46 protein-coding genes, 3 tRNA genes and 1 pseudogene (1 of these 50 running past the window's edge) are annotated in these 57,671 nt (G+C 71.5%); 34 read left to right on the forward strand and 16 right to left on the reverse strand.

The features are described from left to right. The 10 genes and pseudogenes from ACIP98_RS00005 to ACIP98_RS00050 all read left to right on the forward strand — a co-directional run. Positions 1-104, forward strand: a pseudogene (locus ACIP98_RS00005) (6-phosphogluconate dehydrogenase); the annotation flags it as partial. 66 nt (positions 105-170) lie between these two features. After that, the gene (gene recF, locus ACIP98_RS00010; protein ID WP_319663345.1) at positions 171-1,301 is read left to right on the forward strand and encodes a DNA replication/repair protein RecF; all 1,131 of its coding nucleotides are present in this window, start codon (positions 171-173) and stop codon (positions 1,299-1,301) included. Continuing rightward, entirely contained in the window at positions 1,298-1,834 is a 537-nt protein-coding gene (locus ACIP98_RS00015) for a DciA family protein (protein ID WP_319663344.1), read from the forward strand. Before recF ends, ACIP98_RS00015 begins: the two co-directional genes overlap by 4 nt. 270 nt (positions 1,835-2,104) lie before the next feature. Further along, positions 2,105-4,147, forward strand: a complete 2,043-nt coding sequence (gene gyrB, locus ACIP98_RS00020) for a DNA topoisomerase (ATP-hydrolyzing) subunit B (protein WP_319663343.1) — start codon at positions 2,105-2,107, stop codon at positions 4,145-4,147. A gap of 43 nt (positions 4,148-4,190) precedes the next feature. Beyond that, positions 4,191-6,767, forward strand: a complete 2,577-nt coding sequence (gyrA, locus tag ACIP98_RS00025; RefSeq protein WP_319663342.1) for a DNA gyrase subunit A — start codon at positions 4,191-4,193, stop codon at positions 6,765-6,767. A gap of 6 nt (positions 6,768-6,773) precedes the next feature. After that, positions 6,774-7,481 carry a DUF3566 domain-containing protein gene (locus tag ACIP98_RS00030; RefSeq protein WP_401972980.1) on the forward strand — a complete coding sequence of 236 codons (708 nt, stop codon included), beginning with the start codon at positions 6,774-6,776 and terminating at the stop codon, positions 7,479-7,481. A 53-nt stretch (positions 7,482-7,534) separates the two neighbouring features. Continuing rightward, positions 7,535-7,611: transfer RNA gene (locus ACIP98_RS00035), tRNA-Ile, on the forward strand. Between the two features lie 592 nt (positions 7,612-8,203). Further along, the gene (locus ACIP98_RS00040) at positions 8,204-8,344 is read left to right on the forward strand and encodes a DLW-39 family protein (RefSeq protein ID WP_319132034.1); all 141 of its coding nucleotides are present in this window, start codon (positions 8,204-8,206) and stop codon (positions 8,342-8,344) included. 156 nt (positions 8,345-8,500) lie between these two features. Next, positions 8,501-10,258 carry a hypothetical protein gene (locus ACIP98_RS00045; protein ID WP_401972981.1) on the forward strand — a complete coding sequence of 586 codons (1,758 nt, stop codon included), beginning with the start codon at positions 8,501-8,503 and terminating at the stop codon, positions 10,256-10,258. Next, entirely contained in the window at positions 10,255-11,481 is a 1,227-nt protein-coding gene (locus ACIP98_RS00050) for a hypothetical protein (RefSeq protein ID WP_319663339.1), read from the forward strand. Before ACIP98_RS00045 ends, ACIP98_RS00050 begins: the two co-directional genes overlap by 4 nt. A gap of 24 nt (positions 11,482-11,505) precedes the next feature. Here the strand turns inward: ACIP98_RS00050 and ACIP98_RS00055 are convergent, their stop codons facing one another. Together ACIP98_RS00055 and ACIP98_RS00060 are read right to left on the reverse strand one after the other, a co-directional pair. Next, positions 11,506-12,774 (reverse strand): serine/threonine-protein kinase, encoded by a 1,269-nt coding sequence (locus tag ACIP98_RS00055; RefSeq protein ID WP_401972982.1) that lies wholly within the window; start codon positions 12,772-12,774, stop codon positions 11,506-11,508. Beyond that, the gene (locus ACIP98_RS00060; protein ID WP_319663336.1) at positions 12,767-13,345 is read right to left on the reverse strand and encodes a DNA-binding protein; all 579 of its coding nucleotides are present in this window, start codon (positions 13,343-13,345) and stop codon (positions 12,767-12,769) included. The genes ACIP98_RS00055 and ACIP98_RS00060 overlap by 8 nt, the downstream gene beginning before the upstream one ends. A gap of 109 nt (positions 13,346-13,454) precedes the next feature. On the opposite strand from ACIP98_RS00060, the gene ACIP98_RS00065 reads away from it, so the two are divergent. From ACIP98_RS00065 to ACIP98_RS00080, 4 genes are all read left to right on the forward strand, one after another. Next, positions 13,455-13,527: transfer RNA gene (locus ACIP98_RS00065), tRNA-Ala, on the forward strand. A 100-nt stretch (positions 13,528-13,627) separates the two neighbouring features. Continuing rightward, entirely contained in the window at positions 13,628-14,002 is a 375-nt protein-coding gene (locus ACIP98_RS00070) for a VOC family protein (RefSeq protein WP_319663335.1), read from the forward strand. Positions 14,003-14,052: 50 nt separating this feature from the next. Then, the gene (locus tag ACIP98_RS00075) at positions 14,053-17,367 is read left to right on the forward strand and encodes a BTAD domain-containing putative transcriptional regulator (protein WP_401972983.1); all 3,315 of its coding nucleotides are present in this window, start codon (positions 14,053-14,055) and stop codon (positions 17,365-17,367) included. Positions 17,368-17,445: 78 nt separating this feature from the next. Beyond that, positions 17,446-19,038: an MFS transporter gene (locus ACIP98_RS00080; protein WP_401972984.1), complete on the forward strand. Its 1,593-nt coding sequence runs from the start codon at positions 17,446-17,448 to the stop codon at positions 19,036-19,038. 80 nt (positions 19,039-19,118) lie between these two features. On the opposite strand, the gene ACIP98_RS00085 is transcribed toward ACIP98_RS00080, so the two are convergent. After that, positions 19,119-19,886: a DUF5324 family protein gene (locus ACIP98_RS00085; protein ID WP_319663331.1), complete on the reverse strand. Its 768-nt coding sequence runs from the start codon at positions 19,884-19,886 to the stop codon at positions 19,119-19,121. A 216-nt stretch (positions 19,887-20,102) separates the two neighbouring features. Here ACIP98_RS00085 and ACIP98_RS00090 point away from each other — a divergent pair, with 216 nt between their 5' ends. Then, entirely contained in the window at positions 20,103-20,630 is a 528-nt protein-coding gene (locus ACIP98_RS00090; RefSeq protein ID WP_401972985.1) for a peptidylprolyl isomerase, read from the forward strand. A gap of 73 nt (positions 20,631-20,703) precedes the next feature. Continuing rightward, positions 20,704-21,558: a rhomboid family intramembrane serine protease gene (locus ACIP98_RS00095; RefSeq protein WP_401972986.1), complete on the forward strand. Its 855-nt coding sequence runs from the start codon at positions 20,704-20,706 to the stop codon at positions 21,556-21,558. 241 nt (positions 21,559-21,799) lie between these two features. Here ACIP98_RS00095 and crgA read toward each other — a convergent pair whose 3' ends face one another. Next, the gene (gene crgA, locus ACIP98_RS00100) at positions 21,800-22,054 is read right to left on the reverse strand and encodes a cell division protein CrgA (protein ID WP_319663327.1); all 255 of its coding nucleotides are present in this window, start codon (positions 22,052-22,054) and stop codon (positions 21,800-21,802) included. Between the two features lie 135 nt (positions 22,055-22,189). Here crgA and ACIP98_RS00105 point away from each other — a divergent pair, with 135 nt between their 5' ends. From ACIP98_RS00105 to ACIP98_RS00130, 6 genes are read left to right on the forward strand one after another with little or no spacing between them, the layout of a single operon-like run. Beyond that, positions 22,190-22,957: a DUF881 domain-containing protein gene (locus ACIP98_RS00105; RefSeq protein WP_319663326.1), complete on the forward strand. Its 768-nt coding sequence runs from the start codon at positions 22,190-22,192 to the stop codon at positions 22,955-22,957. Then, positions 22,957-23,667 (forward strand): class E sortase, encoded by a 711-nt coding sequence (locus ACIP98_RS00110; RefSeq protein ID WP_401973420.1) that lies wholly within the window; start codon positions 22,957-22,959, stop codon positions 23,665-23,667. Before ACIP98_RS00105 ends, ACIP98_RS00110 begins: the two co-directional genes overlap by 1 nt. A 41-nt stretch (positions 23,668-23,708) precedes the next feature. Continuing rightward, complete coding sequence (locus ACIP98_RS00115) at positions 23,709-23,885, forward strand: hypothetical protein (protein WP_319663325.1); 177 nt, start codon at positions 23,709-23,711, stop codon at positions 23,883-23,885. Further along, complete coding sequence (locus tag ACIP98_RS00120) at positions 23,882-24,517, forward strand: aminodeoxychorismate/anthranilate synthase component II (protein ID WP_401972987.1); 636 nt, start codon at positions 23,882-23,884, stop codon at positions 24,515-24,517. The genes ACIP98_RS00115 and ACIP98_RS00120 overlap by 4 nt, the downstream gene beginning before the upstream one ends. 4 nt (positions 24,518-24,521) lie before the next feature. Next, positions 24,522-25,979 (forward strand): class E sortase, encoded by a 1,458-nt coding sequence (locus ACIP98_RS00125; protein WP_401972988.1) that lies wholly within the window; start codon positions 24,522-24,524, stop codon positions 25,977-25,979. Between the two features lie 31 nt (positions 25,980-26,010). Next, on the forward strand, positions 26,011-26,739 hold the full coding sequence (locus ACIP98_RS00130; protein WP_401972989.1) for a class E sortase: 729 nt from the start codon (positions 26,011-26,013) through the stop codon (positions 26,737-26,739). A gap of 92 nt (positions 26,740-26,831) precedes the next feature. Here the strand turns inward: ACIP98_RS00130 and pknB are convergent, their stop codons facing one another. The 6 genes from pknB to ACIP98_RS00160 form a co-directional block, all read right to left on the reverse strand. Continuing rightward, the gene (gene pknB, locus ACIP98_RS00135) at positions 26,832-28,832 is read right to left on the reverse strand and encodes a Stk1 family PASTA domain-containing Ser/Thr kinase (protein ID WP_401972990.1); all 2,001 of its coding nucleotides are present in this window, start codon (positions 28,830-28,832) and stop codon (positions 26,832-26,834) included. A gap of 151 nt (positions 28,833-28,983) precedes the next feature. After that, positions 28,984-30,447, reverse strand: coding sequence for a penicillin-binding protein 2 (locus ACIP98_RS00140; RefSeq protein ID WP_319663321.1), 1,464 nt, complete (start codon positions 30,445-30,447; stop codon positions 28,984-28,986). Continuing rightward, positions 30,444-31,832: an FtsW/RodA/SpoVE family cell cycle protein gene (locus ACIP98_RS00145; protein WP_319663320.1), complete on the reverse strand. Its 1,389-nt coding sequence runs from the start codon at positions 31,830-31,832 to the stop codon at positions 30,444-30,446. The genes ACIP98_RS00140 and ACIP98_RS00145 overlap by 4 nt, the downstream gene beginning before the upstream one ends. A 28-nt stretch (positions 31,833-31,860) precedes the next feature. Continuing rightward, the gene (locus ACIP98_RS00150; protein WP_319663438.1) at positions 31,861-33,435 is read right to left on the reverse strand and encodes a PP2C family serine/threonine-protein phosphatase; all 1,575 of its coding nucleotides are present in this window, start codon (positions 33,433-33,435) and stop codon (positions 31,861-31,863) included. 57 nt (positions 33,436-33,492) lie between these two features. Beyond that, a complete protein-coding gene (locus ACIP98_RS00155) occupies positions 33,493-34,014 on the reverse strand; it encodes an FHA domain-containing protein (RefSeq protein ID WP_319663319.1) in 522 nt (173 codons plus the stop codon). A 10-nt stretch (positions 34,015-34,024) separates the two neighbouring features. Continuing rightward, complete coding sequence (locus ACIP98_RS00160; protein WP_319663318.1) at positions 34,025-34,882, reverse strand: DUF3662 and FHA domain-containing protein; 858 nt, start codon at positions 34,880-34,882, stop codon at positions 34,025-34,027. A 363-nt stretch (positions 34,883-35,245) separates the two neighbouring features. Between ACIP98_RS00160 and ACIP98_RS00165 the strand changes: the two genes are divergently transcribed. Next, positions 35,246-35,329, forward strand: a tRNA-Leu gene (locus ACIP98_RS00165). Positions 35,330-35,525: 196 nt separating this feature from the next. Here ACIP98_RS00165 and ACIP98_RS00170 read toward each other — a convergent pair. Further along, positions 35,526-36,419 (reverse strand): hypothetical protein, encoded by an 894-nt coding sequence (locus tag ACIP98_RS00170; RefSeq protein WP_401972991.1) that lies wholly within the window; start codon positions 36,417-36,419, stop codon positions 35,526-35,528. 589 nt (positions 36,420-37,008) lie between these two features. Beyond that, on the reverse strand, positions 37,009-37,647 hold the full coding sequence (locus ACIP98_RS00175; RefSeq protein ID WP_319663315.1) for a TetR/AcrR family transcriptional regulator: 639 nt from the start codon (positions 37,645-37,647) through the stop codon (positions 37,009-37,011). Between the two features lie 141 nt (positions 37,648-37,788). Between ACIP98_RS00175 and ACIP98_RS00180 the strand changes: the two genes are divergently transcribed. The 3 genes from ACIP98_RS00180 (at position 37,789) to ACIP98_RS00190 (ending at position 42,382) form a co-directional block, all read left to right on the forward strand. Further along, on the forward strand, positions 37,789-38,640 hold the full coding sequence (locus tag ACIP98_RS00180; RefSeq protein WP_401972992.1) for an alpha/beta fold hydrolase: 852 nt from the start codon (positions 37,789-37,791) through the stop codon (positions 38,638-38,640). After that, positions 38,633-39,094 carry a DUF4260 domain-containing protein gene (locus ACIP98_RS00185; RefSeq protein WP_401972993.1) on the forward strand — a complete coding sequence of 154 codons (462 nt, stop codon included), beginning with the start codon at positions 38,633-38,635 and terminating at the stop codon, positions 39,092-39,094. Before ACIP98_RS00180 ends, ACIP98_RS00185 begins: the two co-directional genes overlap by 8 nt. An 819-nt stretch (positions 39,095-39,913) precedes the next feature. Continuing rightward, complete coding sequence (locus tag ACIP98_RS00190) at positions 39,914-42,382, forward strand: PA14 domain-containing protein (protein WP_401972994.1); 2,469 nt, start codon at positions 39,914-39,916, stop codon at positions 42,380-42,382. Between the two features lie 315 nt (positions 42,383-42,697). On the opposite strand, the gene ACIP98_RS00195 is transcribed toward ACIP98_RS00190, so the two are convergent. Continuing rightward, on the reverse strand, positions 42,698-43,288 hold the full coding sequence (locus ACIP98_RS00195; protein ID WP_401972995.1) for a TetR/AcrR family transcriptional regulator: 591 nt from the start codon (positions 43,286-43,288) through the stop codon (positions 42,698-42,700). Positions 43,289-43,959: 671 nt separating this feature from the next. Here ACIP98_RS00195 and ACIP98_RS00200 point away from each other — a divergent pair. After that, positions 43,960-46,746, forward strand: a complete 2,787-nt coding sequence (locus tag ACIP98_RS00200; protein WP_401972996.1) for an AAA family ATPase — start codon at positions 43,960-43,962, stop codon at positions 46,744-46,746. Positions 46,747-46,786: 40 nt separating this feature from the next. Here ACIP98_RS00200 and ACIP98_RS00205 read toward each other — a convergent pair whose 3' ends face one another. Continuing rightward, a complete protein-coding gene (locus ACIP98_RS00205) occupies positions 46,787-47,611 on the reverse strand; it encodes an SDR family NAD(P)-dependent oxidoreductase (protein ID WP_401972997.1) in 825 nt (274 codons plus the stop codon). Between the two features lie 548 nt (positions 47,612-48,159). Here ACIP98_RS00205 and ACIP98_RS00210 point away from each other — a divergent pair. The 3 genes from ACIP98_RS00210 to ACIP98_RS00220 all read left to right on the forward strand — a co-directional run bounded on the left by ACIP98_RS00210 (position 48,160) and on the right by ACIP98_RS00220 (position 50,855). Next, positions 48,160-49,002 (forward strand): alpha/beta hydrolase, encoded by an 843-nt coding sequence (locus ACIP98_RS00210; protein ID WP_319663308.1) that lies wholly within the window; start codon positions 48,160-48,162, stop codon positions 49,000-49,002. A 106-nt stretch (positions 49,003-49,108) separates the two neighbouring features. Beyond that, positions 49,109-49,960, forward strand: a complete 852-nt coding sequence (locus tag ACIP98_RS00215) for an alpha/beta hydrolase (RefSeq protein ID WP_319663307.1) — start codon at positions 49,109-49,111, stop codon at positions 49,958-49,960. Positions 49,961-50,105: 145 nt separating this feature from the next. Further along, positions 50,106-50,855: an IclR family transcriptional regulator gene (locus tag ACIP98_RS00220; RefSeq protein ID WP_319663306.1), complete on the forward strand. Its 750-nt coding sequence runs from the start codon at positions 50,106-50,108 to the stop codon at positions 50,853-50,855. A 111-nt stretch (positions 50,856-50,966) separates the two neighbouring features. On the opposite strand, the gene ACIP98_RS00225 is transcribed toward ACIP98_RS00220, so the two are convergent. Then, entirely contained in the window at positions 50,967-51,728 is a 762-nt protein-coding gene (locus tag ACIP98_RS00225; RefSeq protein ID WP_401972998.1) for an SDR family oxidoreductase, read from the reverse strand. Between the two features lie 161 nt (positions 51,729-51,889). Between ACIP98_RS00225 and ACIP98_RS00230 the strand changes: the two genes are divergently transcribed. Continuing rightward, complete coding sequence (locus ACIP98_RS00230) at positions 51,890-52,900, forward strand: helix-turn-helix transcriptional regulator (RefSeq protein ID WP_401972999.1); 1,011 nt, start codon at positions 51,890-51,892, stop codon at positions 52,898-52,900. Between the two features lie 25 nt (positions 52,901-52,925). Here ACIP98_RS00230 and ACIP98_RS00235 read toward each other — a convergent pair whose 3' ends face one another. After that, positions 52,926-54,191: an ABC transporter substrate-binding protein gene (locus ACIP98_RS00235; RefSeq protein WP_401973000.1), complete on the reverse strand. Its 1,266-nt coding sequence runs from the start codon at positions 54,189-54,191 to the stop codon at positions 52,926-52,928. A gap of 384 nt (positions 54,192-54,575) precedes the next feature. Between ACIP98_RS00235 and ACIP98_RS00240 the strand changes: the two genes are divergently transcribed. The 3 genes in view from ACIP98_RS00240 to ACIP98_RS00250 are tightly spaced (at most 36 nt apart) and all read left to right on the forward strand, a layout consistent with a single transcriptional unit that may run on beyond the window. Continuing rightward, a complete protein-coding gene (locus ACIP98_RS00240) occupies positions 54,576-55,805 on the forward strand; it encodes a helix-turn-helix domain-containing protein (RefSeq protein ID WP_319663302.1) in 1,230 nt (409 codons plus the stop codon). Continuing rightward, the gene (locus tag ACIP98_RS00245; RefSeq protein WP_401973001.1) at positions 55,802-57,013 is read left to right on the forward strand and encodes a helix-turn-helix domain-containing protein; all 1,212 of its coding nucleotides are present in this window, start codon (positions 55,802-55,804) and stop codon (positions 57,011-57,013) included. Before ACIP98_RS00240 ends, ACIP98_RS00245 begins: the two co-directional genes overlap by 4 nt. Positions 57,014-57,049: 36 nt before the next feature. Then, positions 57,050-57,671, forward strand: the 5' portion of a protein-coding gene (locus tag ACIP98_RS00250) for a TetR/AcrR family transcriptional regulator (RefSeq protein ID WP_401973002.1). The gene runs 47 nt beyond the window's last position; the window shows 622 of its 669 coding nt (coding positions 1-622); its start codon is at positions 57,050-57,052; the stop codon falls past the right edge of the window.

Here is a 57,671-nt window from a genome sequence, read left to right on the forward strand (position 1 = left end):
TCTTCGCGCGCTTCGCCTCCCGGCAGGACGACTCCCCGCAGATGAAGATGATCGCCGCGCTGCGCAACCAGTTCGGCGGCCACGCCGTCGAGACCAAGAAGTAGCCGCGCAAGCAGTCATGTCCACCGGGTGCCCACCGCGCCCACGAGGGAAGGAGGCGTCGCACAACCATGCACGTCGCGCATCTGTCGCTCGCCGACTTCCGCTCCTACGCCCGGGTCGAGGTCCCGCTCGACCCGGGCGTCACCGCTTTCGTCGGGCCCAACGGCCAGGGCAAGACCAACCTGGTCGAGGCGGTCGGCTATCTGGCCACCCTCGCCAGCCACCGGGTCGCCAGTGACGCCCCGCTGGTGCGTATGGGCGCGGACCGCGCGATCGTGCGGGCGGCCGTGGTCCAGGGCGACCGCCAGCAGCTGGTGGAGCTGGAGATCAACCCCGGCCGCGCCAATCGCGCCCGTCTCAACCGCTCCTCGCAGGTCCGCCCGCGCGACCTGCTGGGCATAGTCAGGACCGTGCTGTTCGCCCCCGAGGACCTGGCCCTGGTCAAGGGCGATCCCGGGGAGCGCCGGCGGTTCCTCGACGAGCTGCTGACCGCCCGCGCGCCCCGGATGGCGGGCGTGCGCAGCGACTACGAGCGGGTGCTCAAGCAGCGCAACACCCTGCTCAAGTCGGCGGCCATGGCCCGCCGGCACGGTGGCCGCGGCGCCGACCTGTCCACCCTCGACGTGTGGGACCAGCATCTGGCCCGGGCCGGGGCCGAGCTGCTGGCCCAGCGCCTGGACCTCACGCACGCGCTGCAGCCGCTGGCCGACAAGGCGTACGAGCAGCTGGCACCGGGCGGCGGGCCGGTCGCGCTGGAGTACCGCAGCTCGGTCGGCGAGCGCATCGCCGGGGCGTCCGGCCGTGAGGAGCTGTACGGACTGCTGCTGGAGGCCCTCGGGGAGGTCCGCAAGCAGGAGATCGAGCGCGGGGTCACCCTCGTCGGCCCGCACCGCGACGACCTGTCCCTGAACCTGGGCCGGCTTCCCGCCAAGGGGTACGCGAGCCACGGGGAGTCCTGGTCGTACGCCCTGGCCCTGCGGCTGGCCTCGTACGACCTGCTGTGCGCCGACGGCGGTGAGCCGGTGCTGGTGCTCGACGACGTCTTCGCCGAGCTGGACGCCCGGCGCCGCGACCGCCTGGCGGAACTGGTGGCCCCCGGCGAGCAGGTGCTCGTGACGGCGGCCGTGGACGACGACGTGCCGGGCGTGCTGGTCGGCGCCCGTTACGCGGTGGAGAGCGGCGGCGTGGAGCGGGTATGAGCGAGCAGCAGGCACAACCTCCCGCGCAGGACAAGCCGCTGTCCGGCGTCGACCTGGCGCGCGTGGCGCTGCGCGCGGCCAAGGAGCAGGCGCGGGCCAAGGGCGCCGCGGCCCAGCAGAAGAAGCAGGCCCGCCGCGGCGGGCTGCGCAGTGGCGCCCGGGCCGACGGCCGCGATCCGCTGCCGCTCGGCGCGGCGATCAGCCGCCTGATCACCGAGCGCGGCTGGGAGGCCCCGGCCGCCGTCGGCGGGGTGATGGGGCGCTGGCCGCAATTGGTCGGTGACGACGTGGCGCTGCACTGCCAGCCGCAGCGGTACGACGAGGAGGAGCGGGTCCTCACCGTCCAGTGCGACTCCACGGCCTGGGCGACCCAGCTGCGGCTGCTCGCCCCGACCCTGGTGGCCAGGCTGAATGCCGATCTCGGTCACGGCACGGTCAAGCTGATCAAAGTCCTGGGACCGGGGGGACCGGTGCGTTCCTACGGTCGTCTGAGGGCTCCCGGGAGCCGTGGGCCGGGCGATACGTACGGATAGGCCGGAAACCTGCTGTGCGTAATCAGGTCGAAGCCCTGTGCGCCCGCGTGAGCGGTTTTGAGACCCGGTGCGCGTGTAGGGAGTCGGATGGAGGCACTTCCGTCGGGTACACGGGAACTCAGGTACCGCCAAAGCCCCATCTATGTCGGCGCTACCGGTAGACTGGTGGCAAGACGCCCGCCCCTGGCCTCCGGCACTGGGGGATCCCAGCGGGACCCGTCGATCGATGTCGAAGTGATGCAGCCGAACCCGCTCCGCGGGTCCCGGCTCATGCTGTGCCAGAAAGGGCGCTTCGTGGCCGATTCCGGCAACCCCAACGAGATCAATACGTCCGCAGCCGACGGCTCCGCCGCGCCCCCGCACGGGGGCGCGTACGACGCCAGCGCGATCACCGTCCTCGAGGGCCTGGACGCGGTTCGCAAGCGCCCGGGCATGTACATCGGCTCGACGGGCGAGCGCGGCCTGCACCACCTGGTGTACGAGGTCGTCGACAACTCCGTCGACGAGGCGCTGGCCGGTCACGCGGACACCATCCTGGTCACGATCCTCGCCGACGGCGGCGTGCGCGTGATCGACAACGGCCGCGGCATCCCGGTGGACATCGTGCCGTCCGAGGGCAAGCCGGCCGTCGAGGTCGTCCTCACCGTGCTGCACGCGGGCGGCAAGTTCGGCGGCGGCGGCTACGCCGTCTCCGGCGGTCTGCACGGCGTCGGCGTCTCCGTGGTGAACGCCCTGTCGAACAGGGTCGCGGTCGAGGTCAAGCGTGAGGGCTTCCGCTGGACCCAGGACTACAAGCTCGGTGTCCCCACCGCCCCGCTGCAGAAGAACGAGCCGGTCTCGGAGACCGGTACGAGCGTGACGTTCTGGGCCGACGGCGACATCTTCGAGACCACCGAGTACTCCTTCGAGACGCTGTCGCGGCGTTTCCAGGAGATGGCCTTCCTCAACAAGGGCCTGACGATCTCGCTGACCGACGAGCGCCCCGAGCACGCGGACGTCGAGAACGAGGGCGAGCCGCGCACCGTCTCGTACCACTACGAGGGCGGCATCGTCGACTTCGTGAAGTACCTCAACTCGCGCAAGGGCGAGACGGTCCACCCCTCGGTGATCGACATCGAGGCGGAGGACAAGGAGCGCCTCCTGTCGCTCGAGGTCGCGATGCAGTGGAACACCCAGTACAGCGAGGGTGTCTACAGCTTCGCGAACACCATCCACACCCACGAGGGCGGCACTCACGAGGAGGGCTTCCGCGCCGCGTTGACCACGCTGGTCAACAAGTACGCGCGGGAGAAGAAGTTCCTCCGCGAGAAGGACGACAACCTCACGGGCGAGGACATCCGCGAGGGTCTGACGGCGATCATCTCGGTCAAGCTCGGCGAGCCGCAGTTCGAGGGCCAGACCAAGACCAAGCTCGGCAACACCGAGGCGAAGACCTTCGTCCAGAAGGTCGTGCACGAGCACCTGACGGACTGGCTGGACCGCAACCCCAACGAGGCCGCGGACATCATCCGCAAGTCGATCCAGGCGGCCACCGCCCGTGTCGCCGCGCGCAAGGCGCGCGACCTGACGCGCCGCAAGGGACTGCTGGAGACGGCGTCGCTGCCGGGCAAGCTGAGCGACTGCCAGTCCAACGACCCCAGCAAGTGCGAGATCTTCATCGTCGAGGGTGACTCCGCCGGCGGTTCGGCCAAGTCCGGCCGCAACCCGCAGTACCAGGCGATCCTCCCGATCCGCGGCAAGATCCTGAACGTGGAGAAGGCGCGGATCGACAAGATCCTGCAGAACACCGAGATCCAGGCGCTGATCTCGGCCTTCGGCACCGGTGTGCACGAGGACTTCGACATCTCCCGGCTGCGGTATCACAAGATCATTCTGATGGCGGACGCCGACGTCGACGGGCAGCACATCAACACCCTGCTGCTGACCTTCCTGTTCCGCTTCATGCGTCCGCTGGTCGAGGCCGGGCACGTGTACCTCTCGCGTCCCCCGCTCTACAAGATCAAGTGGGGCCGGGACGACTTCGAGTACGCGTACTCCGACTCCGAGCGTGACGCCCTGATCGAGCTGGGGCGGCAGAACGGCAAGCGCGTGCGCGAGGACTCGATCCAGCGCTTCAAGGGCCTCGGCGAGATGAACGCCGAGGAGCTGCGGGTCACCACGATGGACGTCGACCACCGTGTGCTGGGCCAGGTCACCCTGGACGACGCTGCCCTCGCCGACGACCTCTTCTCGGTGCTGATGGGCGAGGACGTCGAGGCCCGGCGCTCCTTCATCCAGCGCAACGCCAAGGATGTCCGCTTCCTCGACATCTGAGTCGGCCCCCATCAGCCGCAGCTCGAAAGGACTTTGACCAGCAATGGCCGACGACAAGACCCCCGTCACGCCCGAGGGCCCCGAGGGCGCCGCGACGGACACCATGCGGATCGAGCCCGTGGGGCTCGAGACGGAGATGCAGCGCAGTTACCTCGACTACGCGATGTCCGTCATCGTCTCCCGCGCGCTGCCCGACGTCCGCGACGGACTCAAGCCCGTCCACCGCCGCGTGCTGTACGCGATGTACGACGGCGGCTACCGCCCCGAGCGCGGCTTCTACAAGTGCGCCCGCGTCGTCGGCGACGTCATGGGCACGTACCACCCGCACGGCGACTCCTCGATCTACGACGCGCTGGTCCGCCTCGCGCAGCCGTGGTCGATGCGCATGCCGCTGGTCGACAGCAACGGCAACTTCGGTTCCCCGGGCAACGACCCGGCGGCCGCCATGCGGTACACCGAGTGCAAGATGGCGCCGCTGTCCATGGAGATGGTCCGGGACATCGACGAGGAGACCGTCGACTTCCAGGACAACTACGACGGGCGCAACCAGGAGCCGACGGTCCTGCCGTCGCGCTTCCCCAACCTGCTGATCAACGGCTCCGCCGGCATCGCGGTCGGCATGGCGACCAACATCCCGCCGCACAACCTGCGCGAGGTCGCCGAGGGCGCCCAGTGGTGCCTCGCCAACCCCGACGCGTCCAGCGAGGAGCTGCTGGAAGCCCTCATCGAGCGCATCAAGGGCCCCGACTTCCCGACCGGCGCCCTGGTGGTGGGCCGCAGGGGCATCGAGGAGGCCTACCGCACCGGCCGCGGCTCCATCACGATGCGCGCGGTCGTCGAGGTCGAGGAGATCCAGGGCCGGCAGTGCCTGGTCGTCACCGAGCTGCCGTACCAGGTGAACCCGGACAACCTGGCCCAGAAGATCGCCGACCTGGTGAAGGACGGCCGTGTCGGTGGCATCGCCGACGTCCGCGACGAGACCTCGTCGCGCACCGGCCAGCGCCTGGTGATCGTGCTCAAGCGCGACGCCGTCGCCAAGGTCGTGCTGAACAACCTCTACAAGCACACGGACCTGCAGACGAACTTCGGCGCCAACATGCTGGCGCTGGTCGACGGCGTGCCGCGCACGCTCTCGCTCGACCAGTTCATCAAGCAGTGGGTGACCCACCAGATCGAGGTCATCGTCCGCCGGACCCGCTTCCGGCTGCGCAAGGCCGAGGAGCGCGCCCACATCCTGCGCGGTCTGCTGAAGGCCCTGGACGCGATCGACGAGGTCATCGCCCTGATCCGGCGCAGCGCGACGGTCGACGTGGCGCGTGAAGGCCTGATGGGTCTGCTGGAGATCGACGAGATCCAGGCCAACGCGATCCTGGAGATGCAGCTCCGCCGTCTGGCGGCCCTGGAGCGGCAGAAGATCGTCCAGGAGCACGACGAGCTCCAGGCCAAGATCAACGAGTACAACCGCATCCTGGCCTCGCCCGAGATGCAGCGCGGCATCATCAGCACGGAGCTGACGGCGATCGTCGAGAAGTTCGGCGACGACCGGCGCTCGGCACTGGTGCCCTTCGACGGCGACATGTCCATCGAGGACCTGATCGCCGAGGAGGACATCGTCATCACGATCTCCCGCGGCGGATACGTCAAGCGCACCAAGACGGACGACTACCGCTCCCAGAAGCGCGGCGGCAAGGGCGTGCGCGGCACGAAGCTGAAGGAAGACGACATCGTCGACCACTTCTTCGTCACCACCACCCACCACTGGCTGCTGTTCTTCACGAACAAGGGCCGGGTCTACCGGGCCAAGGCCTACGAGCTGCCGGACGCCGGCCGTGACGCCCGCGGGCAGCACGTGGCCAACCTGCTGGCCTTCCAGCCGGACGAGCAGATCGCCCAGGTGCTGGCCATTCGCGACTACAACGCGGCGCCCTACCTGGTGCTGGCCACCCGTTCGGGCCTGGTGAAGAAGACCTCGCTCAAGGACTACGACTCGCCCCGTTCGGGCGGTGTCATCGCGATCAACCTCCGGGAGACCGAGGACGGCGGCGAGGACCTGCTGATCGGTGCGGAACTGGTCGGCCCGGACGACGACCTGCTCCTGGTGAGCCGCAAGGCGCAGTCCATCCGCTTCACGGCGACGGACGACGCGCTGCGGCCGATGGGCCGGGCGACATCGGGCGTCAAGGGCATGAGCTTCCGCGAAGGGGACGAACTGCTCTCGATGAATGTCGTGCGACCGGGTACGTTCGTCTTCACCGCCACCGATGGCGGGTACGCCAAGCGGACCAGTGTGGACGAGTACCGGGTCCAGGGCCGCGGCGGACTCGGCATCAAGGCGGCGAAGATCGTCGAGGACCGGGGTTCACTGGTCGGGGCGCTGGTGGTCGAGGAAACGGATGAGATCCTTGCCATCACACTCGGCGGCGGAGTGATCCGCACCCGCGTCAACGAGATCCGCGAGACCGGGCGTGACACCATGGGCGTCCAACTGATCAACCTCGGTAAGAAGGATGCCGTTGTGGGCATCGCACGCAATGCCGAGGCGGGGGCGGAGGCCGAAGAGGTCGTCGCCGCCGAAGAGGCCGAGGGCGAGCAGCCCGCGGCCGCCGAGTCGGAGGAGTAAGTAGCCGTGAGTGGAGCCGAGGGCGCCGCGGGTGGGACGGGCGCGGAAGGACCGCAGCCGATGCCGGCTGCGGTACCGGACGCGATCGGTGGTGCCCCTGGCTCACGTACGGACAGCGGCCCGCATCAGGGGGGAACCACCGTGACTGACACCCGTCCGCCGCACCACCAGCACGCGGTGCGACAGCAGACGCAGACCTACGGGGCCGTGCCCGGCGCCCCCGAGCAGCCTCAGCAGGCCCCCCAGGGCCCGCACCAGCCGCCGCAGGCGTACGCGCCCCCGGCGGGGCCCCCGGCCACCGCCGGCGTCCGCCAGCCCCGCCCGGCGGCCCGGCAGGTCCCGCGGACCCGCAAGGCCCGGCTGCGGGTGGCCAAGGCCGACCCGTGGTCGGTGATGAAGGTCAGCTTCCTGCTCTCCATCGCGCTGGGCGTCTGCACGATCGTGGCGGTCGCCGTCCTGTGGATGGTGCTCGACACCATCGGCGTCTTCAGCACGGTCGGCGGCACCCTCAGCGAGGCCACCTCGTCCGGCTCGGACGGCGGCTTCGACCTGGTGTCGTTCCTGTCGCTGTCGCGGGTGCTGACCTTCACGTCGGTCATCGCCGTCATCGACGTGGTGCTGGCCACCGCCCTGGCCACGCTCGGCGCCTTCATCTACAACATGTCGGCGGGCATGGTCGGCGGCGTCGAGCTGACCCTGGCGGAGGACGAGTAACCGATTTTGGGACATGGCCCCGCGTGCGCTAATCTTTCAACGCGACGCAGCGCGGGGCTATAGCTCAGACGGTTAGAGCGCTTCCCTGATAAGGAAGAGGCCACAGGTTCAAGTCCTGTTAGCCCCACCAGCGTGAAGGGCCCCGGGAGATTTCCCGGGGTCCTTCGGCATTCTCGGGGGATACCGGCCGGGGCAGGGCGGATCGTGACGCGTGACGCGCCTCACGGCCGTGCGCCGTGGCGCTCCGCCCCGGCGGATGTTTCCCCGTCGCTCCCCGGATTCCCGCCGGCCCTCCCTCCTCGCTCGCTTCCTTCCCGGTGGGCGGCCCGCGGCCAGGTGGTCAGCGCCGGGCCGGTCCCTGCGAGTTGCGTGAGGCTGTGCACGCCGCGGGCGGCGTTCCAAATACTCGCCTTGCGGGCCTTGTTGCGTCAGCCGAGGCCGGGCCCCACTGGCGTCGGCGGGTGTGCGCGGTACGGCCGGGGCCGGTGCGGCTCTGTCAGGCCGTTTCACGTGGAACCGGCCCGGTGAGGGGAGAGACGACGGGTTCGACGCAGTACCCGGCACGACCTGGGTTCGGGCCTCGGCTTTCATCCGGACGGACCGTTTCCTCACCTCACGTACTACCGTTGGGGTGGATAGACAGATCACCGTTCGATATCGACCGGTGTGTATAGTCGGGCTGGTCGGAGGACCCCCCAACGCAAGAAGGACGAGGTCGCGCGGTGAAGAAGTTGCTCCTGGTCGCACTGGCCGCCATCGGCGGTCTTCTCGTGTACCGCCAGATCCAGGCGGACCGCGCCGAGCAGGACCTGTGGACGGAGGCGACCGACTCCGTTCCCGCCGGTTCCGGCGCGAGCGTCTGAGGCGGGCGAGGCCCGCATCACCCAAGGTTTCCCGAAGCCCCGGCCACGGTGTGGCCGGGGCTTCGTCGTTGCCTGACCGTGACGGGATCCCCTTGAATTTGCTCTCGCAAATGAATAGCGTCGCCGCAGCCGACGATGTGCGAGGGGGGACGGCACATGCGACGAGGAAAGGCGCTGCCGGCGCACGGGCACGCGCCGCGCACGGCCCCGCTGGTGTGCGCCGTGGGCGTGGTACTGCTCGCGGCCGGAGCGGGCCCGGTGGTGGCCGAGGAGCCCGTCATGGTGCTGGACTCCTCCGCCGGCTCCATGGAGGGCGCCACGACGACGGCCGCCGGGAACGCCGTCGGCGCGTTCGTGGGGGTGCACGGCGCCAAGGAGTACGGCTGTGACGACACACGCCCGGTGCGGCCCGTGCGCCCGCTGGACCGGACGGCCCCGAAGGCCTCCGGCGACGCCGACGTGCTGGTCTCCGACGCGGAGGGTGTCTGCGGAGCAGGGCGGCCCTGTACGCCGGCGGCCGGGGCCGAGCGCGAGGGCACCGGCCAGCGGATCGGTGCGGTCGGTCTCCGGGTGCGCGGAGGGGCGCGGCGGCAGGTGGAGTGCGTCGTCGCCGCCGCCGGTCGCGGCAAGGGCCACGACGTGTCCGACGCGGCAGCGCCGGCGCGGCAGTTGACCCCGGCCCCGACGCTCGTCGCGAACGCGGACACGCACGCGTACCGCCCGCAGGGCCGTCGGGTGAGCGGGGGCGGCAGCGCCAAGAGCGCGGCGATCCTGACGCCGGGTCAGTACACCGACACCCTCGGACCCGGTGAGACGCGCTGGTACGCGGTCGATCTGGACGCCGCCACAACCGCCGACCTGGCGGTCACCGCGGTGCCGCGCACCGGCGTCGAGGTCGCCCACGGCGACGGGATCGAACTGCGCCTCGGCGCCCCGGGCCGGTACTCCCCGGCCTGCGGAACGGACTTCGCGCACTTCGGGCAGAACGAGGGCGCCATGGTGCTCAGCGGGGCCGTCAGCCGCGTCCCGTCCGCCGACGGGCACGGCGGCTGCGACACATCAGGGCGCTACGCGCTGTCCGTGCACCGCACCAGCGACGCCGGCTCGGACCGGGAGCGTTGGCCGGTCGAACTGCGCTACGGCACCGAGGCCCCGCTCGCCGCCGGGACCACCCCGGCACCCGCCGCGACGCGGTTCGGGGAGCCGCCCCCGCCGATGGCCGGGACGCCCCGCGACGTCGAGGGCGGCAGCGGCTTCAACGACGCGCTGCGGCTGAGCAGAGGCGTGTGGCGGGACGCGCTGCCGCCCGGGCGGACCCGCTTCTACAAGGTGCGGGTGGGCTGGGGACAACGGCTGGTGTACGCCGCGGAGTTCGCCGATGTGCCCGTGCGGGACGCGGACGGCCCGACGGCGCCCTCCTTCGTGGCGACGGCGGCCTACGGTCCGGACCGGCAGACCGTGGACGACGCCTCCGGCGTCTCGCAGCGGCGTGCCTACACGGGGCGCCCCGTGTCGGTGGGGCTCGGTACGGTGCCGGTGACATGGACCAACCGCTGGGTCGCCGGGAGCGCGGCGCCGGGCGCCCGCACCAGTGGCGACTACTACGTCGCCGTGTCCCTGGGGCCGGGTGCGGCGCGCATCGCCCGTGGCGCGGTGGTGAAGGTTGTGCTGCGCGTGGACGTGGCGGGGACGGAGCTGGCCGGTCCGCAGTACAAGGCGGCGGCGCTGGGCGGCGGTTCGCCGTCCGAGGAGGCCGGGACGGACGTCGCGGCGGCCGCGCCGGGCGGCGGTAGGCACGGGGGAGGATTCATGACCGCGGGCGACGTGGTCGCGGCGGGGGCCGGCGGCGCGGTGGCGCTCGCGGGGGTCGCGGGGGTGGCCGCGCTGAGCCGGCGGCGGAGGGGCCACACGTGATCCGCAGGACGGTGGCGGCCGTGGTGGCCGCGTTCCTGCTGCCCACCGGGCCGGCGGGGACGGCCTTCGCCGACTCCGCAGCGCCGGGCCGGCAGCCGCGGGGCGAGGTGGTCCGGGGCCGGCCCAGCACGGCCGACGCCCCTCAACTGACGGCCGGTGTGCTGTACCGGGACACCCTGCCCCCGGGCGGGGAGGCGCGGCACTACGCCGTCCAGCTCGATGCGGAGAAATCGGCCTACCTCGCCGTCTTCGCGCTCCCCGGGCCGGGCAGCGAGGTCGCGTTCGGGGACGGTGTCGACCTGAGCCTGGAGAGCACCGACGGCACCCGCTGCGACAGCGACCACCGCACCTTCTCCGGCGACGGCGCCGCCCGGCCGCTGGGCACCTGGGTCAAGCGCACGATCGGCGCCGACGAGCCGTGTCAGGAGGCGCACGCCTACGTCCTTTCCGTGACCCGCAGGTCCGCCGCCACCTCCGACCCGGCGCCGTGGCCGCTGCAGATACGCCTCACGACCGAGCCGCCACTCGTCACCGGCGCCACGCCGGGACCTGCCGTGAGCGCGGGCACGCGGCCTCCCGCGCCCGCGGCCGGGACCGCGCGGGGGGTGGCGGGCGGATCCGACGTCGCCGGGGCGGCGGAACTCGGCGCGGGCGTGTGGAAGGACGAAGTGCCGCCCGGGCAGACCCGTTTCTACGAGGTGCCGGTGGACTGGGGGCGAGAGGCCTGGATCGACGCCGAGTTCGCCAACGCGCCCGTGACGAAGGCCGGCGGCTTCGCGGCCTCGGGCGTGCGTGTGGAGCTCTACAACCCGCGCTGGGGCTTTGTCGGCGGCGCCGGGGGCGCGTACTCCGGGAAGCAGACCTCCGTCACGGCGACCACCGGGAAGGTCGCCTACGCCAACCGCTGGGAACCCGACGAAAGGGTCTCGGCGGCACGCTTCGCCGGCCCGTACTACGTGGCGGTCACCGTCCACCGGGACGTCGCGGGATTTGTGCGCGGCCCGATTCCCGTCACGCTGCGGGTCGGCCTGGAGGGCGAGGCGCAGGCCGCTCCGCGGTACGACGGCGACCCGACCGCCGACCTCGGCCTGCCGGGGGAGGAGAGCTCCGGCGGCGAATCGGCCCTGCGGCTGGCCGGGTTCGCCTCCCTGGGCGCGGGGAGCGTACTGCTGCTGTCGCTGGCGGTGTGGGTCGCGTCCGCCCGGCGGCGCACCGGGGCGTGATCCGGCGGGTGATGTGGTGCGGCCTCAGGAGGAGACCGACAGCGCCCAGATGCCGAAGGCGAAGCACAGCGCGGCCACGAGCAGCACGGGCACGACCACCGTGGCGGGAGGGCCCGGACGGTGCGTCCCGAGGGGACCGGAGCGGTGGTGTGCGGGAAGGGGCGGCGTGCCCGCTCCCCCGTCGCCCGCCGTGTACGGGCGCGTGGGCGCAGGGGCGGCGGGGGGCCGCGTCGGCGGGGTAGGGGGAACGGCGGGAACGCGGGCGGACGGCATCGCGTCCGGTGCCGCGGGCACCGATGGCAGCGGCGGCGGCAGACGAAAGCTGCCGGTGTCCTCCGTGGCGTTCGCGCCCTCCGTGTTCTCCGTGCTCTCCGCGCGCTCGGTGTGCTCCACCTTCTCGGCCCCCGGCGCCCGGCGCACCGGGCCGTCGGGGGAGAAGCCCTCGGGGAGCGGGCCGATCTGGTCGAAGACCTCCACCGGCTCCTCGCCGGGATCCGCTTCGGGCAGCAGTTCCACGGCGGCGGCCAGCGCCTTGCGGGCGCCCGACGCGGTGCGGAAACGGGCCTCGGGGTCGGGTTGCAGCAGCGTCCCGACGACCTCCCACAACGGTCCGGGGACGCCGATCGGCGCCCGGGGCGTTCCGTGCGCGTACTGGGTGGCGACCGCCTCTGCGTCCGGCTTGGCGCCGCTCAGGAGGTAGAGCGCGACCAGCCCGGCGGCGTACAGGTCGGCCGGGAAGTCCGGGTCGGCGCCCATCAGCTGCTCGGGCGCGAAGTAACCGGGCGTGCCGACCACGTAGTCGGCGGCGGTGAGGCGGGGCTCGCCCTTGCGCATCGCGATGCCGAAGTCCGACAGCCGCAGATGCGGGCGGCCGGTGCCCGTCGCCTCCATCAGGAGGTTCGCCGGCTTGATGTCGCGGTGCACCACGCCTTGCGCGTGCACAGCGGTCAGTCCGGACAGCAACTGGTCCAGCAGGGCGCACACATAGCGCGGGGGCAACGGGCCGTAGTCACCGATGAGGTGCGCCAGCGAACCGCCGCGCACGAGTTCCATGGTGAACAGCACCTTGTCGTTGTCGGCGGCCCAGCTCGCGGGGGCGAGGACGTGCGGATGGTCGATGCGCATCGCCTGCTCGCGGACGAAGCGCAGCAGCGCGTGGGCGTCGCTCTGCTGCAGCACCTTGGCCGCCACATAGCGGCCGCGCCGCCGGTCCCAGGCCCGCCACACCGCGCCCGCACCGCCGCGTCCGACCGGGTCGACGAGCTCGTACCGGCCCGCGAAGACCTCACCCATGCCCTGCGTCCGCCCCCTGTGACCGCCGCTGGTGCGCCTCGTAGTGCCGCACCGCGTCCTCGGCGGGCCCGGCGCCGTACACACGGAGGAACTCTGCCAGTTGGGGGTGGGCCGGGGCGAGGGAGTCGGCGGCTTCGGCGATCTCGGCGGGCGGCGCCGTCGCGCGCAGCAGCGTGCGCAGTTCGTGGACGACGCGGCGCGCGGGCGGCAGCGGCTGCCCGGCGGACGAGCTCTGCGTCGTGCCCAGCACCGAGGAGCCCTCGGACCGGCGGATCTCCTCCATCCGTCCGGCCGCCTCCACGGGGGTGACGATCCCGTCGGCGGCCTCCGCGCCGAGCTCGCGCAGCGCCTGCAGCCGCTGCACGACCGAGGGGTTGCCGATCTTGGCCCGCTGCCCGCTCATCAGCTGCGACAGCATCGGCGCCGACAGCCCCAGCACCCCGGCCAGGCGGGCCTGGTTGAGCCCCAGATCGGCCATCAGCCGCCGGAAGAGCGCCCCGAGCGGCTCGCCGTACCAGGTGCGCTGCATCTCCCGGGCGCGAGCGGTGGCGTCCTGCTGCGAGGTGTCCATGCGGGCTCCTGACGGGGGACCTTTGCGGCCGCGAACTTGCCCGTCATCCTACGGACACCGATACTCGGTCGGTGATCGTCGCGGCAGCCGGTACGCTGGTCTGCGGCACGGGGCCTTAGCTCAGTTGGTAGAGCGCCGTCTTTGCATGGCGGATGTCAGGGGTTCGACTCCCCTAGGCTCCACAGTCCCCCGACGGGCCGGAACCTCATCGAGGTTCCGGCCCGCCGTCTTTTCCGTCCCGCTCGGAGGGCGGCCCGTCCGGCGCTTGGGCATGCTGGAGCCATGTTCGGAAAAACGAGGGCGTACAGCGGCTTCGCCGTGGACGACATCGAGAGGGCCAGGGAGTTCTACGGGGACACGCTGGGGCTGGACGTCTGCGCGGAGCACGGACTGCTGACCCTGCGGATCGAGGGCGGCACCCGGGTGCTGGTGTACCCGAAGCCCGGCCACACCCCGGCCTCGTTCACCGTCCTGAACTTCCCCGTCGCCGACATCGACCGGGCGGTCGACCAGCTGATCCGGCGCGGCGTCACCTTCGAGCGCTACCCCGGCTTCGAGCACGACGAGAAGGGCGTCGCCCGCGGCACCGGCGGCCCGCCGATCGCCTGGTTCACCGACCCGGCGGGCAATATCCTCGCCGTCCTGCAGGAGGACTAGGCCGACAGGGACTGGCCCGTTCGGGTGGACCGTGCGGCACAATCGGCGGCGTGCGGTTCGGCATTCTGGGGGAGACGCGGGCCCTGCGGCCCGACGGGGACACCGCTTCGGCGGGCGGGCCCGGCCGCCGCGCGCTGCTCGCGATGCTGCTGCTGGAGGCCGGGCGGATCGTCAGCACCGAGCGCCTGATCGGCGGCCTGTACGGCGACGACCCGCCGACCGGTGTGGGCAACGCCCTTCAGTCGCAGGTCTCCCGGCTGCGCTCCGCGATCGGGGCACCCGTGGAGAGCCACCCGGGCGGCTACCGGCTCGCCGTACCCCGGGACGAGGTCGACGTCCACCGCTTCGAGCGGCTCGCCGCCGAGGGCCGCGGGGCGCTGGCCGCCGGCGGCACCGAGCGGGCGGCCGGGTTGCTCCGTGAGGCGCTCGGGCTGTGGCGGGGGTCCGCGCTGTCCGACGTGGGTGACGCGCCCTTCGCCGGGCCGCAGATCACCCGTCTGGAAGAACTGCGCGTCGCGACGCTGGAGGACCGGATCGCGGCGGACCTCACGCTCGATGCCCACCGGCACGGTGAGCTGGTGGCCGAACTGCGCGAGCTGGTGGCCGCGTACCCGCTCCGTGAACGGTTGCGGGCCCAGCTGATGCGGGCGCTGTACAGATGCGGGCGCCAGTCCGAGGCGCTGGCGGTGTACGAGGACGCGCGCCGCGAGCTCGCCGACAGCCTGGGCGCCGACCCCGGCCCCGAGCTCGCCGAGACGCATCTGGCGGTGCTGCGCGGAGACCCCCGCCCGGTGGTCCGTACGGCGCCCGTTTCCCGCGCTTCGGGTGTTTCACGTGAAACACCGGCCGCCCCGCCCGTCGGGTCACCGCCTCCGCGGCACACGCTGCCGGCGCCGCTCACCAGCTTCGTCGGCCGGGAGGAGGACCTGGAGCGGATCGGGTCGCTGCTGGCCGGTGCGCGGCTGGTGACCCTGATCGGGCCGGGCGGCGCGGGCAAGACCCGGATCGCCGTCGAGGCGGCGGGCCGGTACGCCGGGGAGGCGTGCTTCGTCGACCTGTCCGGCCTGACCCACGGAGCGGCGGTGCCCCAGGCGGTCGCCGGGGCGCTGGGGCTCCGCGAGGCGGGCCCGCTGCCCTCCACCGGCCGGGAGGCGGGCGCCCCCGGTCCGTTCGCGCGGCTCACGGCCGCGCTCACCGATCGCGACCTGTTGCTGGTGCTGGACAACTGCGAGCACTTGATCGACGACGTGGCGCGCCTCACGCACGGTCTGCTGTCCGCCTGCGCCGGCCTGCGCGTCCTGGCGACCAGCAGGGAGGCGCTCGGGATCACCGGGGAGACGCTGTCCCCGCTCGCGCCGCTCCCGCTGCCCGAGGAAGGGGCGGACGACGCCGCTGTGCTCGCCTCCCCCGCCGTCCGGCTGCTCGCCGACCGGGCCACGGCGGCCGGATCCGTGCAGGGCCTGCCGGACCCCGGGGCCGCCGCCCGTATCTGCCGGGCCCTGGACGGCATGCCGCTCGCCATCGAGCTGGCCGCCGCCCGCCTGCGCTCGCTGTCCGCAGCCGAGATCGCCGACCGGCTCGACGCCCTCCCGGGGGTTGTCGGCGCGGGAGACCGCTTCCGGCTGCTGTCCCGCGGCAGCCGTACCGCGCAGCCGCGCCAGCGCACCCTGCGCGGGGTCGTCGACTGGAGCTGGGAGCTGCTGTCCGAGGAGGAGCGGACCGTCCTGCGCCGGGTGTCCGTCTTCGCCGGCGGCTGGACCCTCGCCGCGGCCGAGGCGGTCTGCGCCGGACCGCCGGACGGGGTGCCGGGCGCCGCGGGCATCGACGCCGACGACGTGCTGGACCTGCTCGCCTCGCTCGCCGACAAGTCGCTCCTCGTCGTCCGGCGTCCCGAGGGCGGCACCGCCCGGGGGACGCGCTACCTGCTGCTGCAGACCATCCGCGCCTACGCCGCCGACCGTGCGGCCGAGGCCGGGGAGACCGAGTGGCTGCGCCGCGCGCACGCCGCCTGCTTCCTCGACCTGGCGCTGACCGCGGACCCCCATCTGCGGAGGGCCGAACAGCTCGACTGGCTGGACCGCCTGGCCGCCGACCACGACAACCTGCACTCCGCCCTGCGCGGCGCGGTCGCCGCGGGGGACACCGCCGTCGCCCTGCGGCTGCTCGCCGCCCTGTGCACGTACTGGATGCTCCGCGGTATGCGCTACGAAGGCGCCCAGCCCGCCGTCGAACTGCTCCGGGCGACGGGGACGGGCCCGCCGGAGGGGCTGGACGAGGAGTACGCGCTGTGCGTGATGACGGCCGCCGCCGGCACCGCCGACCAGGCCGGACTCGCCGAGCACTTCGCCGCCGTGGCAGAGGTCGTGCGCCGGCTCGGCGGCCTGCCCCGCCGCTTCCCCGTGCTCAACCTGCTGTGGGCGCCCTTCTCCGGCGTCCCCGACACCGAGACGTACGCGGTGTACCAGCGGGAGCTGGCCGGGATGGCCGAGGAGCCCTGGCAGACCGCGCTCATGCACATCGGCTCGGGCTTCCAGCGGTGGATGGTGGAGGGCGACATCGAGGCGGCGCAGGCGGAGTTCACCACCGCGCTCGCGGCCTTCCGCACGCTGGGCGACCGGTGGGGCGCCACCCTGGCCCTCACCCAACTGGCCTGGCTCTCCGGGGCCCGCGGCGACCTGCCGCGCGCCGCGGGCCTCGTGGACGAGGCACTGGCGGTCGCCCGGGAGATCGGTGCCACGGAGAACGTCGCCGAACTGCTCGGCGAGCGCGGCAAGAGCGCTGTCCGTGCGGGCCGGGTCGACCGGGCCCGGGCCGACTTCGCCGCGTGCCTGGAGCTGGCCCGCAGGACCGGCGCCCGGGAGATGCTCGCCGGTGCCCACCTCGGTCTCGGCGAGTGCGCGCGGCTGGAGGGCGACCTGACCGAGGCGCGCCGGCTGTGCGAACTGGCCCTGTCGGAGTGCCTGACCGGCTGGTACACCGGCGAGGGCGCACGCACCGAGACACTTATCGCGCTGGGCCGGATCGCCCTGGCGGAAGGCCGCACCGAGCAGGCCCGCGCCCGCTTCCTGGAGGCCGCCGATCCTGCGCACGGCGCCCGGAACCTGCCCCTGGCGGCGGCCCTCGCCGAGGCCCGGGCCGATCTCTCGCTCGCCGAGGGCGACCCCCGCGCGGCCGCCGAACTCCTCGGCGTCGCGCGCGCCCTGCGCGGCCCGTCGGTGCCCGCGCTCCCCGGGACCGACCGCACTGACGCCGCCGTACGGACCGCGCTGGGGGCCGCCGGGTACGAGGCGGCGTACGCACGCGGCGCGGGGCTCTCCGCGGACCGGGCCCTGCGGGCGCTGACCGGGTCCGCCGCCGGCGGGTAGCCACCGGTCAGCGCGCGGTGCGCGGCCGGTCAGCGCGCGGTGCGCGGCCGGTCAGCGCACCCGGCCACCGTTGCGCCCATGACGACGACACGCACCACCCCGACCCCGCGGGCCGCCGGCTCCGCCCGCCACCGATGGGCCGCGCTGGCCGTCTGCTGCCTGGCCGCCATGCTCCTCGGCATCGACAACAGCGTCCTCAACTACGCGATCCCGTCGCTGCTCAGGGACATGCACCCGAGCGGCACCCAGATCCTGTGGATCTCCGATGTCTACGGCTTCGCCATGGGCGGCCTGCTGGTCGTCATGGGCAACCTCGGCGACCGCCTCGGCCGCAAGCGGCTGATGCTGCTGGGCGCCGTGGCGTTCGGCGGTGCCTCGCTGCTCACCGCCTACGCCCCCGGCCCGGCGCTGCTCATCGCCGGGCGCGCCCTGCTGGGTGTGGCCGGCGCGATGATGGTCCCCTCGACCCTGTCCTTGCTGCGCCACGCCTTCGCCGACCCCAAGGAGCGCACCACCGCGATCGGCATCAGCAGCGGCATCGGCGCGGCGAGCTTCGCGCTCGGCCCGGTCGTCGGCGGGCTGCTGCTGGACCACTTCTGGTGGGGCTCGGTCTTCCTGGTCAACGTCCCGCTGATGGCCGTCGTCCTGATCGCCGGGACTGTGGTGCTGCCCGAGTCGCGCAACCCGCGCCCCGGGCGGCTGGACTGGCCCGGTGTCCCGCTGTCGGTGATCGGGGTGCTGGGCGCCATCTACGCGATCAAGACCGGCTTCCGGGACGGCGCCGGCCACGCTCCGGTGTGGATCGCGGCGGCGGTGGGGGTCGCGGCCCTGCTGGCCTTCGTCCGGCGTCAGGTCCGCGTGGAGGAGCCGCTGATCGACCTGCGGCTGTTCCGCAACCCGGCCTTCAGCGGCGCGGTCGGCGCCAACCTCGTGATGATCTTCGCGTCGTCCACGCTGTCGCTGGCCTTCGCGATGTACTTCCAGACCGTCCGCGGCTGGTCGCCGTTCACCGCGGGCCTGGCGCTGCTTCCCGGCCCGCTCGCCGCCGCCTTCGCCGCGCCGCTCGCCACCGCGCTGATCCCGCGTCTCGGCCGGGCCAGGGTCGTGGCCCTGGGCCTCGTCCTGGTGGCGGCGAGCACCGCGGTCCTCGGGCAGCTGTCCGACCCGGGCACGCCCTACGGGGAGTTGCTGGCCCCGCTGATCGCCAACGGCACGGGGATCATCCTGATCGTCTCGGTCACCAACGACACGATCCTGGCGAGCGCTCCCAAGGACCGCACCGGAGCGGCCGCCGCAGTCTCGGAGACGGCGATGGAGATGGGCGGCTCACTGGGCATCGCCGTTCTCGGCTCCGTCCTCGGATCGGTCTACCGCGACGCCCTGGCGCTGCCCGCCGGGCTGCCCGACAGCGCGGCACGGGCCGCGCGTGAGTCGGTCGGCGGGGCGGTGGAGGCCGGTGCCCGGATCCAGGGCGCGGCGGGGACCGCGCTGACGGACTCCGCCAAGGACGCCTTCTGCCACAGCATCCAGGTCACCACACTGGCCGGCGCGGTGCTCATCGCCTGCGGCGCGGTCGTCGTCCGCTGGGCCCTGCGCGCGGTGCCCGCGGAGATCCGCGACCCCGAGGCGGACCAGGAGGCCGCCGGCCTGCCGGTGCCCGCGCGGCGGTGAGCCCGTACGCACAGCGGGAGGGCGGCGGACCGTGCGGTCCGCCGCCCTCCCGCGTCATGACGTCGCGGCTGGGGGCCGTCTCACGGATACGTCTCCCCGTTGCCGGGCCGGTCCTTGGAGTCGGCCTCGGCCTGCTTGGCCTGCACCTCGGGGTCGAGGGCGTCGACCGGGGAGCCGTCGACCTTGCCGAAGGCGGCGTCGGAGCCGACCCCGCCGTTGAGCGAGGCACGGTCGGCGACCTCGGTGGCGGGCGCGGGTTCCACCAGCCAGTCGGGATTGGTCTGCTTGCTCCACCACTTCCAGGCCGCGAATCCGCCGCCCGCGACGAGGCCCACCAGCAGGAAGCCCCTGGCGATACGCCCGCTGCGGGCACGCCGGACCTTGCGGCGCTCCAGCTTGCGGATGTCGGCGGCCGTGACGTGGCTGCGCAGTACGGCGACCGCGGCCGCCGCCCGGACCGCCGCCTCCTCCGCCGCCGGCTGGGCGACCGAGCGGACGGTGCTGACCGCCTGCTCCACGCGCGGGGCCGTGTACTCCGCCGCCTGCCGTGCCGTCCTGCGGGTGCGCTGGGCGGCGGTGCCGACGGCCTGCTGCACTCCTGGTGGCACCGCCGCCAGGGCCTGGTCGACGCGCGACGCCAGGTGGGCGTCGTACTGCAGGCGGGCCGCGTCGCGGGCCTGCAGGGCGGCCGACGACACCCTCGGCGCCAGATACAGCCGCGCTTCGTCCGCGTAGTGCGCGGCGCTGCCCTTAGCTGTGTCGGCGTACGGCGCCACCACGTCCGCGGCGTGTCGCACGCTGTCCTTCGTCCTTCCGGCTGCGTCGCGCACGCTGTCGATGCGGGTCACGAGAACCTCCTCCTCGGTGGCGTTACGTTTTCGCCTTTCCACCCGGTTTGAAATCATGCCCGCGACGACGGGGAACGGCATGTGCGTACGGGCATCCGGGTCAAGCCGGCGCCCCCCCGGGGTACCGCCGCGGGCCCGGGTCGCGACGGGGCGCGGGGCAGGCCCCGACGTGCGAGGATTTGTCCCTGTCGTCGAGGACTGATGGAAGGTAGACCCGTGGCCGAGCAGCTCCACGCCACCCTGAGGACCAACCACGGGGACATCACCATCCGGCTGCTGCCGGACCACGCGCCGAAGACCGTCAAGAACTTCGTCGAGCTCGCCGAGGGCACCCGCGAGTGGACCGACCCGCGGACCGGCCGCCCCTCCACGGAGCACCTCTACGACGGCACGGTCTTCCACCGCGTCATCTCCGGTTTCATGATCCAGGGCGGCGACCCGCTGGGCAACGGCACCGGCGACCCGGGCTACCAGTTCGGCGACGAGTTCCACCCCGAGCTGGCCTTCACCAGGCCGTATCTGGTGGCCATGGCGAACGCCGGGCCCGCGACCAACGGCTCGCAGTTCTTCATCACCGTGTCCCCCACGACCTGGCTGACCCACAAGCACACCATCTTCGGCGAGGTCGTGGACCCGGCCAGCCAGAAGGTCGTGGACGCCATCGCGACGACCCCGACCAATCCGCGCACCGACCGTCCGGTGGAGGACGTCGTCATCGAGAGCGTGGTCGTCGAGCGCCGGTAGGGCGTCCCGGGAACTCAACCGCCCCGCCCGTCCGTCTGATGTGCGGGGCGATTCGGCGGTGAAGGGCTGAGAGATGACCGACCAGGCGGTCCGCTGCTACCGGCACCCGGACCGGGAGACCGGCATCCGGTGCTCCCGCTGCGAGCGGCCCATCTGCCCGGAGTGCATGGTCAACGCCTCGGTCGGCTTCCACTGCCCCGAGTGCGTGCGCGACGCGCGCCGGGAGGCCCAGGCCACCGGGCCTCGTACGGTCGCGGGCGGCAGCGTGGCAGGCGACCCGCGTCTGGTGACCAAGATCCTCATCGGGCTGAACCTCGCGGTCTTCCTGCTCGTGCAGGCGCTCGGCGACCGGGTGGTGAACGACCTGGCGCTCGTCGGGGCGGCCTGCGACCGTTCCGGATGCTTCGGCGTCGCCCTGGGCGCGGACCAGTGGTACCGGTTGCTCAGTTCGATGTTCCTGCACCAGGAGCTGTGGCACATCGGCTTCAACATGCTGTCGCTGTGGTGGATCGGCGCCCCCTTGGAAGGGCTGCTCGGCCGCACCCGCTATCTCGTCCTCTACCTGCTGTCGGGCCTGGGCGGGGGCGCGCTGGTACTGCTGCTGGCGGCTCCGAACGCCGCGACGCTCGGCGCCTCGGGCGCGATCTTCGGACTGTTCGGCGCGACGGCGGTCTTCATGCGGCGGCTGCGCTACGAGATGCGCCCGGTGCTGATCCTGCTCGCGCTGAACCTGGCCTTCACGTTCCTCTGGGCGGGCATCAGCTGGCAGGCCCACATCGGCGGGCTGGTCACCGGCGGTCTGGTGGCCGTCGGGATGGCCTACGCGCCGCGTGAGCGCCGCGCGCTCGTGCAGTGGGGGACGGCCGCGGCGGTGCTGGCCGTGGTGCTGGTCGTCACCTGGGTCGGCGTCGCAAGAATCACCGGTTAGGCCGTAACCCGCTCTGTTGATCTGACGTTATCCACAGAGCAGGACCGCCGTCCTGTGCATCCTGTGGGCAAGCCGTGCTCGGGCCCCCACAGACCGTGTCTGACCTGCAAGATCAATGAAAGACCGGTGGCCCGTACATCGGACCACCGGTCACACCGGCGTCAACCCGGTAGTGGTTATCCACAGATCATGCGACCTTTTCAACACTGTGGATGACGGTTGTGGATAACTGTGCGATCGACTACTTCCACTGCGTGGAGACGACGAAGCCACCCGCGATGAAGCCGAAGCCCACGGCGATGTTCCAGTTGCCCAGCTGCTCCACGGGCCAGCTGCCCTGCGTCACATAGAAGATGACGATCCACGCCAGGCCGACCAGGAAGAGCGCCAGCATCAGCGGCGCGACCCAGCCCCTGCCGGTGCTGAGCTTTATGGCGGCGGTCTTCGCCGGCGGCGGAGTGAAGTCTGCCTTCTTGCGGATCCGTGACTTCGGCACGAGGGACTCTCCTGTCGATGCGCTGCGTGACCGCGCGTGTGACGTGTGGTGTGATCTGGCGGGCGGCAGGGGAAACCAGCCGCCGGGCGTCCGTTAGCGTAGTGCTTCCAAGGGTTGGAAGGAGATAAGGCTACGGTGAGCACTCCGATCCACGCCTCCCCCACCCGCCGTTCTGCCCGGTCTGTGGTGCTTCGCCTGCTCAGCGCGGCTGTCTTCGCGCTCGCCGGGCTGCTGTTCTGGGTGAGTTTCGACACTGCCAAGGGTGTGGACATCCGCACCGACGAGCCTCTCCTGCGGCTGTCGGACCGGGTCCAGGAGAAGAGCCGGCAGAACGAGGACCTCGACAACGAGCTCTCCGGGGTGCGCAAGGACGTCGACTCCCTCGCCCACGCCGACAGCGGGGTCAGCGACGCCACCCGCGACATGCTCGACCGGCTGTCGGCGGAGGCCGGCACCAGCAAGCTGAGCGGCCCCGCCGTCTCGGTCACCCTCAACGACGCGCCGCCGGACGCCACGCCGCTCATCCCCGGCGTGCCCGACCCGCAGCCCAACGACCTCGTGATCCACCAGCAGGACCTGCAGGCCGTCGTCAACGCCCTGTGGGCGGGCGGCGCCTCGGGCATCAAGGTCATGGACCAGCGGCTGATCTCCACCAGCGCGGTGCGCTGCGTCGGCAACACCCTCATCCTGCAGGGGCGGGTCTACTCCCCGCCCTACAAGATCACGGCGGTGGGCGACCCCGGCAAGCTCCACAAGGCGATCGACCGGAGCCCCGCGATCCAGAACTACCTGCAGTACGTCAACGCCTACGGACTCGGATGGAAAGTCGAGGACGACAAGCGGGTGACTCTGCCCGGCTACTCCGGCACAGTGGATCTGCACTACGCCAAGCCTGTGGGGTGATCGCCGTGCGCCTGGTGGTGCGGACGCTGAGCGAGTTGTGCGTCACCGTGGGCGCGCTGATGGTGCTGTTCGTGGTCTACGTGCTCTTCTGGACCGGCTTACGGGCCGACAGCGCCATGGACCGCGAGATCCACCGGCTCCAGGACAGCTGGGCGACGCAACCGGTCGCCACCGTGCGGCCGTCCACCCCGCACAAGGTGCCGGATTCCGCGCGGCCCGCTCCCAAGGTGACGCCGTATCCGCAGGGCAAGGCGTTCGCCGTCATGTACGTCCCCCGGCTCGGGCGCGCCTGGCACAAGCCGGTGCTGCAGGGCACCGAGACCGACACCCTCAAGCGGGGCCTGGGCCACTACGCGGACACCGCCCGCCTCGGCGGGATCGGCAACTTCGCCGTCGCCGGCCACCGGCGCACCTATGGCGACCCGTTCAAGGACTTCCCGCGGCTGCGCAAGGGCGACGAGGTGGTCCTCACCGACGGCCGCACCTGGTACACGTACGAGATCGACCGCGCACCCTACCGCACGGTGCCCACCGACGTCGCGGTCGTCGATCCCGTGCCGGTGAAGTCCGGATACCGCGGTCCGGGGCGCTATCTGACCCTGACCACCTGCGATCCCGAGTGGGGCCACAGCCACCGCCTCGTCACCTGGGGGCACCTGGAATCCACACAGCCTGTGGAGGACGCCATGCCGGAGGGATCGGCGGGCTAATCTTGGCGTGGCACGGGGAGCAGGGAGCAGGAAGGCAGCGCATGTACGGCTTCATCTGGAGGCACCTGCCGGGCAACGCGTGGGTGAAGGCGGCGATCTCGCTCGTCCTCGTCCTCGCCGTCGTGTACGTCCTCTTCCAGTACGTCTTCCCTTGGGCGGAGCCACTGCTCCCCTTCAACGACGTGACCGTCGACCAGGGGATGGCGGCCGTAAAGTGAGCGCCCGCATCCTCGTCGTGGACAACTACGACAGCTTCGTCTTCAACCTCGTCCAGTACCTCTACCAGCTGGGTGCCGAGTGCGAGGTGCTCCGCAACGACCAGGTCGCCCTCGCCCACGCGCAGGACGGCTTCGACGGCGTCCTGCTGTCGCCGGGGCCCGGCACCCCCGAGGAAGCCGGGATCTGCGTCGACATGGTGCGGCACTGCGCCGCCACCGACGTCCCGGTCTTCGGTGTGTGCCTCGGCCTGCAGTCCATGGCGGTCGCCTACGGCGGGGTCGTGGACCGGGCCCCCGAGCTGCTGCACGGCAAGACCTCCCCGGTGTTCCACGAGGGGCGCGGCGTCTTCGCCGGGCTTCCCTCGCCCTTCACCGCCACCCGGTACCACTCCCTGGCGGTCGAACGTGAAACCCTGCCGGAGGAGTTGGACGTCACCTCCTGGACGGAGAACGGCATCGTGATGGGCCTGCGGCACCGCACCGCCCGGGTGGAGGGCGTCCAGTTCCACCCGGAGTCGGTGCTCACCGAATGGGGACACCGCATGCTCGCCAACTGGCTGGTCGAGTGCGGCGACCAGGACGCCGTCGAGCGTTCCGCGGGCCTCGCGCCTGTGGTCGGAACCAGGGCGTGATTGCGTGACCGCGCATCGGCACTTCGGTGACACCGCCGAATTCGCCGCCGTGGTGGAGCAGTTGGCCGATCCGCTCAACGACCCGCTGCCGAGCGCCTCGCGGCGTGCGGAGCGGTCCGGGGAGTCCCCGGACCAGGAGCAGGAGCCGCCTGCCCGGGAGCCGCGACGGACAGCGGAGGAGACCCCCGGGTTCGCGCCGGGACCGTACCCGCCCCCGCCCCCGGGCCCGCGGCACGCGCAGCCCTCCGAGTACGAGCCGGCGGCCCAGGCCCAGGCTCAAGCCCCGTCCCCCCAGGCTCCGTCCGCTCCGGTGTCCGTGCCGCCGTGGGAGGACCCGGCGCCGCAAGCGCCCGAAGGCCCCCGTGTCGTGCGCCGCAGGCCCACCGAGGAGGAACGGGCCACCGCCCGGCGCAGGGCGGCCGGCGCCCCGGGGGACACGATGGCGATGCCCGTCGTGGACGACCCCGGCATCGCCCCGCGCCGCTCCACGGGCCCGGGCCCGGACACCGGTGCCGGCGCCGGGGACGAGCCGGGGGAGAGACCCGAACCGCCGCGCCCGGAGCGCGAGGAGGACGGCATCCCCGCGGTGGGCGGGCGCGCCGCCCGCCGCAAGGCCGCCCAGGAGGCCGCACGCCGCGGCGGCAGGGGACGCAGGCGCTCTGGAGCCAACCTGGTCTCCCAGGACGCCACAGGGGCGCTCACGGCCCCGGACGCGTCCACCCCGGCGATGGCCTCGGCCCCCCGCTCCCGCCTGGAGGCGCGGCGCGCGGCCCGCGCGGCCAAGGACAGCCCAGGAGTGATCGCCAGCCGCGTCGTCGGCGAGGTCTTCATCACCTTCGGCGTGCTGATGCTGCTGTTCGTCACCTACCAGCTGTGGTGGACCAACGTCCTCGCCCACCAGCAGGCCGGCGGGGCCGCCAACAACCTCCAGAAGCAGTGGGAGGGCGAGAAGGCGACCCCCCGCGACCCCGGCGCGTTCTCACCCGGCCAGGGCTTCGCGATCATGTACATCCCCAAGCTGGACGTGAAGGCCCCCATCGCCGAGGGCACCGACAAGCACAAGGTGCTCGACAAGGGGATGATCGGCCACTACGACGGCCAGTTGGAGACGGCGATGCCCTGGGACAAGCAGGGCAACTTCGCGCTCGCCGCCCACCGCAACACCCACGGCGAACCGTTCCGCTACATCAACAAGCTGGTGGACGGCGACAAGGTCGTCGTCGAGACGGAGTCGACGTACTACACGTACGAGGTCACGAGCATGCTGGCCTCGACCCCGCCGTCCAACACCTCCGTGATCAAGCCGGTCCCCAACGGATCGGGCTTCACCAGGCCGGGCCGCTACATCACCCTGACCACCTGCACACCGGAGTTCACGAGCAAGTACCGGTTGATCGTCTGGGGCAAGATGGTCGAGGAACGGCCGCGTGACAAGGGCAAGCCGGACGCGTTGGTCGAGTAGGCCGGGTACGTACGCACAGATCGGGGCAGCGGTGACGACCACCCAGCAGGACCACCACCGGGAGACCCCGCCGTACCCGCGGCGCACCCGCGACGGCGTCGCCGCAGTCGTCAGCCTGATCGGTGAACTCCTGATCACCGCGGGCCTGGTGCTCGGCCTCTTCGTCGCCTACTCCCTGTGGTGGACGAACGTCCTGGCCGACCGCCAGGCCAGGCACGACGGCGACGCCGTCCGCCGCCAGTGGGCCGTCGAGCAGCCGGGCAAGCTCGACACCAAGAACGGCATCGGCTTCCTCCACGTCCCCGCCATGGGCAAGGACTTCGAGGTCCTGGTCCGCAAGGGCACCGGCACCGACGTCCTCAACGAGGGCGTCGCGGGCTACTACACCGACCCGGTGAAGTCGGCCATGCCCTGGGACAAGCAGGGCAACTTCACACTCGCGGCCCACCGCGACGGCCACGGCGCCAAGTTCCACAACATCGACAAGATCGAGAAGGGCGACCCGGTCGTCTTCGAGGACCGCGACACCTGGTTCGTCTACAAGGTCTTCGCCGTCCTCCCCCAGACCTCGAAGTACAACGTCAAGGTCATCGACCAGATCCCCCGTGAGAGCGGCAGGACGAAGGCCGGTCGCTACATCACGCTCACGACCTGCACCCCCGTCTACACCTCCCGCTACCGCTACATCGTCTGGGCCGAACTCGTCCGCACCCAGAAGGTCGACGCGAAGCGGACGCCCCCGGCGGAGCTGGGCGGCTGAAGGGCCCGGCACAGCAAAGGGAAGGGGCCCCGGACTCGATGTCGGGGCCCCTTCCCTTTGCTGCCTTTGCTCTCGCCATGCGGCGTCGGCGGTCAGCCGCCTCCGCCTCCGCCGATGAAGCCTCCGCCGCCGTTGTTCCCGCCGCCGTTCGGGTCCTGAACGATCACCGTCAGGGTGTCGCCGGGCTTCATCTGGGTGCCTGCTTGCGGGTTCTGGTTCTGGACGACGGCGTTGTCGTTCCCCGTCTGCTCACCGGGGATGACGACCAGGTTCAGTCCCAGCTCGGCGGCCATGCCCCTCACCTGGCCGACGGTCTGATTGCGGAGGTCCTCGATCGCGTTGGTGGACGGGGGCTTCGCGATCACCAGGGTGACGGTGTCGCCCGCCTTGACCGTGCTCCCGGCGCCCGGCTCCGTCCTGATGACGGTGCCTTGGGCGTGGTCGGGAGACTCCTCATCCTTGGTGGTCACCTGGAGACCGTCCGCCTTGAGGATCTGCGTGGCCTCGTCCTTGGACTTGTTGCTCACGTCCTTGATCGTGACCTCTTGGGGGGCCACCGCCACGGTCAGCGTGATCGTCGCGCCCTTGGCGCGCTGCTCGCCGCCGTCCGGGTCCTGCTTGAGGACGGTCCCCTCCTCCTTGTCGGAGGTCTGGGACTGCTTGTCGACCTCGAAGCCCGCCTGCTTGAGCTCCTGCTCGGCGTCCTCGAACTTGTCCCCGGTGACGTCAGGGACGTCGATCTTCGCGGCGCCCTTGGAGAGGTTCAGGGTGACCGTCTGATCCTTGGGGATCTCCGTGTTGGGCGCGTCCGACTGCTTGCAGACCTTGCCCTTGGGCTGGTCGTCGCAGAAGACGGTCTCGCCGAAGGCGATCGTGAGGTTCGCGTTCTTCGCCTTGGTCTCGGCCTCGGCCTTGGTCACGCCGACGAACGCCGGAACGGAGACCGTGTCGCCCCCGCTGCCGTTCCCGGAGAAGAGCGCCTTGCCCATGAAGATCGCGCCGATGAGGACCAGGACGGCCGCGACGACGAGCAGGATGGTCGAGGTGTTGCTCTTCTTGGGCTTGCGCCGGCCACCGCCGCCGGGCTGCTGCTGGTCGTAGCCGAAGCCGCCGTCGTCGTCGCGCATGGGCGGCAGCATCGAGGTGCCGGCGTCGTGCTGAGGGGGCATGGCCGTGGTGGCGGCGTCGTGCCCGTAGCCGCCGTAACCGCCGCCGTAGCCCACGGCGCCGAGGGCGACCGTGGCGCCGACGGGCTGGCCGTCGAGGCAGGCCTCGATGTCGGCGCGCATCTCGTCGGCGGACTGGTAGCGGTAGTCCGGGTCCTTGGTGAGCGCCTTGAGGACGATGGCGTCCATCTCGGGGCTGACCTCGGGGTCGTACACGCTCGGCGGCTGCGGCTCCTCCCGGACGTGCTGGTACGCCACCGCGACCGGGGAGTCGCCCACGAAGGGCGGCCGCACGGTCAGCAGCTCGTACAGCAGGCAGCCGGCGGAGTACAGGTCGGAACGGGCGTCGACGGTCTCGCCCTTGGCCTGCTCCGGTGAGAGGTACTGCGCGGTGCCGATGACGGCCGCGGTCTGCGTCATCGTCATGCCGGAGTCGCCCATGGCGCGGGCGATGCCGAAGTCCATGACCTTGACCTGGCCCTGCCGCGTCAGCATGACGTTCGCGGGCTTGATGTCGCGGTGCACGATGCCGGAGCGGTGGCTGTACTCCAGCGCCTGCAGGATGCCGACCGTCATCTCGAGCGAGCGCTCGGGCAGCAGCTTGCGGCCGGAGTGCAGCAGCTCGCGCAGGGTGGACCCGTCCACGTACTCCATGACGATGTACGGGATGGAGACCCCGTCGACGTAGTCCTCGCCGGTGTCGTACACCGCGACGATCGACGGGTGGTTCAGCGAGGCGGCCGATTGGGCCTCACGGCGGAACCGGGCTTGGAAGGACGGGTCGCGGGCGAGATCCACCCGGAGCGTCTTCACGGCGACGGTGCGGCCGAGCCGGGTGTCATGGGCGATGTACACCTCGGCCATGCCACCGCGGCCGAGCACCGAGCCCAGCTCGTACCGGCCGCCGAGGCGACGCGGCTCTTCCATAGCGCTTGCCCTTCCTAAACCGTCCGTGTGGCTGCTCGGGCATACCGTACCCGCCGCCGCGTACCGATCCCGGCCCTGGCCGGTAGCCGATATACGACCGGTATCGCGACGTGCGTTTTAGCGCACATACAGAGATACGGCGTGACCGGCATCACTTGTTCAGCACGGCCTCCATGACGCTCTTGGCGATCGGGGCCGCGAAACCTCCACCGGAGATGTCGCCGCGGTTCGCGCTCGCGTCCTCGACGACGACGGCGACCGCCACCGGCGAACCGGAGTCCGTCTTGGCGTATGAGATGAACCACGCGTAGGGACTCTCGCTGTTGTCGACGCCGTGCTGGGCGGTACCGGTCTTGCCACCCACGGTGACGCCGGGGATCTGTGCGTTCTTGCCCGTGCCGTCGCTGACGACGGTCTCCATCATCTGCTGGAGCTTCTGGGCGTTCTCCGCGCTCAGCGGCTGGGAGAACTCCTTGGGCTTGGTCTGCTCGATCACGGCGTTGTTCGGAGCCTGCAGCTTGCTCACCATGTAGGGCTGCATCAGCGTGCCGTCGTTCGCGATCGCGGAGGCCACCATCGCCATCTGCAGAGGCGTGGCGGCGGTCTCGAACTGGCCGATGGACGACAGCGCGGTCTGCGGCTTGTCCATGGTCTTGGAGATGTTGCTCGCCGCGGTGCGGACCGGGATGAAGATCTCCTGGTTGAAGCCGAACTTCTGGGCCTCGTCGACCATCTTGTCGCGGCCGAGGTCGGCGCCGATCTTGCCGAAGACCGAGTTGCACGAGACCTGCAGGGCCACCCGGAGCGTGGCGTTCTTGCAGGGGATGGGCCCCTCGTTCTTCAGCTCCTGGTGGTTGGTGTCCGGGAGGATGTAGGGGACCGGCGAGTCCGTCGGGTCGTCGATGTTGCTGTACAGCCCGTTCTCCAACGCCGCGGCCGCCGTGACCACCTTGAAGGTCGAGCCCGGCGGGTACGTCTGGCGCAGCGCCCGGTTCAGCATCGGCTCGTCCGGGTTGTTCGCCTTCAGCAGCGAGCTCCAGGCCTTGGCGTCCTTCTTCGAGTTGCCGGCGAAGGAGGACGGGTCGTACGACGGCGTGCTGGCCAGCGCCAGGATGGCGCCGGTCCTCGGGTCGATCGCGGCGACCGCGCCCTTCTTCTTGCCCAGGCCCTCGAAAGCGGCCTTCTGCGCCTTGGCATTCAGCGTCGTGACGACGTCGCCGCCCTGCTTCTGCTTGCCGGACAGGATGTCGACGGTGCGCTTGAAGAAGAGCCGGTCGTCGTCGCCGGTGAGGATCGAGTCGTAGATCGACTCCAGCTGGGTGGAACCGAAGGCCTGGGACGCGTAGCCGGTGACCGGCGCCCACAGCGGGCCGTCCTTGAAGGTCGCCTTGTACTGGAAGTCGCTGCCGTTGGTCTCGGCGTGACCGGTCACGGCCTTGCCGTCGACGAGTATGTCGCCGCGCGGGGTGGCGTACTGGTTGATCGCCACCCGGCGGTTGTTGGTGTCGGTCCTGAGTTCGTCGGCCTTCACGAACTGGACGTAGTTCACTCTGATCAGGAGGGCGAGTACGAGCAGTCCGCAGAAGATGGCCACTCGTCGCAGGGGCTTGTTCACTGGACGCGCACCACCTGGGTCGGCTCGGCATCGGGGGACGAGGCGGGGGTCGGCGCCGGGCGGCGCGCGGTGTCGCTGATTCTCAGCAGGATGGCCACCAGCGCCCAGTTGGCGATCACGGAGGAACCACCCTGGGCCAGGAACGGCATGGTCATACCGGTCAGCGGGATGAGACCGGTGACACCGCCGGCCACCACGAACACCTGGAGCGCGAAGGCGCCGGACAGGCCGATCGCCAGCAGCTTGCCGAAGGGGTCGCGGGCGGCGAGGGCGGTGCGGGCGCCGCGCTCCACCAGGAGTGCGTAGAGCAGCAGTATCGCCATCAGGCCCGCCAGGCCCAGTTCCTCGCCGACGGTGGCGAAGATGTAGTCGCTCTTGGCCGCGAAGCCGATGAGCCGTGAGTACCCCTGGCCGAGACCGGAACCGAACAGGCCGCCGGAGCCGAAGGCCCACATGGCCTGGGCGGGCTGGCTGGCACCCTGGCCGGCCTCGAGGGTGCGGAACGGGTTGAGCCAGTCCTGCACACGGCTGTGGACGTGCGGTTCGAAGCTGGCGACCACCACGGCGCCGCCCACGGACAGCAGCAGACCGAACACGATCCAGCTGGTGCGCTCGGTGGCGACGTACAGCATGATCACGAAGAGGCCGAAGAAGAGCAGCGAGGTGCCCAGGTCGGTCTCGAAGACCAGGATCAGGATGCTGAGCGCCCAGATCACCAGGATCGGGCCGAGGTCCCGACCGCGCGGCAGGTACATGCCCATGAAGCGGCGGCTGGCGAGCGCGAGCGCGTCCCGCTTGACCATCAGGTAGCCGGCGAAGAACACCGCGATGATGATCTTCACGAACTCACCCGGCTGGATCGACATGCCGCCGACGGTGATCCAGATCCGGGCGCCGTAGACGGGCTTGAAGAAGACCGGGAGGATCAGCAGGACGAGCGCGACCACCATCGAGATGTAGGTGTAGCGCTGCAGGATGCGGTGGTCCTTGAGGAAGATCAGCACGCCCAGGAAGAACGCGACCCCCAGCGTCGACCACATCAGCTGCGTGGGCGCCGAGGAACCGCCGGGCAGCGACGGCTCCTGGTCCAGGCGCCAGATGAAGACCAGGCCCAGACCGTTGAGCAGCGTGGCGATCGGCAGCATCAGGGGGTCGGCGTACGGGGCGAACTTGCGCACCACAAGGTGCGCGACAACGGCGATCGCACCCAGACCGAGCCCGTAGGCGAGCATGCCCGCGGGCAGCGAGCCGTTCTTCGCCAGGCCCACGTTCGCGTACGCGAAGACCGGGATCAGCACCGCGAAGGCGAGAAGCGCCAGCTCTGTGTTGCGACGGCTCGGCGCGCCGACGGATGTGATGGTCGTGGTGTTCGTGACAACGCTCATGCTGGACTGACGGCCCTCCTGCAGACTGCTAGCTGCCCGTGGGGCACTGCTCGGCCAGCGCCTGGTCCTCGGCGGTGAGGGTGGGGCTGGTCGACGGACTGGTGGTCGCGCCCGGGGACGGGCTGCTGGGGGGCGGGGTCGCGGTGGTGCGGCCGGGGGTCGGGGAGCCCGAGGGGTTGCCCGTGGCCTTTCCGGAGGCGGTGCCCGCGCCCTTCTGCTGGTTCTTCCTGGCGGCGTCGGCCGCGTTGACGCGGGCCTTGTCCAGGGACTCCTTGGTCTGGCAGACCTTGGCCTGGTGCTCCAGCTCGTCGGCGGTCTTGCGGGCGTCGGCCAGGTCGCCGGCGGCGATGGTGGCCGTCACGTACTTCCGCTGGTTCTGCGGTAGGTACTTGAGTTCGATGCCAGGGCGGTCCTCGTGGACCTTCGACAGGTTGACCCAGGCCAGCTTCTGCTCGATGCCCTGGTAGATCGCCGCGTGATCGTCCTTGACCCCGACGTAGTACTGCGTCTGGGTCCAACGGTACGCGCCGTACAGGCCACCGCCGACGACGCCGAGGGCGACCAGCAGCACGAGGGACCGCTTGAGCCACCGGCGCGACTTCACCGGCTTGTCGAGTTCCTCGCCCTCGAAGGCGCCGAAGCTGCCCATGGGCGCCCCGGCCGCGGGGTCGGCGCTGCCGGGCGGGCCGAAGGAGCCCTCCGGGGCCGGCGGGCGGCCGAGCTCTGAGGCGCGGCCGGCCGGGGTCTGCAGGTGGCGCGGGTCGGTCACCGGGATGTGGTGCCGGCTGTCGGCGACGGCGCCCACGACGACCGGGGTGTCGTGCAGTTGCACGGCCAGGGTGTCGCCGTCGTCGATGTCCAGGACGTCGGCGACGATGCAGGTGATGTTGTCGGGGCCGCCGCCGCGCAGGGCGAGCTGGATCAGCTCCTGCACGGTCTCGGCGGGCGCCTGGTAGCCGGCGAGGGTGTCCTCCAGCGTCTGGTGGCTGACGACGCCGGACAGGCCGTCCGAGCAGATCAGGTACCGGTCGCCGGCCCGGACCTCGCGGATGGACAGGTCGGGCTCGACCTGGCCGCGGCCGTCGAGCGCGCGCATCAGCAGCGAGCGCTGCGGGTGCGTGCCGGCCTCCTCCTCGGTGATCCGGCCCTCGTCGACCAGCCGCTGCACCCAGGTGTGGTCCTGGGTGATCTGGGTGAGCACGCCGTCGCGCAGCAGATACGCGCGCGAGTCGCCGACGTGCACCAGGCCGAGCCGCTGGCCGGTCCAGAGCAGGGCGGTGAGCGTGGTGCCCATGCCCTCCAGCTGGGGGTCCTCCTCGACCATGACGCGCAGCTGGTCGTTGGCCCGCTGCACGGCGGTGGCGAGCGAGGTGAGGATGTCCGAGCCGGGGACGTCGTCGTCGAGTGTGACGAGGGTGGAGATCACCTCGGACGAGGCGACTTCACCGGCGGCCTGGCCGCCCATGCCGTCGGCAATGGCGAGCAGCCGCGGGCCGGCGTAGCCGGAGTCCTCGTTGCCCTCCCGGATCATTCCCTTGTGCGAGCCGGCGGCGAAGCGCAGCGACAGAGTCATGCGCACCTCGCCCGTCGGCTCCGGGTACATCCGCACGCTGCCCACCCTCTCGCTCGCGCTCGCTGGCTGTGCTCGCCCATTGTGCGACTACTTCCGCAGCTCGATGACGGTCTTGCCGATGCGGATCGGGGCACCGAGCGGAATCGGGGTCGGCGTGGTCAGCCGGTTCCGTTCCAGGTAGGTCCCGTTGGTGGATCCCAGGTCCTCGACGATCCAGTTGCCGTCCCGGTCCGGGTAGATCCTGGCATGCCGGCTGGACGCGTAGTCGTCGTCGAGCACGATCGTGGAGTCGTGGGCCCGGCCGAGCGTGATGGTCTGGCCCTGGAGCGCGACGGTGGTTCCCGCCAGCGAGCCCTCGGCGACCACGAGCTTGGTCGGTGCCCCGCGACGGGCCCGGTTGTTCTGCGGCTGCTGCCGCTGGGCCGCCGCCTGTGGCTGCTGTTGCCGCTGCTGCGGCGGTCGCGTCTGGTCGCCGCGGCGCCCGGCCGCGCGCTGCGTCACCCGGGTTCCGAACAGGTCGCTCCGGATGACCTGCACGGCCACGATGACGAACAGCCACAGCACGGCGAGGAAACCCAACCGCATGACCGTCAGGGTCAGCTCTGACATTGCCCCCGCTTCACCCTTCGGCTTGCCGGTACACGATGGTGGTACTGCCCACGACGATCCGTGAACCGTCGCGGAGCGTAGCGCGCTGGGTGTGCTGCCCGTCCACCACGATGCCGTTCGTGGACCCGAGGTCCACGACCGTCGAGGGCGTGCCGACCCTGATCTCGCAGTGCCGGCGGGACACACCCGGGTCGTCGACCCGCACGTCGGCCTCGGTGCTGCGCCCGAGGACGAGCGTGGGCCGGGAGATCTGGTGGCGGCTGCCGTTGATCTCGATCCAGCGGCGTACGTTCACACCGGCGCCGTGACCGGGGGCCGTACCGGTGCCCGGGAGCCGGGTCACGGGGGCGGCCGCGCCGGGCGGCGGTGCGGCGGGCATCGGGGGCGCCCCCGCGGGGCGCTGCGGGGCCTGCGGGGGGTAGCCGTAGCCACCGCGGCCCTGGGGCGCGTTCCGGTCCGGTGCGGGGGACTGCTGGAACTGCTGCTGGGACTCGCTGGAGGCCAGCGTGCGACTGCGGACCCGGTACAGACCGGTGTCGAGGTCGTCGGCCTTCTCCAGATGGACCTTGATCTGGCCCATGAACGTGTAGCGCTGCTGCTTGGCGTAGTCGCGCACCATGCCGGCCAGCTCGTCGCCGAGCTGGATGGCGTACGGGCTCAGCCGCTCGTAGTCCGAGGTGCTGAGCTCGACGATGAAGTCGTTGGGGACCACCGTGCGGTCCCGGTTCCAGATGGTGGCGTTGTTGTCGCACTCGCGCTGCAGCGCGCCCGCGATCTCCACGGGCTGGACCTCGGACTTGAACACCTTGGCGAAGGTGCCGTTCACGAAGCCCTCGAGACGCTGCTCGAACTTCTTGAGTACTCCCACGATGCACCTCCTTCCTCAAGGCCCTGCGGTTGTCGCGGGCTCACGCCGCGATCCTTCCCCTTCGATCCTTCCGGTACTGCTTACTGATCGTATCCACGCACCGGGAAAACCGGTGGTTCCCCGATCGGCCCCGCGGGACCGGTGTCAACGCTCACAGGGGCCGCTGCCGCTTCCCCACAGGGATGGTAGAGGCGCCTCAAGCCAGTGTCCCGCAACAGCGGACGGTTCCCGCCCCGTGGGGGTGCCCGGAAACGGATGTGAAGCCACCCTGAACAGCGTGCTAGTGTTCTGGGTGTCGGAAGGCGCTGACGCACCGAACGGGAAGCCCCGCAGAGTGTGACAGAATCTCACGGCAGCACCCATGCGCGGGTGGCGGAATAGGCAGACGCGCTGGATTCAGGTTCCAGTGCCCGAAAGGGCGTGGGGGTTCAACTCCCCCCTCGCGCACAGTGAGGTACCGACGAAACGGGCCTCCGGTAGTGACGAAAGTCGCTACCGGGGCCCGTTTCTCGCGTTGATCAAGGGATCGGCCGGTCGGCCCGCCCGATCGTTGCGTCCCTCACACGTCGAGAGCCCCCTCGTCGGCCGTCAGTGGCCGACGAGGGGGCTCTGTTGCGTGGCTGCGTCCTGTATGTGATGCGTGTCACTCAGATAGCGGACGCCAAGTGGCCGATCGGAGTCCAGGTGCCCAGGGGCTTGGTCTTGCGTCTGCGGTTGGTGCGCCTGACGGGTCGTTCTCCGTTGAGGGCCAGGCTGTCCAGCCATCGTGTGATCTGTTGGCGTGGGCGATCTGGGACACAAGAAGGATGGTCTGGGCGGCGAGGCCGCGGATGGGGCGGGATCGTGAGGATTCGTTGGCCTCGGCGAGCGGGCTCTTGGCGAAGCCGTTGAAGCCTTCGACGCTGTTGCGCAGGCGGAAGTAGATCTTCTGCCACTGTTCATCGCCGTAGTCCAGGGCCTGCCAGTGCTTGGCCCCTTCTTCTGGGGTGAGTGTGATGGCGCGCTGGCGGCAGACCTTGACGGGGCCGGTGGGGCTGGGCTCGGGGTCGACGAGCGGGAGCTGGATGCCGCGGCCGAGTGAGCGGGGCTTGAGGGGGCACTGGACCTTGCCGGCCTCGGCAGGGCACATCATGCGCTGGTGGCCTTCGGCGTCTTCCCGTTCTTTGGCCATGAGGCGGTAGGGCTTGCGGGCGGCGATGCGCGTGGTCCAGGTCTCGCGGTCGATACGCCCGGCGTGCAGGTCGCCGGTGGCGTCGACGAGGGCCTGAGGCATGGAGGGGCAGTACCAGGTGCCTTCGACAAGGATCGCGCCTTGTGTTCCGCCCTGGTTGCCGAGTTGGTCGACGCGGTAGTCGTAGACCGGCTTGCAGCCCAGGGCTCTCACAGGCAGCTGCCAGGCGGCGGGTTCGGAGTTGTTGTACGCGCGGTAGCCGGGCGTGCAGCCCCGGTCCTGGAGACGGGAGATCGTTTTCAAACCGTTGTATGCGGGCCGCCGTCCGGTTCCGTGGTGGTGAGACCTGCGCGCATGCTGCGCCACCGTCAGGGCTCAGGCTTTGACCAAAGCCCTGACGGTGGGTGGTCTCGCCGACGGCTCACCCGTTGGTCACCACGTCGCCTTGATGGTCTGGGTGTTCGGCGGCCTCCACACGGGGCCGCCGGCACCGTACCTCTACCCCAACTGTGCCACCGCCGCCGCGGTCAGCCTCGAACGTCGTCGACGAGGTCGAACCGGACCCGGAGTGCTCCGGCCTACGCGACCCGGCGCTGCGCCAGAGTGCGCACGCGAGCGGCGTCGATGGCACGTACGCCCCCGCGGACCGGGTCGAGCGGGATCAGGTGCCGATGGAGCTCGCGGACACGGACGTCGAGGTCGGGATGGATCCGTGTGCGGATGCACCGTCAGACGCATGGCGAGCAACGTGGCGGGCCACCCGGCGCGTTCCAGATCGGCCGACAGCGTCAGCGGTCGCACCTCTCCCACCTGTGCGACAGCGTTCCCGTCCGTCGCGCCACTCGTCCTTGACCACCGCGCTGAGCACTTCTTCCAAGCGGCTCGGACGAACGCGGTCTGCCCGTGCTCACCGGTGAAACCTCCGTCGGCGGTATCACCACCGAGATCGAGTCGTTCAGCCGCTGGAGGTTCTGTCTCGTCGGGGCAGGACTCCGTTGAGGATGAGGTCGACGGTTCCGATCATCTCCGCGGTGAGGTCGAAGGGCGCCGGCTCTTCGGCGGCCCAGGCGGTGAGGATGACGTAGTACGACGAGGACAGGAGCAGGCCCACCCGGTCCGCGTTGACGGCCGGGTCGATCTCACCTTTCTGCTGTGCCCCGCTGATGATGCCGGCGAACTCGACGGCGAGTGGCGAGCGCTGCCAGATGTTCGTCGAGTGCACCGACCCGAGGATCACGGCCACGCTCTCCGGCCGGGACGCGTCGCTGAGCCGGCCCATCTCGGTGAAGTACCGCACCAGGATCTCCCGGGCGGACGAGTCCGGGCCTGCGGCGTAGGCGGCTTCGATGGCCTTCTCGCGGCGGCGGACGGCCCATTCCTGCAAGAAGGCGACCTTGCGGGGGAAGTGGTTGAAGACCGTGGTCCGGGCGACGTCTGCCCGCTCGGCGATGTCCTCCATCGTCGTTCCCTCATACGTCTTCTCGACGAACAGTGCCAGGGCGACGTCGTACAACTCGGCGCGGCGCCGCTCCCGCTGACGTGCGCGGCGATCCTGCGGCGGCGACTCGGGGGTTGCTGAAGTTCCGTTCTTCATGATCGATATCTGCTCTCTTCCGACTTGACAAGTGTACTCCAGTCCGTAACTGTACCTGAGTACAGAGTTGAACCCGGAAGCAATTTTGGGCCGGGGAACAATCTTGCATCCGGATTCATCGCAACGCGCCAGGAGACGACCATGATCATGCCCCTCAGCCAGCAGACCCACTACCTGACCGTCGACGGCGGTCGCATCGCATACGAGGTGGCCGGTGACGGTCCGCTGGTGGTGCTCGCCCACGGCATGGGGCAGAGCCGCGCGGCCTACCGGTTCGTCACGCCGCAGCTGGTCGCGGCCGGATACCGGGTCGCCGCGGCCGACCTGCGCGGCTGCGGCGAGTCGGCCGCGGCGTGGCCGTCGTACTCCCGCACCGACATCGCCGGCGACCTGCTCGCCCTGATCCGTCACCTCGGCGGCCCGGCCGTGCTCATCGGTCACTCCATCGCCGGGGGCGCCGCCACCATCGCTGCCGCTCGGGAGCCCGGCCTGATCACCGGAGTCGTCGAGATCGCGCCGTTCACCCGTGCCCAGGCGATGAAGCTCGGCGACCTCGGCAACAGGTCGTACCGCCGGGGCGCCTACCGGATGGCCGGCGCGATGCTGGGCAGCGTGACGCAGTGGCTCGGCTACCTCGACCACGCCTACCCGGGCCGCAAGCCCGCCGACTGGACCGAGCGGCAGGCCCGCATAGCGGCCGAACTGCGAGAGCCCGGCCGGATGAAGGCACTCCAGTCGATGCTCAAGACCTCACCGGCCGACGCTGGGGCGAAGCTCGCCGATGTGCGCTGCCCGGTGCTGATCGTCGAAGGCTCCCTCGACCCCGACTGGACCGACCCGCGGGCCGAGGGCGAGGCCATCGTCGCGGCGCTGCCCGCCGGCATCGGCCGGCTCGCGATGGTCGACGGCGCCGGTCACTACCCGCACGACCAGTTTCCCGAGCAGACGGTGGCTCTGATCGCCTCGTTCCTGCAGGAGAACACCCGTGCCTGAGCTCACTGACGTCCCGGCCGCAACCACCGTGGACAACCCGCACAGGCCGAACGCCGACGACCGGGACTTCCACGGCGTGGTCACCGGCCGGCCCGCGGTCTGGCTGCGCGTCGAAGGTCTTGCCGGGGCCATCGCCGCACTGGTGCTCTTCGCTACGACCGACGAACCATGGTGGCTGGTTCCCGCGCTGTTCCTCGTCCCGGACCTGTCCTGGTTCGCCTACCTCGCCGGCCCGAAAGTCGGCGCCTGGATCTACAACCTCATGCACACCGCACCGCTGCCTCTCGCCCTGATCGTCGCGGGCACCACATGGGAACACAACTCACTGATCGTGACCGGCGCCATCGGCCTGTTCCATCTCGGCTTCGACCGCGTCCTCAAGTACGGGGTCAAGTACGACCACAGTTTCATCGTCACCCACCTCGGCATCCACGGCCCCGACAAGCACCGGTAGACCAGGGCCGACCGCGCACCGGCGGCTGACTGATGTCAACGGAGATCCAGAAACCGACTCCCCCGTAGAACCGCAGGGGGTCAGTTCTGGATCTCCACTCGCGCAGCTCCTCCAGCTCCTCCAGCTCCGCCAGTAGCGCCGGCATCCCTCCCTGATCGAACCGCTCCCGGACCACCAAGGCAACGTGCTCGAGCGCCTCACAGCAGCCGAATTCATCGGGCTCGGGCACCTCTAACCGCACGTACTGCAGAGCTTCCGTGTACCTCTCGCCCGTACCGGCCTGGCGACGACGGGCCATCTCGCATCGGTGGACTGCTTCTTAGGGGCTTCCGCTGCGGGACAGAGTGCAGGGCGTAGCGATCATGGAGTCCACACGCTTTGTGATCGCAACGTCCGCGTCCGGGAGGTGGTTGCGCTGGACACGCATGGCCGCCAGCCGCGCGTGGCGGTCCTTCGCTGCCGTGCGGCTGCCCGTCACTGCTCACCTCGCAGCAGAGCAGCCCGAGTTGCCGCCCCCGCCGCAGCAGGGCTGGCGGAGCCGAGGACGGGAAGATCACGTGACGGTCACCGCGCACCGCGCTGACCGACTCGCCGCTGATCCAGCTCAATGGACGGACACTTTTCATTCATCACCGAGACGCTGAAAAGACACGTTCTATTTACTGTGTTGTTCCGACAGGGTGTGAATGGCGCAGCCACCTGTCGCCCCGCTATCGAAAGCAAAAAAATCCCTTGGCCGTACAACCCCATGCGGCTCTCGTTGATCACATACCCCGTACGACTGTCCGCGGGGCGGTCATGTGTCCAAAAGGGGACTCAGTGAGCAGTGTCGGTAGATCCCGTCTGGCAGCGGGGACCGCGGTGGTGGTCGCGCTGACGGGCGGTCTCGTCGCGGTGGCCACCTCGCAGGCGGGGGCGGCGACGTCGTGTGCGACGAACGCCTACACCCGGCAATTCTTCGCGAACACCGGATTCTCGGGTGCGGTGAAACGTACGGACTGCGACACCGCGATCAACGAGAACTGGGGCGGCAACTCGCCCGGGGTCTCCGGTGTCGGCAAGGACAACTTCGGTGTCCGGTGGAGCGTGAAGCGCGACTTCGGCTCGGGCGGTCCCTTCGCGTTCTCCGCGTCCGGTCAGGACGGCATCCGCGTCTACCTCGACGGTGCACGCAAGGTCGACCTGTGGAAGAACGGCACCTCCACCGTCTCGAAGACGGTGAACCTGACGATCCCCAAGGGCACGCACACCTTGCGGGTCGACTACGTCAACTGGACCGGGAACGCCGCCGTCAAGTTCGCCTACACCCCGCGCAACGGGGCAACCGTGGACCGGGTCGCGCCGCTCACGCCGACCGGGCCGTCGATCGCCCGGAATGCCGACACGAAGCGGAACGTGCTGCGCTGGTCGGCGAACAAGGAGATGGACGTGGCCGGTTACCGCGTCTACCGCCGCACGCCCGACCAGGCCTCCTTCGGCAACCCCATTGCCACGGTCACCAGTACGGGCTTCACCGACACCACCGCCGGCACGACCACCCACCTGTACGAGGTCCGTGCGGTCGACAGGTCGGGCAACGTCTCGGCGGGAACGGCCGACGTCTCGGTCGCCGGCAACCCGGCGTACCTGCGTCAGTACTTCGCCAACACCAGCCTCACCGGTACCCCGAAGTACACCGACACCGATACCGCGATCAGCGAGAACTGGGGCGGGAACGCGCCCGCCGTGTCCGGCGTCGGCAAGGACAACTTCGGCGTGCGCTGGCAGATCACCCGCGACTTCGGCTCCGGGGGTCCCTTCGCGTTCTCCGCGTCCGGCCAGGACGGCATCCGCGTCTACCTCGACGGTGTGCGGAAGATCGACCTGTGGAAGAACGGGACCTCCACCGTCTCCAAGACGGTCAACCTGACGATGCCCAAGGGCACGCACACCCTGCGCGTCGACTACGTCAACTGGACCGGGAGCGCCGCCGTCAAGTTCGCCTACGCGCCCCTGACATCGGCGTCTGTGGACCACGTCGCCCCCCTCGCACCCACCGGGGCCAAGGTCGTCTACAACGAGAGTGCCGACTCCGCCACCCTCACCTGGGCGCCCAGCAAGGAGATGGACCGGGCCTACTACTGGGTCTACCGGCAGACCGCTTGGGGTGACTGGGGCGCTCCCAGGGTCGTGACGGACAAGACGACCTGGACCAGCACCGGACTGCTTCGAGACGGCGAGCCGGTCAACTTCATGGTCCGCGTCACCGACCGTGCCGGGAACGTGTCGGAGGGCACACCCGTCCTGACGGTCACCCCGGTCGACACCGTCGCCCCGGCGGCGCCGGTCCTCTCCGTGACCCACGAATCGGGCACCGCCAGTTCCCTCCGGATCAACTGGGCTCTTGGCGGGAGCGACGACGAGGTGCGCGGCGGCGGCACCCTCAAGCTCTACCGCTCCACCGGCGACACCCTCGGCGACGACCCCGAACTCGTCACCACGGTGTCGGCGGCCTCGCCGTCGGTCTCATGGCACGTGGACGATCTGCCCGCGTTCGACGGAACCAGCTACACCTACGGCGCCGTCGTCTCCGATGCCGCGGGCAACGTGTCCCCGATGTCGCTTCCGGTCACGGTGACCCCCGACCGCGTTCCCCCGCCCGCGCTCACCGGCCTGACCGCCACGCCTCGTGCCGACGGCGTCGTACTGAGCTGGGACACCCCGGCCGAGAGCGGCCTGCGCTATGTCGCCGCCCGCGTCGTCCGGCGGGCCGACGGCAGCATCCACTACGACAACACCGGGTGCTACGACGCAACACCGGGGCTCACGCTTCCCGGCAGGGATGTGCCGAACGCACTGCTCTGCGTGGGACCCCCGGACGGCGAAACGGTGACCTTCTTTGTTGCCGCGATGGACCGTTGGGACAACCACATCGCCTGGGCGTCCGCGCCCACCGTCACCATCACCGAACCCGACAACAGGCCCGACGACGCCCGCGGCGAGGACACCGGCCCGCTCACCATCGTGAACCCCACCACAGTGAGTGAGCTGGGATACGTACAGTGGACCTGTGACGACGCGGCCCTCTGCGCCGGCATCACCGAATACCAGCTGGACAAGTGGAACCCCTCCACCCGCGCCTACGAACGGTTCCGTACCGTCCCGACCTCGGCGAGCAGCACCCTTTACAAGTCCTACGTGCCGATGCCCCAGCGCGATACGACCTACTTCCGTATCACCGGAGTCCTCGCCGACGGCACAGTCGCCGCCGTGACGCACGGCGCGGGGTCACACGGCGTCGATCTGTGAGCCCCGTAGGCGGTCCCCGCTGCTGATCGCCCCGCACCGGAGCAGAAGGCCGCGTTCTCCAGGCCGCGGCCTTTTGCAGTACTCCCCCGTCACCTTGCTCACGGTCCCCGGCGAGGTGGCCGGGCGTGTGACCCCGCTCCTGGCGCCTGGAGATCGTTTTTAAACCGTTGTACCCGGGACGCTCCAAGTACGGCCCCTCCGACGCCGCATCGTCCACCTGCCCCCGCCCCCGCGGGGATTCCCGGCGCGGGAGCCGCCGCCTGGCGGCGGCCGGGCTCAGAGGCCGGCGCCTCCTGACGCCGGCCCGTCCTTCCGTCAGCCCGCCGCGACGACCAGAGCGACACCCTGGGCCAGGGTGCGCGCCGCGGATGTGGAGTCGCCGAGGTAGCCCGCGACCATCGCTCCGTCACGCAGGGCGACCACCATGTCGGCGGAGTGCCGGGGATCCGCGACGCCCATGGTCGCGAGGGTGTCCTCCAGCACCTGGTGGAACCACTCGCGGTGCCTCAGCACGGCTTGGTGGATCGGACACCCCCGATCCGGGTACTCCGCGGCCGCGTTGATGAAGGGGCAGCCCCGAAACCCCGGACCGCAGATCTCCTCGCCGATGCTGTGCGCGACGACATCGAGCAACGCCGCGCCTCCGCCCGTCTTCTCGGCCGCCACGGCCACCCGGGCCCGGATGTCGTGATCGGTGGCGTCCAGGTAGCCGCGCACCAGGTCGTCCTTGCCCTCGAAGTGCCGGTAGAAGGTGCCGCGCGCGACGTCGGCCTCCGCCATCACCCGGTCGACACCGACAGCGCGAATCCCTTCGGTGTAGAAGAGCCTGCTCGCCGTGGTCAGCAGCCGCTCCCGCGCCGCTGACTTGCGGCCGGTCGTGGCGGGCCCGCTCGTCGTCTCGGTCATGGAGACATTATATAGAACGTTCCTTCCACAATCCGGGGCAAGGGCGAGACTCGGCGCCCCGGCGGCATCGCCACCGGCACGGGGGCCGCCCAAGGGCCGCTCGCATGCTCCCCGGGGGCCGTCCGATATTTCCGCCGGGGCGGTGCGGGCGGATGCGCGGAGTGGCACGCAAGGGACGAAAGGCCAATATGCGGGCCGGGGGTACGGGCCGTTCTCCGGCAGGAGGACCGGACATGGTTCTGAGGAAAGGAAAGGCCTTTTCCCGCCGGAATGGTTGCACGGCGATCAGGGGTCGGCGGGGCGCCTTTTCCGCTCCCGCGTCGCGCGCGTCCCCGGTATTCCCGCCTTGCCGCCCCCTGCCGCTCGATGGGCACCTGACTGCCTTCCACCTGCGCGGGAACCTCGCGGCGAGGGAGGGTTCCGTCGAAGGAACCCCTGTCCGGACGGCACACTACCCCCCGCAGAGGTCCGTCGGGTTACCCCTTTCACTCAGTGAAAGAATTCTTCCCAGAGTTTTACGGGCATGCCGAAGGGGTGAGTGGAAATGCGGCTCGGCAAGATGATTCCGGAGGTTTGCGCGGTAGCATGAGAACCCCCTTGCCATGAATTCAAAGAATATCCGCCCGAGGGGAACCGGGGCGGACGCGGACGGCTGACGGGAGCGTGGACGGGTGGGCTACGGCGACCCCTTTGACGACGGAGCCGCTGGCGGTCTGGTGGGGCGTGCCGAGGAACTCGAGCGCATACGCGACTTCCTCGGCGCCGGCGACCGCGGCGGCGCGCTCCTGCTGTCGGGACAGGCGGGGGTGGGCAAGACGGTTCTGCTCGACGCCGTGGCGGAGGCGGCGTCCGCGGCCGGGACGCGGGTCCTGCGCGCGGCCGGCGTCGAGTTCGAGGCCGACGTGAGCTACTCGGGCCTGAACCAGCTCCTCTTCCCGCTCTCCGAGACGTTCGGTGATCTGGACAGCACCCATCAGGAGGCCCTGCGTGTCGCGCTGGGCTTCGGCAGCGGAGCGTCGCCGAACCGGCTCGTGGTGTCCAGCGCGACCCTCATGCTGCTTCACCAGGTGGCCGCGCCCGACTCGCTGCTGCTCGTCATCGACGACCTGCAGTGGGTGGACCGCGCCAGCGCCGCCGTGTTCGCCTTCGTCGCACGCAGGCTCGGCGGCAGCCGGGTCCGCTTCCTCGGCGCCGTGCGCCAAGGGAGCGAGACCTTCTTCAACCGCGGTGGACTACCCGAGTACGAGGTGCCGCCGCTGGACGAAGTGTCGTCGCGAGCCCTGCTCGACGCGCGCTTCCCGAACCTTGCCGAACGAGTGCGGCGCCGGCTGCTGTCCGCGGCCGAAGGGAACCCGCTGGCCCTGCTCGAACTGCCCACGGTGCTCAGCGGGCAGCAGCGCATGGCGCTGGAGAACCTTCCCGCGGTCCTGCCGCTGAGCCAGCGGCTCCAGGCGCTGTTCCTCTCCCGGGTCTCCGGCCTCCCGGCTGCGACCCGCCGTCTGCTGCTGCTCGCCACGATGGACGGGACCGGCGATCTCGGGGTCCTGCACGCGGCGGCGCGGCAGGCCGGCTGCGGCGCCGACCTCGAAGATCTCGCCCCGGCCGAGCAGGACCAGCTGGTCACCGTCGACGAGGGCACCCGGCGGCTCGTCTTCCGCCACCCCCTGATCCGCTCGGCCGTCGTCGACGCCTGCTCCAGCGCCGAGCGCCGCGCGGCGCACCGGGCTCTGGCCCAGGCTCTGGCGCATCAGCCCGAGCGCCGCGCATGGCATCTCGGAGAAGCGTCCGTCGAGCCGGACGAGCAGGTCGCCACCCTGCTGGAGCAGGCCGCCCACCGCATCACGGCGCGCGGCGACGCCCTGGGGGCGGTCGCGGCACTGATACGGGCGGCCGACTTGAGTCCCCACGGATCGGACCGGGCTCGCCGCCTGGCGGAGGCCGCCTACATCGGCGCCGACGCGACGGGGGAGCTGCGCGGCGTCTCGGAGCTGCTCGAGGACGCCCGCCGCGCCGACCCGGACCTGGCGGGGTCCCTGCGCTCCGCCGCTGCCGCCGTCTATCTGGTCATCAACGGCGACGGGGACATCGACACGGCTCACCGCCTGCTGGTGGGCGCCATCGAGTCCGGCACCCACCAGTACGACGCCGAGGACAACGCCGTCGTCGACGCCGTGCACCTGCTGCTGCTCCTGTGTTTCTTCAGCGGCCGTGCGGAGTTGTGGGACCCCTTCTACACCGCGCTCTCCCGAATGCGCCCGGAGCCGCCCGCACTGCTGTCGGCGGCCGGCAGGACCTTCTCCGACCCTGCGCGTTCGGGAGCGGCCGCGCTGGAACACATGGAGGACATCCTCGGCGGACTCCCCGAGGAGACCGACCCCGGCCGCATCGTCAGGGTCGGCACCGCGGCGCTCTACCTCGATCGGCTGCCGGCCCTCCGCGAGCCCTCCTGGAAGGTCGTCCGCCAGGGACGGGACGGCGGGCCGGTGCGCCGCCACATCGGCGCCTTGATGCACCTGTGCCTGAACGACTACCTGACCGGCAGGTGGGACGAGTGCGTCGAACTGGCCGAGGAAGGAGCCCAGCTCTGCGAGGAGTCCGGATACCGGTTCTTCACCTGGTACTTCTGGTACTGCCGGGCCGTCGTCGCCGCCCCTCGCGGGGAGGACGCGACGGCCGGCCTGCTCACCGGCCGGATCGCCCAATGGGCCGCACCGCGGGGCGTCGGGACGGCACTGCACTACGCCCGGCACATACGCACCGTGGCCGATCTCGGACGCGGCGACTTCACCGGCGCCTATCGGCACGCGACGGCGATCAGCCCCGCGGGCACCTTCGCCTCCCATGTGCCGCACGCCCTGTGGGTGATGATGGATCTCGTCGAGGCCGCGGTCCGCACCGACCGCCCGGAGGAAGCGGCCGCTCATGTGCGCGCCATCCGGGACAACGGCATCGCCGCGCTCTCCTCGCGGCTCGCACTCCTCGCCGGCGCCTCGGCCGCTCTGTGCGCCACGGACGACGAGGAGTCGGTGCGTCTGTTCGGCGAGGCGTTGGCCCTGCCGGAAGTCGAGCAATGGCCGTTCGACCTGGCCCGGGTACGGCTGGCCCACGGCGAACGGCTCCGACGCGCCAGGGCGAACGCCGAGGCCAGAGGACAGCTGATGCTGGCCCACGAAGCCTTCGCCGAGCTCCGAGCCGGTCCCTGGACGGATCGTGCGGCCAAGCAGCTGCGGGCCGCCGGTTGGGTCGCGCCGCGGACCGAGGCGGGTGGGAAGGTACTCACGCCGCAGGAGCGGGAGATCGCGGACCTGGCGGCATCGGGGCTGAGCAACAAGCAGATCGCCGAACGGCTCTATCTCTCGCACCGGACGGTCGGAGCGCACCTCTACCAGATCTTTCCCAAGCTGGGCATTTCGTCCCGGGCGGCACTCCGCGACGCGCTCGGGGCCTTGGAGGAGTGAGACCCGCGTCCAGGCCCCGCCCGCACCCTTCCGCGTGCGCCTAACCGTCGTCCCCGGTCCCCGGCAGCCGGTCACCGGGCGCACCGGCGGTGACCCGCGGCGGGCGAGCGCCCTTCGGGCTTTCCACCAGGCCCGCGACGGCCTGTGCCGCGCCGGCGAGACGCGCCGCGGTGACGGCCTGACCGGCCAGGTGCGCGTCGACCCGATCGACCAGACCGGGATAACGGCCCTCGTACGCCTGCGCCGTACCGAGGTCGTCGGGAAGGACCAGCCGTAGTCGCCGGCCGGTTTCGGGCACGCTCAGGCCGGCCACGACGACGGTGGCCTCCACGCCGAAGCCGGCCAGCTCTTTCGCGTAGCTCGCCGCGAGATGGTCGATCACCGCGACACTTTCCGAGTGCAGGGCGAGGAAGGGGGCCTCGTCCGCGAGGTCGCCGCGGGACACCACCCAGACCAGCAGACCGTCCCGGCGTTCGCGCATCTGCGGCAGCACAGCACGGTTGACCCGCTGGGTGGACAGCACGTTCGCGTCGTAGATCTGCGCCAACTGGTAGGGAGTGAAGGACTCGACGGGCCCCCTGGGCACGGGTCCCATGGTGTGGACCACGCAGTCGATCCGCCCGGCTTCCGCCGTGATGGCGGTCACCGCGGCGTTGACCGAGCGCTGATCGGCGACGTCGAGGGCGATCGGACGCGGCCGAGCGACCTGGAGGCCCGGGTCCCCGTCCGGTGCGAAGGCGACCGGTGGACGGCCTGAGGCCGCGCCCGTTCCGGCGTAGGCGATGTGACCGGCTTCGGCCAGGGCCTGGGCAGTCGCTGCCCCGAGGCCGCTGGACGCCCCGGTGACAAGGATGATCTTCGGCATCATGCTCCTCGGCGCATGGTGGGAGCGGTGAGGCGGCCGGAGTCCTGGCCGACGACGGGCCACGACAGGGCCGGCACCGGCGGGTGACCGCACGGGCACCCGCTCAGTATCGGTACCGGTGGGACCGGCCCGCATAAGTCATCCGACAGTGCCGACGACTGGGGCTCATGGCCGGCCCCGGGGCCGGGCGGCGGCCGGATCCGGTCGCCCGGGCCCCGGTACGCGACCCCTGGACCTTTCGCCTGAGGAATCCGGGCCGTGCGCGGTCCGTGCCGCCCGGCGCTGCCGCCCGGCGACCGGGCGGACACCTGGTGCGCTGTCGAAACGACTGCCCGGCACGGCTCGGTGACCCGTTTTCCCCCAGGCGTTCGACGGATGTGGGTGCGGGGCCTGCGGCGACAGTCTGGGGGCGCCGCGGGAAGCCGGCGCATGCTGCCGGCCCGGCGCGGTCCGGGTTCGCCCCCGTGCCTTCGCGGCACCGCTTGCCTGCGGGCATCGGTTCGACTAGCTTAAGTGAATAGAACGTTCTATCCATTTCGGAGGTCCGTATGAGTGAGCCCCATGCCGTCGAGGCAGGCACGATCGTGCTCATCCACGGCCTGTGGGTGAACCCGCGCAGCTGGGAGGGGTGGAAGCAGCACTACGAGGCGCGGGGGTACAACGTCATGGCTCCCGCCTGGCCCGGGCTCGACCGCGAGGTGGAGGAGCTGCGGCGCGACCCCTCGGGAATCGCGGGAACCGGCCTGCTCGAGGTGGTCGACCACTACGAGAAGGTCATCCGTGACCTGCCTCGTCCGCCCATCCTCATGGGCCACTCCTTCGGCGGCACCGTCGTGCAGATCCTGCTCGACCGGGGCCTGGGCAGTGCCGGGGTCGTCATCGACTCCGCAGCGGTCAAGGGCGTGCTGCCCCTTCCGCTGTCCACCCTCAAGTCGGCCTGGCCGGTCCTGAAGAACCCCGCCAACAAGAACAAGGCGGTCTCCCTGACGGCGCGCCAGTTCCACTACGCCATCACCAACACGCTGAGCGAGGACGAATCGGCGGCCCGCTGGGAGCGCTACCAGGTCCCGGGACCGGCCCGCGTGCTCTTCCAGGGGGCGTTCGCCAACTTCAATCCGCGGGCCGCCACCCGGGTCGACTTCCGGAACGACCGCCGGTCCCCGCTCCTGTTCATCGCGGGCCAGGCCGACCACATCGTCCCGCCCAAGGTCAACAAGGCGAACTGGAAGCTCTACCGCAAGTCCTCGGCCGTCACGGACTACCGGGAGTTCCCCGGCCGCTCGCACTTCATCATCGGCCAGGACGGGTGGCAGGAAGTGGCCGACTTCGCGCTCGACTGGGCCGCGGGCCACTCGCTCACCCGCGTGGGACCCGACCGCGGGACCCGCTGACCGCCGGCCCTGATCCGCCGGCCTCCCGGGGACGCGATCGTCGCGTGCCCCACCCGCGCGGGCGTATGTGCCCGCCGCAACAACACCATCACCTCAGGAGACCTCCATGCTTCGCCGTCGTACGTTCCGTACAGCCGTTCTCGGCGCGACCGGTGTTGCCCTCGCCGGCGGCGTGACCGCGTTCGCGTCGGCCGCGCCCGCCCACCACACCCCTGCCGCCCCCAAGCCGACCGTCGTCCTGGTCAACGGCGCCTGGTCCGACGCCGCGAGCTGGAAGGGCGTCATCAACCGCCTGCAGGCCGACGGCTACCCGGTCGTCGCGCCGCCCACCGGTCTGCGCGGCGTGTCCGCCGACTCCTCCTACCTGGCCTCCTACCTCAAGACCATCCAGGGCCCCGTCGTCCTGGTCGGCCAGTCCTACGGCGGCACGGTCATCACCAACGCCGCCACCGGAAACAAGAACGTCAAGGCGCTCGTCTACATCTCCGCCTTCGCACCGGACAAGGACGAGACCGTCGACGGCCTGACCAGGAAGTTCCCGGGCTCCCAGATCAGCAACGACCCCAACGTTCAGATCCCCACCGCCCTGTTCCCCGTCCCCTTCACCAAGGCTGACGGCAGCACCGGCGTCGACCTCTACGCCAAGCCTGACCAGTACCGCAACCTCTTCCTCAGCAACCGCGTCAGCGGCAAGACCGCCGCCGAACTCGCCGCCACCCAGAGCCCCGCCGCCCCCGAGGCGCTCGGTGAAGGCTCCGGCGACCCCGCCTGGAAGACCATCGAGTCCTGGTACCTCGTCTCCAAGGACGACCACGTGATCCCGCCCGCCACCGAGCGCTTCATGGCGAACCGCGCCCACTCCCACACCGTCGAGGCCGACACCCCGCACGCCGCGCAGGTGACCGACCCCGGCATCGTCACCGACCTCATCAAGAAGGCCGCCGGAACCGTCCACTGACCCCAGGCGGGCTGCCCCGGCCTCGCCCGGCGGCCCGGCCGATCCCGCACGACGGCCCAGGTCGTCGTGCGGGGAGGGGCCGCGGCAGGCGTGCCCGGCGAACGGTGCGAAGAGGGACCCGCCCATGAAGGAAGGAAGCACGGACATGTCCGATGAGCACGGCATGTCGGTGACCGACAAGGTCCTTGCGTTGCTCGGGGCCTTCTCCCACGAAAACCGCGCGCTCACCCTCACCGAGTTGTCCCGGCGAACGGGCCTGTCGCTGCCGACGGTTCATCGCCGTGCCGCCGAACTCGTCGCGTGGGGAGCCCTGGAACGTGGGCCCGACCGGCGCTACCGGGTGGGTCTGCGGCTGTGGGAGGTGGCCACCCTCGCGCCTCGCGGCTTCCCGTTGCGCGATGCGGCCCTGCCGATCCTGCAGGACCTGTACGACGTCACGAAGGAACAGCACATCCATCTCTCCGTGCGGGACCACCTGGACGTCGTCGTCCTGGAGCGTCTCAGCGCGCCGGGCGCCCCGCAGGCCGACAGCCGGGTGGGAGGCCGCTTCGGTGCGTTCGCCACGGGAGCGGGACTCGTCCTGCTCGCCCACGCGCCCGACAAGGTCCAAGAGGAGTATCTGAGCACCCCACCGCGTCGCTACACCAGTTACACGATCACCTCCCCCGCCCGGCTCCGCTCCCTGCTGGCCGACGTCCGCAGGGAGGGGTACGCCAGCAGCGACAGGATGGTGGGGCCGGACGTCCACTGCGTCGGAGCGCCGATCCACGGCGCGGGCGGCTCGGTGGTGGCGGCCCTGTCGATCGCCTTCAGAGCGGGCAGCCAGTCCCCTCAGACGCTCGCTCCCGCCGTTCGCGCGGCGGCCCGAAGGGTTTCCCGCGCCTTGCGTGAGTGACCACGTCCCGGGTCGCCCCTGACGCGGTGCCCGGCTCGACGCCACCCCTGGCGGGAACGGCGCCGGCCGCGGCTGGGACGGTCCGCCGCTGCTCGGGCCGCTGGAAGCGTGTCAGCCCTGGCGGCCGGGGAGCATCGCCAGGGCCTTGGAGCGCTGTGCGACCAGGTCGTCGTAGGTGCCGTCGCGCTCGGACCAGCGGTGCATGAGGACGCCCTTCACGAGGATTTCGCGGGGGGTGGGGTCCTCCGAGAGCAGCTCCATGACCTCGGTGGCGAATGCGTCGAGCGGCAGCGCGTGCGGGTTCGCCTTTTCCTGGCCCGCTGTGGCGACGGCCGGGGGAACGAGCTCCACGACGTCGACACCTGTGCCGTCCAGCTGCGCGCGCAGCGCCTCGGAGTAGGCGTGCACCGCGGCCTTCGAGGCGGCGTAGCCCGGCATGGGCGGGAACGGCAGGAAGGCGATGCCGGAAGTGACCGTGACGAAGGTGCCGGCGCCCCGCTGGAGCAGGTGCGGGGTGAAGGCGTCGACGACCCTCACGGTGCCGAGCAGGTTGGTCTCGATCGTCGTCCTCGTCGCCTCGAAGTGCGCGGGGTCGCGCAGGTCCTCCAGGAGCATGACGCCCGACATCGTCACCACGGTGTCCAGCCCGGGGTGGCGGGCGAGTACCGCGTCACGCAGGGACGCGACGGAGGAAGTGTCGGTGACGTCGGCACCGAACGTGCCGAAGCCTTCTCCGGCGAGTTCGGAGAGCGCCTGCGGGCTGCGGCCGGCGATCGCCACGGTGCTGCCCGCGGCGGCGAACCGGCGGGCCAGCTCCCGCCCGATTCCCGAGGTGCCGCCGACGACGAGGACGGTGCGGTCGGAGAGATCCATGGTGTCTTCCTTCGGATCAGGGCGCCGATGGCGTTCGAAGCCGCGGCGCGGTCGGTCGTACCGAAGTCTCGGCGGCGTCCGCCGGACGCGGCAGGACCCCCGTCCTCCCTGGTCCTGCCAGGGCCCCCTCTGCGGCCCGCGGACCGCATTACGGTGGCGGTATGAGGGACGAGGACTCCGGCAACCGGCTGGGCGGCTACCTGCGCGCCCGGCGTGAGCTGGTCTCCCCGGCGCAGGCGGGACTGCCGCCCGGCGGCAACCGGCGTGTGCCGGGCCTGCGCCGCGAGGAGGTCGCCCTGCTCGCCGGGATAAGTCCCGACTACTACCTGCGCCTGGAGCGCGGCCGGGACAAGAACCCCTCGCCGCAGGTGCTCGAAGCACTCGCACGCGTCCTGCAGCTCGACGACATCGAGCGGACGTATCTGCTCGGCCTCTCGGCGGCCCGCCCGAGGGCACCGCGCCGCCGCAGGCCCGAGCAGGTGCCGCAGAGGGTGTACGAGCTGCTGGCGCACCTGCAGATCCCCGCGTTCGTCGAAGGGCGCGCGTTCGACGTCCTGGCCTCCAACCCCATGGCGGTCGCGCTCTCCCCCCGCCTGCGGCCCGGCGAGAACCGGCTGCGTTCCCTGCTCCTGGACCCCGAGGAGCAGGCCTTCCAGCAGGACTGGACGAGATCCACCGCCGATTTCGTGGCCGCCCTGCGCACCACCATCGGGGACGACACCGACGACCCCCGGTTCGTCGAACTCGTCGGGGAGCTCGCCCTGTCCAGTCAGCGGTTCCGCACCCTGTGGGCCCGGCACGACGTCCGCGGTCTGGACGGAGGGACGACCACGGTGAACCACCCCGTCGTCGGTGAACTCCGCCTCCACCGCGACAAACTCGCCATCGACGACGTCATCCTCGTCGTCTACTACCCCGACAAGGGCAGCGACAGCGACGAGAAACTCCGGCTGCTCGCCGCACTCTCACCCGCCGAGTCCGCCGAGTCCGCCGGGTCCGCCGGGTCCGCCGGGTCCGCCGGGTCCGCCGGGTCCGCCGGGTCCGCCGGGTCCCCCGGCGCGGCACCCGGCAGTGACGTTCCGGGTAGCGGACGGGGGACCGGCGCCCCGCTCCGGTCACCACGCGGTGGATCGCCACCGGCGGCCGGCGGGGGCCGCGCGGGACCGGGCTGAACCGGTGCCGCCGGGCGGCCGGGAGTCAGATCATGGAGAGGTACTTCTCCACCGCGGCCACCTTGAAGGGGCCCTTCACGTCGACGAGGCCGCCGGGGACGTCCTTCTGCGGCTTCAGGATGTAGCTCTGGGTCGCGCTCGGCCGCCACGGGTCGGAGAAGTCCAGCGCCGGGCCCATGCCGGGGTCGAACCCGGTCAGCTTGCGGTGCGCGGCGATGATGCCCTCCCGGCTGAGGTCCTTGTCGGCGCAGGCCTCCTTCAGGTCCTGGACGGCGACCGCCATGGTGTTGTGGCCGTTCTCCACGCCCTGGTCCAGCGGCTGGCCGGGGTAGTGCTTCTGGTACTCCTCGACCAGCTTCTCGATCTGCGGGGCTTTGTCGGTCAGGGCGGGCGTGGGGGCGACCAGGTGCAGCATGCTGAGCACCGCCGGGGCCGCGGGGCTCTTGAGCATCTGCGGGTGGAAGCCGGCGGCGCTGGACAGGAACGGGACCAGCAGGCCCTGCGCGGCGGCGTTCCCGACGGCCGACGCGGTCTGCTCGGGACTCGCGGTGATCAGGACGGCCTTGACGCCCGCGGCGGCCAGGTCGTGCACCTGTGCGCTCACGTCGTCCTGGTCCTCGGAGATCTCGTGGGAAACGAGCTTCAGCCGCTTCTCGTGGGCGACGAACTTCGCCCCGCGCAGGGCGTTGTGCCCGTAGTCGCCCTTCAGGTAGATGTAGCCGACCTTGTCCCCGCGCTTCAGGCCGTACGTGGCCGCCGCCCAGTCCAGGCCGTTGATCATGTCGATGTCGTAGGTGGCGCTGATGGTCTGCAGGGTGGGCTGGCCCAGGAGCGTCGAGGAGTAGCCCAGCGCCATCGTCATGACCTCGTCGGTCCCGATGCTGGACATCAGGGCGTTGATGATCGACGAGCCGAGCAGTCCGGGCATGGCCGCGATCGACGGCTCCATGTCCATGTACTGCACGACGGCCTTGTCCACGCTGTAGCCGTGGTCGCGGACAAGCAGCTTGAGCTTGCGGCCGCACACGCCGCCCGAGGCGTTCACCTGGTCCACGTACAGCCGCTCGGCCTGCAGCACCGAGCGGCCCAGCGGGGCGTACGGGCCGGACAGGTCGGTGAGGACGCCGAGCTGGATGGAGCTCGGGGTGATACCGGGACCGATGGTCATCCCGGTCCTGTCGACCGGACCGTCGTCGGGTTTCGAGGCGGCCGCCAGGCTGCCGCAGCCGGCCAGCAGGGTGACGAGTGCTGCCACGAGGGCAACGGCGGAACCGAGGGGTTTCCGGGTCACGGGGGGTGCTCCTTGAGGGGGACGGGCGTCGGCGCCGACGCCGCCGGGAGAGCTCGGGACGAGCCGCTCGACCGGAGCCTCCATGGGAAGAGATCCCGGGCGGCCGGGCGAGGGGCGGCACCGTTTCTGGTGGCGGTTCCCAACCGCGGGGGTGCCGGACTGTGCGGCGCCACCTCGGCGGCCGGGCACCGGCGGGCCGGGCGCGGCGGCCGCCCGGGGTCGACAGCGTGTTCGCAGACCTGCGGAGATCCCTGGTGACCTGCGGAGATCCCCGTCGGAATGGGTAAGGGTTGCGTCGGCTGCCTTCCGGGGCGGGTCGCGCGGCGGGTAGAAACGCGTGACGTCCCCGGACTGCCGCTCTCCGGGCACCGGGAGGAGGACCGGATGACCGCCCCAGCGCCGACGCGCCCCATCGCCGCCGCGGACGGGTACGAGCACGCCGACCTGTTGCGGGCCGCCGCGCGCGAGGTCCGCAAGCGGGTCGTGCCGCTGGCGGACCGGATCGTGGACCGGATACGCGAGCGGCACCCGGCCTACCGGGAGCCGGGGCTCGTACCGCCCGGCTTCCGCGAGGAGGCGGGCGGCGCCGTCGCCGCGGTGCTGGACTCGCTCGCCGACCCGGGGCGCTCCACGGTGTCCGCCGAGTACCAGTCGTGGGTGGGCGAGCGCAGGGCCTGGCAGGACTTCCCGCTGCGGTCGATGATCGGCGCCTACCGGACCGGCGGCGACGAACTGTGGCTGTCCCTGGTGCGCGCCGGTGAGGACCGCGGGCCGGACGGCACGAAGCTGATGGCCCGCGCCGCGGCGGAGGTCTGGGACCTGTTCGAACGGGACAGCCGGCTGATGGCGGACGCCTACGGGCGGGCCCGCGCCGAGGCGACCCACCACCGCCAGCGCGGGCGCCGGGCACTGGAGGCGCTGCTGGCCGGCCGGGTGGGCCCGCAGGACGTCGCGGAGACCGCGCGGGCGCTGGACCTCCCGGAGACCGGCCGCTTCGCGGTCGCCGTCGTGCGCAACACCTCGCGCCGTCCGCGGCCGGGACCGGCGCGCAGCGGCACCCCCGCCGGGGTCCGGGTGCGCCGCACCTTCCCGCTGGGCGGCGAGGTGCTCCTGGCCGAACTGGGCGACCTGCCGATCGGCGACTTCGCGAGGTCGCTCGGCGTGCCGGACGGGGCGCGGGCCGGCCTGAGCCCCCAGGTGGCGCGGCTCGCCGACGCCGGGCACGCCCGGGACCTCGCCGAACTGGCCCTGCGCACCTGCACCCGTGACGGGGAGGTGGCGCTCCTCGACCGGCGGTGGCCGGCCGCCCTGCTCGCCCGCCGTCCGGAGGTGGCCGCCGAGGTCGCCTCCGGCGTGCTGGGCGGGCTGCGGGCGGTCGACCCCGGCGAGCGGACCCTCCTGCTGGAGACCCTGGAGACCTGGCTGGACTCCGGCGGCTCCGTGGAGCGGGCCGCGGCCGCCCTGTTCTGCCACGCCAACACTTTGCGGCGGCGGTTGCACCGGCTGGAGCAGCTCACCGGCCGCTCGCCGTCCCGGCCGCACGACGTCGTCCACCTGGCGCTCGCCCTGGACGCCGAGCGCATCGCCCCGGTCTCCGGGGGGCAGGCCCGGTGAGCGTCCGCACCGAGGAGGCGGCCGGCGCCCGGGACGAGGCCGCCGCCAGCGCGCTGCTGCGGGCGGCGGCGCTGCGGATGCGGGGGCGGGTGGACGAGCTGGCGGCCCGGGTCACGGAGCGGCTGCGCACCGAGGTCCCCGGGTTCATGGAGCACGCCGGCAACCCCGACTGCTCGCCCGAGGGCTTCGCGACGATCATCAGGATGCACCTGGACCGGCTCGTGGACCCGGGCTGCGACGTCGCCGCCGCCCTGCACATGGGCATGGTGGGCCGCCGGCAGGCCGCCCTCGGGATGCCGCCGGAACTGCTGCAGCACGTCCTGTCCGTGGGCGGCGCGGTCCTGTGGCAGGAACTCGTGGACACCGTCGCCGCCCACGACCCCGGCCGGTTGACCCTCATGGTCCGCGTCGCCCCGCGGATGTGGGGGTTCCGGGAACGCAACGCCGCGATCCTGGCCGAGGCCTACCGCGAGACGCCGGACGACGACACGGTCGCCGGCGGGCCGCCCGCCGCGACGGCGCTGGTGGCGCTCCTGGACGGCCGCTCGGACGCCATGGCCGTGCGGGCCGCGGCCCAGGCCCTCGGCGTTCCCGCGGACGGCCGCTTCGCGGTCGCCGCGACCACGACCGGGACCGCCGTCCGCGCGGCGGTTCCCGCGACCGCGGCCGGCACCGGCGGCCGGCTGCTGCGGGTGCCGCGGGACGGGTCGGGCGAGTTCCTCGTCGTGCTGCTGGGGGACCGTCCGCCGGAGGCGTTCACGTCGTACCTGCGGACGGTGCCGGGGCTGCGGGCCGGGGTCGGGCCGGTGGTGACGGGCCTGTCGGAGCTGCACCGGTCCCGGACGCTGGCCGAACTGGCGCTGCCCGCCTGCGCGGCCGAGGGAGAGGTGGCGCTCTGGGAGGAGCGCATCCCGGACGCCCTGGTCGCCTCGGACCGGCCGTTCGCCGGGGAGCTGGCCGGCCGGGTGCTCGGGCCGCTGCGGGACCTGCCGGAGGAGGAACGGGACTGTCTGCTGGGCACGTTCGCGGCCTGGATGGACTGCGGCGGATCGCCGCGCGCCGCGGCGGAGCGCATGGACTGCCACCGCAACACCGTCCTCAACCGGCTGCGCCGCCTGGAACTACTCACGGGCCGGCGGCTCACCCACCCCCGGGACCTGGTGGACCTGACGCTGGCCCTGGACGCCCTGCGCACGGACGCCGCCTGAGCGGCGCCCGGCGGGTGATACGGAAGGCGGCGGATCATGGCGGACCCGGGAACGACGACCCCGCGGGAGCGGTACCGCAGCCAGGTCCGCGCGGAGATCAAGGAACGCGCCTGGAAGCAGATCGCCGCGGCGGGGGCCTCAGCGCTCTCGCTCAACGCGATCGCCAAGCAGATGGGCATGAGCGGTCCCGCCCTCTACCGCTACTTCGCCGGCCGCGACGACCTGATCACCGAGCTGATCCGGGACGCCTACCGCAGTCTCGCCGACGCCTTCACGGCCGCCGCCCGGGCGGAGCCCGGGCTGTCCGGCCCGGCGCACGCCCTGCGCCGCTGGGCCCTGGAGGAGCCGCAGCGCTACTTCCTCGTGTACGGCACACCCGTGCCCGGCTACCAGGCGCCCGACGACATCAACGGGATCGCGCGGGAGATCATGGCGACGCTGCTCGACGCCTGCGCCGAACCGCCCGCCGGACCACCCCCGGGCTCCCCCGTCCCCGCGGCCTCCGCCCTGGCGGAGCACCTGGCCGCCCACCGCGACTGGGCCGGCGACCACCCCGCCCCGGCCGCGGGCCTGCGCCGCGCGCTGGCGGTGTGGACGCGGCTGCACGGGGTGCTCTCCCTCGAACTCGCGGGCCACTTCACGGGCATGGGTTTCGATC

The sequence above is a fragment of the Streptomyces sp. NPDC088354 genome (genome assembly GCF_044753585.1).
Taxonomy (GTDB): domain Bacteria; phylum Actinomycetota; class Actinomycetes; order Streptomycetales; family Streptomycetaceae; genus Actinacidiphila.

Excerpts from the sequence above, each read along its gene's own strand:
- recF (WP_319663345.1), top strand. The coding sequence starts at position 171 with ATGCACGTCGCGCATCTGTCGCTCGCCGACTTCCGCTCCTACGCCCGG.
- ACIP98_RS00015 (WP_319663344.1), top strand. The coding sequence starts at position 1,298 with ATGAGCGAGCAGCAGGCACAACCTCCCGCGCAGGACAAGCCGCTGTCC.
- gyrB (WP_319663343.1), top strand. The coding sequence starts at position 2,105 with ATGCTGTGCCAGAAAGGGCGCTTCGTGGCCGATTCCGGCAACCCCAAC.
- gyrA (WP_319663342.1), top strand. The coding sequence starts at position 4,191 with ATGGCCGACGACAAGACCCCCGTCACGCCCGAGGGCCCCGAGGGCGCC.
- ACIP98_RS00045 (WP_401972981.1), top strand. The coding sequence starts at position 8,501 with ATGCGACGAGGAAAGGCGCTGCCGGCGCACGGGCACGCGCCGCGCACG.
- ACIP98_RS00055 (WP_401972982.1), bottom strand. The coding sequence starts at position 12,774 with ATGGGTGAGGTCTTCGCGGGCCGGTACGAGCTCGTCGACCCGGTCGGA.
- ACIP98_RS00060 (WP_319663336.1), bottom strand. The coding sequence starts at position 13,345 with ATGGACACCTCGCAGCAGGACGCCACCGCTCGCGCCCGGGAGATGCAG.
- ACIP98_RS00070 (WP_319663335.1), top strand. The coding sequence starts at position 13,628 with ATGTTCGGAAAAACGAGGGCGTACAGCGGCTTCGCCGTGGACGACATC.
- ACIP98_RS00080 (WP_401972984.1), top strand. The coding sequence starts at position 17,446 with ATGACGACGACACGCACCACCCCGACCCCGCGGGCCGCCGGCTCCGCC.
- ACIP98_RS00095 (WP_401972986.1), top strand. The coding sequence starts at position 20,704 with ATGACCGACCAGGCGGTCCGCTGCTACCGGCACCCGGACCGGGAGACC.
- ACIP98_RS00115 (WP_319663325.1), top strand. The coding sequence starts at position 23,709 with ATGTACGGCTTCATCTGGAGGCACCTGCCGGGCAACGCGTGGGTGAAG.
- pknB (WP_401972990.1), bottom strand. The coding sequence starts at position 28,832 with ATGGAAGAGCCGCGTCGCCTCGGCGGCCGGTACGAGCTGGGCTCGGTG.
- ACIP98_RS00145 (WP_319663320.1), bottom strand. The coding sequence starts at position 31,832 with ATGAGCGTTGTCACGAACACCACGACCATCACATCCGTCGGCGCGCCG.
- ACIP98_RS00150 (WP_319663438.1), bottom strand. The coding sequence starts at position 33,435 with ATGTACCCGGAGCCGACGGGCGAGGTGCGCATGACTCTGTCGCTGCGC.
- ACIP98_RS00155 (WP_319663319.1), bottom strand. The coding sequence starts at position 34,014 with ATGTCAGAGCTGACCCTGACGGTCATGCGGTTGGGTTTCCTCGCCGTG.
- ACIP98_RS00175 (WP_319663315.1), bottom strand. The coding sequence starts at position 37,647 with ATGAAGAACGGAACTTCAGCAACCCCCGAGTCGCCGCCGCAGGATCGC.
- ACIP98_RS00180 (WP_401972992.1), top strand. The coding sequence starts at position 37,789 with ATGATCATGCCCCTCAGCCAGCAGACCCACTACCTGACCGTCGACGGC.
- ACIP98_RS00195 (WP_401972995.1), bottom strand. The coding sequence starts at position 43,288 with ATGACCGAGACGACGAGCGGGCCCGCCACGACCGGCCGCAAGTCAGCG.
- ACIP98_RS00205 (WP_401972997.1), bottom strand. The coding sequence starts at position 47,611 with ATGCCGAAGATCATCCTTGTCACCGGGGCGTCCAGCGGCCTCGGGGCA.
- ACIP98_RS00210 (WP_319663308.1), top strand. The coding sequence starts at position 48,160 with ATGAGTGAGCCCCATGCCGTCGAGGCAGGCACGATCGTGCTCATCCAC.
- ACIP98_RS00215 (WP_319663307.1), top strand. The coding sequence starts at position 49,109 with ATGCTTCGCCGTCGTACGTTCCGTACAGCCGTTCTCGGCGCGACCGGT.
- ACIP98_RS00220 (WP_319663306.1), top strand. The coding sequence starts at position 50,106 with ATGTCCGATGAGCACGGCATGTCGGTGACCGACAAGGTCCTTGCGTTG.
- ACIP98_RS00225 (WP_401972998.1), bottom strand. The coding sequence starts at position 51,728 with ATGGATCTCTCCGACCGCACCGTCCTCGTCGTCGGCGGCACCTCGGGA.
- ACIP98_RS00230 (WP_401972999.1), top strand. The coding sequence starts at position 51,890 with ATGAGGGACGAGGACTCCGGCAACCGGCTGGGCGGCTACCTGCGCGCC.
- ACIP98_RS00240 (WP_319663302.1), top strand. The coding sequence starts at position 54,576 with ATGACCGCCCCAGCGCCGACGCGCCCCATCGCCGCCGCGGACGGGTAC.